This is a genomic window from candidate division KSB1 bacterium, assembly GCA_034506395.1.
Taxonomy (GTDB): Bacteria; Zhuqueibacterota; Zhuqueibacteria; order Thermofontimicrobiales; family Thermofontimicrobiaceae; genus Thermofontimicrobium.
On sequence record JAPDPQ010000031.1, the window covers coordinates 1 to 57,671 of the forward strand.

General features: G+C 45.7%; 43 protein-coding genes and 1 pseudogene (1 of these 44 running past the window's edge). 12 read left to right on the forward strand and 32 right to left on the reverse strand.

Going from position 1 to position 57,671, the window contains the following annotated elements; translation table 11 throughout:
• Positions 1 to 205, forward strand: a 205-nt coding sequence (locus ONB37_16230) for a hypothetical protein (GenBank protein ID MDZ7401704.1), incomplete at its 5' end; no start/stop codon positions are given.
• Between the two features lie 229 nt (positions 206 to 434).
• On the opposite strand, the gene ONB37_16235 is transcribed toward ONB37_16230, so the two are convergent.
• Together ONB37_16235 and ONB37_16240 are read right to left on the reverse strand one after the other, a co-directional pair.
• The gene (locus ONB37_16235) at positions 435 to 1,802 is read right to left on the reverse strand and encodes an ATP-binding protein (GenBank protein MDZ7401705.1); all 1,368 of its coding nucleotides are present in this window, start codon (positions 1,800 to 1,802) and stop codon (positions 435 to 437) included.
• Between the two features lie 612 nt (positions 1,803 to 2,414).
• Positions 2,415 to 3,572, reverse strand: a complete 1,158-nt coding sequence (locus ONB37_16240) for a hypothetical protein (GenBank protein MDZ7401706.1) — start codon at positions 3,570 to 3,572, stop codon at positions 2,415 to 2,417.
• A gap of 487 nt (positions 3,573 to 4,059) precedes the next feature.
• Here ONB37_16240 and ONB37_16245 point away from each other — a divergent pair, with 487 nt between their 5' ends.
• A complete protein-coding gene (locus ONB37_16245) occupies positions 4,060 to 5,436 on the forward strand; it encodes a GH1 family beta-glucosidase (GenBank protein ID MDZ7401707.1) in 1,377 nt (458 codons plus the stop codon).
• A 279-nt stretch (positions 5,437 to 5,715) separates the two neighbouring features.
• Positions 5,716 to 6,444 (forward strand): LytTR family DNA-binding domain-containing protein, encoded by a 729-nt coding sequence (locus tag ONB37_16250; GenBank protein MDZ7401708.1) that lies wholly within the window; start codon positions 5,716 to 5,718, stop codon positions 6,442 to 6,444.
• Positions 6,445 to 6,548: 104 nt separating this feature from the next.
• Here the strand turns inward: ONB37_16250 and ONB37_16255 are convergent, their stop codons facing one another.
• The gene (locus ONB37_16255; GenBank protein ID MDZ7401709.1) at positions 6,549 to 7,796 is read right to left on the reverse strand and encodes a hypothetical protein; all 1,248 of its coding nucleotides are present in this window, start codon (positions 7,794 to 7,796) and stop codon (positions 6,549 to 6,551) included.
• A 421-nt stretch (positions 7,797 to 8,217) separates the two neighbouring features.
• On the opposite strand from ONB37_16255, the gene ONB37_16260 reads away from it, so the two are divergent.
• Positions 8,218 to 9,009 (forward strand): phosphoribosylaminoimidazolesuccinocarboxamide synthase, encoded by a 792-nt coding sequence (locus ONB37_16260; GenBank protein MDZ7401710.1) that lies wholly within the window; start codon positions 8,218 to 8,220, stop codon positions 9,007 to 9,009.
• Positions 9,010 to 9,151: 142 nt separating this feature from the next.
• Here ONB37_16260 and ONB37_16265 read toward each other — a convergent pair whose 3' ends face one another.
• The 6 genes from ONB37_16265 to ONB37_16290 form a co-directional block, all read right to left on the reverse strand.
• Positions 9,152 to 10,204: a hypothetical protein gene (locus ONB37_16265; protein ID MDZ7401711.1), complete on the reverse strand. Its 1,053-nt coding sequence runs from the start codon at positions 10,202 to 10,204 to the stop codon at positions 9,152 to 9,154.
• A 170-nt stretch (positions 10,205 to 10,374) separates the two neighbouring features.
• Positions 10,375 to 12,012 carry a C69 family dipeptidase gene (locus ONB37_16270; protein ID MDZ7401712.1) on the reverse strand — a complete coding sequence of 546 codons (1,638 nt, stop codon included), beginning with the start codon at positions 12,010 to 12,012 and terminating at the stop codon, positions 10,375 to 10,377.
• A 435-nt stretch (positions 12,013 to 12,447) separates the two neighbouring features.
• Positions 12,448 to 13,521, reverse strand: a complete 1,074-nt coding sequence (gene aroC, locus ONB37_16275; protein MDZ7401713.1) for a chorismate synthase — start codon at positions 13,519 to 13,521, stop codon at positions 12,448 to 12,450.
• A gap of 231 nt (positions 13,522 to 13,752) precedes the next feature.
• Entirely contained in the window at positions 13,753 to 14,091 is a 339-nt protein-coding gene (locus ONB37_16280) for a TerB family tellurite resistance protein (protein ID MDZ7401714.1), read from the reverse strand.
• Positions 14,092 to 14,222: 131 nt separating this feature from the next.
• Complete coding sequence (locus ONB37_16285; protein ID MDZ7401715.1) at positions 14,223 to 15,308, reverse strand: hypothetical protein; 1,086 nt, start codon at positions 15,306 to 15,308, stop codon at positions 14,223 to 14,225.
• A 213-nt stretch (positions 15,309 to 15,521) separates the two neighbouring features.
• A complete protein-coding gene (locus ONB37_16290; protein MDZ7401716.1) occupies positions 15,522 to 17,612 on the reverse strand; it encodes a hypothetical protein in 2,091 nt (696 codons plus the stop codon).
• A gap of 544 nt (positions 17,613 to 18,156) precedes the next feature.
• On the opposite strand from ONB37_16290, the gene dcd reads away from it, so the two are divergent.
• The 3 genes from dcd to ONB37_16305 all read left to right on the forward strand — a co-directional run bounded on the left by dcd (position 18,157) and on the right by ONB37_16305 (position 19,830).
• Positions 18,157 to 18,675, forward strand: coding sequence for a dCTP deaminase (gene dcd / locus ONB37_16295; protein ID MDZ7401717.1), 519 nt, complete (start codon positions 18,157 to 18,159; stop codon positions 18,673 to 18,675).
• Positions 18,676 to 18,937: 262 nt separating this feature from the next.
• Entirely contained in the window at positions 18,938 to 19,561 is a 624-nt protein-coding gene (gene lexA / locus ONB37_16300; protein ID MDZ7401718.1) for a transcriptional repressor LexA, read from the forward strand.
• A gap of 38 nt (positions 19,562 to 19,599) precedes the next feature.
• Positions 19,600 to 19,830: a hypothetical protein gene (locus tag ONB37_16305; GenBank protein ID MDZ7401719.1), complete on the forward strand. Its 231-nt coding sequence runs from the start codon at positions 19,600 to 19,602 to the stop codon at positions 19,828 to 19,830.
• 424 nt (positions 19,831 to 20,254) lie between these two features.
• Here the strand turns inward: ONB37_16305 and ONB37_16310 are convergent, their stop codons facing one another.
• The 7 genes from ONB37_16310 to ONB37_16340 form a co-directional block, all read right to left on the reverse strand.
• Complete coding sequence (locus ONB37_16310) at positions 20,255 to 21,730, reverse strand: tetratricopeptide repeat protein (GenBank protein ID MDZ7401720.1); 1,476 nt, start codon at positions 21,728 to 21,730, stop codon at positions 20,255 to 20,257.
• A 255-nt stretch (positions 21,731 to 21,985) separates the two neighbouring features.
• Complete coding sequence (gene lptE / locus ONB37_16315; protein MDZ7401721.1) at positions 21,986 to 22,513, reverse strand: LPS assembly lipoprotein LptE; 528 nt, start codon at positions 22,511 to 22,513, stop codon at positions 21,986 to 21,988.
• Position 22,514: 1 nt separating this feature from the next.
• Entirely contained in the window at positions 22,515 to 23,717 is a 1,203-nt protein-coding gene (locus tag ONB37_16320; protein MDZ7401722.1) for a sigma-54 dependent transcriptional regulator, read from the reverse strand.
• Positions 23,680 to 24,639: a GDP-mannose 4,6-dehydratase gene (locus tag ONB37_16325; GenBank protein ID MDZ7401723.1), complete on the reverse strand. Its 960-nt coding sequence runs from the start codon at positions 24,637 to 24,639 to the stop codon at positions 23,680 to 23,682. Before ONB37_16325 ends, ONB37_16320 begins: the two co-directional genes overlap by 38 nt.
• Positions 24,640 to 24,675: 36 nt before the next feature.
• On the reverse strand, positions 24,676 to 25,938 hold the full coding sequence (gene purD, locus ONB37_16330) for a phosphoribosylamine--glycine ligase (protein ID MDZ7401724.1): 1,263 nt from the start codon (positions 25,936 to 25,938) through the stop codon (positions 24,676 to 24,678).
• 30 nt (positions 25,939 to 25,968) lie between these two features.
• Positions 25,969 to 27,960: an excinuclease ABC subunit UvrB gene (gene uvrB / locus ONB37_16335; GenBank protein MDZ7401725.1), complete on the reverse strand. Its 1,992-nt coding sequence runs from the start codon at positions 27,958 to 27,960 to the stop codon at positions 25,969 to 25,971.
• Positions 27,961 to 28,207: 247 nt separating this feature from the next.
• Positions 28,208 to 31,066 (reverse strand): CotH kinase family protein, encoded by a 2,859-nt coding sequence (locus ONB37_16340; protein MDZ7401726.1) that lies wholly within the window; start codon positions 31,064 to 31,066, stop codon positions 28,208 to 28,210.
• Positions 31,067 to 31,819: 753 nt separating this feature from the next.
• On the opposite strand from ONB37_16340, the gene ONB37_16345 reads away from it, so the two are divergent.
• From ONB37_16345 to ONB37_16360, 4 genes are all read left to right on the forward strand, one after another.
• Positions 31,820 to 33,253: a metallophosphoesterase gene (locus ONB37_16345; protein ID MDZ7401727.1), complete on the forward strand. Its 1,434-nt coding sequence runs from the start codon at positions 31,820 to 31,822 to the stop codon at positions 33,251 to 33,253.
• Between the two features lie 428 nt (positions 33,254 to 33,681).
• Positions 33,682 to 34,197 (forward strand): hypothetical protein, encoded by a 516-nt coding sequence (locus tag ONB37_16350; protein MDZ7401728.1) that lies wholly within the window; start codon positions 33,682 to 33,684, stop codon positions 34,195 to 34,197.
• 147 nt (positions 34,198 to 34,344) lie between these two features.
• Entirely contained in the window at positions 34,345 to 34,764 is a 420-nt protein-coding gene (locus ONB37_16355; protein ID MDZ7401729.1) for a hypothetical protein, read from the forward strand.
• A complete protein-coding gene (locus ONB37_16360; GenBank protein MDZ7401730.1) occupies positions 34,754 to 34,888 on the forward strand; it encodes a hypothetical protein in 135 nt (44 codons plus the stop codon). The genes ONB37_16355 and ONB37_16360 overlap by 11 nt, the downstream gene beginning before the upstream one ends.
• Positions 34,889 to 35,178: 290 nt before the next feature.
• Here ONB37_16360 and ONB37_16365 read toward each other — a convergent pair whose 3' ends face one another.
• From ONB37_16365 to ONB37_16410, 10 genes are all read right to left on the reverse strand, one after another.
• On the reverse strand, positions 35,179 to 39,000 hold the full coding sequence (locus ONB37_16365) for a S8 family serine peptidase (GenBank protein MDZ7401731.1): 3,822 nt from the start codon (positions 38,998 to 39,000) through the stop codon (positions 35,179 to 35,181).
• Positions 39,001 to 39,193: 193 nt separating this feature from the next.
• Positions 39,194 to 39,820, reverse strand: coding sequence for a M23 family metallopeptidase (locus ONB37_16370; protein ID MDZ7401732.1), 627 nt, complete (start codon positions 39,818 to 39,820; stop codon positions 39,194 to 39,196).
• A 24-nt stretch (positions 39,821 to 39,844) separates the two neighbouring features.
• Complete coding sequence (locus ONB37_16375; protein MDZ7401733.1) at positions 39,845 to 40,621, reverse strand: DUF4239 domain-containing protein; 777 nt, start codon at positions 40,619 to 40,621, stop codon at positions 39,845 to 39,847.
• A gap of 7 nt (positions 40,622 to 40,628) precedes the next feature.
• Positions 40,629 to 40,853 carry a hypothetical protein gene (locus ONB37_16380; GenBank protein ID MDZ7401734.1) on the reverse strand — a complete coding sequence of 75 codons (225 nt, stop codon included), beginning with the start codon at positions 40,851 to 40,853 and terminating at the stop codon, positions 40,629 to 40,631.
• Positions 40,854 to 41,000: 147 nt separating this feature from the next.
• Entirely contained in the window at positions 41,001 to 42,050 is a 1,050-nt protein-coding gene (locus tag ONB37_16385) for a hypothetical protein (GenBank protein MDZ7401735.1), read from the reverse strand.
• Between the two features lie 25 nt (positions 42,051 to 42,075).
• The gene (locus ONB37_16390) at positions 42,076 to 42,510 is read right to left on the reverse strand and encodes a thioesterase family protein (protein MDZ7401736.1); all 435 of its coding nucleotides are present in this window, start codon (positions 42,508 to 42,510) and stop codon (positions 42,076 to 42,078) included.
• Between the two features lie 349 nt (positions 42,511 to 42,859).
• Entirely contained in the window at positions 42,860 to 45,034 is a 2,175-nt protein-coding gene (locus ONB37_16395; GenBank protein ID MDZ7401737.1) for a TonB-dependent receptor, read from the reverse strand.
• Positions 45,035 to 45,059: 25 nt separating this feature from the next.
• Positions 45,060 to 45,899 carry a hypothetical protein gene (locus ONB37_16400; protein ID MDZ7401738.1) on the reverse strand — a complete coding sequence of 280 codons (840 nt, stop codon included), beginning with the start codon at positions 45,897 to 45,899 and terminating at the stop codon, positions 45,060 to 45,062.
• Positions 45,900 to 45,910: 11 nt separating this feature from the next.
• A complete protein-coding gene (locus ONB37_16405) occupies positions 45,911 to 47,527 on the reverse strand; it encodes a T9SS type A sorting domain-containing protein (protein MDZ7401739.1) in 1,617 nt (538 codons plus the stop codon).
• Positions 47,528 to 48,295: 768 nt separating this feature from the next.
• Positions 48,296 to 48,466 (reverse strand): hypothetical protein, encoded by a 171-nt coding sequence (locus tag ONB37_16410; protein ID MDZ7401740.1) that lies wholly within the window; start codon positions 48,464 to 48,466, stop codon positions 48,296 to 48,298.
• Between the two features lie 400 nt (positions 48,467 to 48,866).
• Here ONB37_16410 and ONB37_16415 point away from each other — a divergent pair, with 400 nt between their 5' ends.
• Positions 48,867 to 49,370: a hypothetical protein gene (locus tag ONB37_16415; GenBank protein MDZ7401741.1), complete on the forward strand. Its 504-nt coding sequence runs from the start codon at positions 48,867 to 48,869 to the stop codon at positions 49,368 to 49,370.
• A gap of 122 nt (positions 49,371 to 49,492) precedes the next feature.
• Here the strand turns inward: ONB37_16415 and ONB37_16420 are convergent, their stop codons facing one another.
• From ONB37_16420 to ONB37_16445, 6 genes and pseudogenes are all read right to left on the reverse strand, one after another.
• The gene (locus ONB37_16420) at positions 49,493 to 50,947 is read right to left on the reverse strand and encodes a hypothetical protein (protein ID MDZ7401742.1); all 1,455 of its coding nucleotides are present in this window, start codon (positions 50,945 to 50,947) and stop codon (positions 49,493 to 49,495) included.
• Positions 50,948 to 51,088: 141 nt separating this feature from the next.
• A complete protein-coding gene (locus ONB37_16425) occupies positions 51,089 to 52,759 on the reverse strand; it encodes a hypothetical protein (protein ID MDZ7401743.1) in 1,671 nt (556 codons plus the stop codon).
• A 449-nt stretch (positions 52,760 to 53,208) separates the two neighbouring features.
• The gene (locus tag ONB37_16430; protein MDZ7401744.1) at positions 53,209 to 54,786 is read right to left on the reverse strand and encodes an FMN-binding glutamate synthase family protein; all 1,578 of its coding nucleotides are present in this window, start codon (positions 54,784 to 54,786) and stop codon (positions 53,209 to 53,211) included.
• A 281-nt stretch (positions 54,787 to 55,067) separates the two neighbouring features.
• Positions 55,068 to 55,781: a 2Fe-2S iron-sulfur cluster-binding protein gene (locus ONB37_16435; GenBank protein ID MDZ7401745.1), complete on the reverse strand. Its 714-nt coding sequence runs from the start codon at positions 55,779 to 55,781 to the stop codon at positions 55,068 to 55,070.
• A 302-nt stretch (positions 55,782 to 56,083) separates the two neighbouring features.
• Positions 56,084 to 57,238, reverse strand: coding sequence for an FAD-dependent oxidoreductase (locus ONB37_16440; protein MDZ7401746.1), 1,155 nt, complete (start codon positions 57,236 to 57,238; stop codon positions 56,084 to 56,086).
• A gap of 72 nt (positions 57,239 to 57,310) precedes the next feature.
• Positions 57,311 to 57,671 (reverse strand): annotated as a pseudogene (locus ONB37_16445) (SLBB domain-containing protein); it runs 1,169 nt beyond the window's last position.

Sequence of the window (57,671 nt, forward strand, 5' to 3'; positions counted from 1 at the left end):
GATCGATTCAGCCCAGTCTTCACCAGAAAAAAAGGACGCCCATGGAACATCCTTAGAGAATATCAAGCAGCGGTTACAACTCATGTTCCCCGACCGATTCACTTTCCACCTGTTTGAACAGGATGGCTGGGTGCATGCGAAGATTTTGATTCGGTGTGATAACGGGAGATTTTTGGTTGAAAAGGAGGGGATAGGAAATTTATAAATTTGAGGAGGTTTCTATTGGTGATGCGGGATGTGGGATTGGGAATTGGGTGTGTTTGAAAAATTCCAAATCACAAGAAATAATTTCCAAATAAAATCCAATCACCAAAATTTGATTTCCAACCGAAGAGTTTTGAAGCACGAGGCTGTTTTGGTTATTGGATGATTTGGGTATTGAAATTTATTTGAAATTTGGATTTTGACTATTGGAATTTTTTCATGCTAGAATGCTAATCCAACAGATACAGCACTTGCTCGAACATTAGTAAAAACCAAAAATACGGCAAAAAATAGACCTGGCAATTTTCAATTTGTTTTGAATCAATATAATTTTCGCTCAAGATAAAGCCATATTTCGGTTTGTATTTGTTGATAAAGCTGACAAATGGTTTGCCCGTTAGCGGCTGAACAAGACTGCTTTTGATTTCGATCGGAATAATTTTATCTGAACGGCTCAGAACAAAATCCACCTCTGCCATATTTTGGGTGCGCCAGAATTTGATCGTGGTGTTAAAGGGGAGCTGCTTGTTCATCTCTTGAAACACAAAATTTTCCACCAGAGCGCCTTTGTCCGTGCGCAGATCAATATTATTAAAATTATCGACCAGCAAATTCCGAAAGCCGTTGTCTAGAAAATATATTTTGGGTGACTTGATTACCTCCTGTCGCTTGTTCGTGTAAAAAGGAAGGGTAATGTGTGCCACATAAGTTGCTGCAATATAGTTCAAGTAGTTTTGAACGACGTTCCGACCGATCTGAAGGGAAGTCGCTAATTCCTGAATGCTAATGATATTGCCTACCTGATGGGCTAACAACAGCAGTAATTTGTTGAACGCTTCTGGATCTGGAATTTTTAAGAAATTAATAATGTCTTTTTGAAGATAGGAATCGTAGATTTCCTGCAATTCAAAAATTTTATCATCAGTCGCTTTGCGGGAATAAACTTTAGGGTATCCTCCGAATGAAATCAAATGGCGCCCCAAGGCAGAAAGATGATCTGAATAAAATTGATGTTTCTGAGTCAGAATTTTTAAATCCAACAACGTCCAATTGGTATCGATCTGTTTTTCAAATTGATTCAGCTCGACGATGGACAGGGGCGATACCTCAAAAACTTTCTTTCTTCCCGTGAGACTTTCTTTAATTTTCGAGCGGATTTCCAGCGTCGAGGAGCCTGAAACAATGATCTTTAGCGGCAAATGAAGGTCATACAACTGTTTCAAGAATAAGCCACCATTTTCCAAGCGTTGAATTTCATCAATGAAAACATACTTCCTGGTTTCTGGTATACCAAATTCGTTGATGAAATCCAACAGACTGGGAATATCTTTTAGAAATTCATGGATGAATAAATTATCGAGATTGAAATAGAAAATATTGGCGGAATCGATCTGGCGGTTTAGTAATTCATCAATGGATTTATAAATCAACGTGGACTTGCCCGTCTGCCTGGCCCCCAAAAGTACCAGAATGTCTTCCTCATCGAGCCAGTGTTTGATTCGATCAAAAATGAGGCGAGGAATATAGCTGCTTTCATCAAAAAATGGCTTTCCGAATCTCCAGGGATTTTGCAGTTCAAAAATACGCATGTTTAGCATGACAATGTCCCGCTAATCAAACTACATTTTGAATTTAAGCAGGTTAAATTTTATTTCAATTGCAATATAACCAAGTTATTTTGCAAAATCAAGAAATTTTTTGAAATTTTCCAGAGATGGTTTTATGAGCAGGATCAATTTAGGTGTTCATTGTGCGAATCGGATAGGTGCGATCGACTTAACATCCTGAATCAATGTCGAATGTTCGGGACATTGAAAATTTGAATATTGAAATTTATTTGAAATTTGGATATTGTTTATTGGAATTTTTTCAAGGAGGGGCATTTCAGCAACCTCAGAAAATAAACCGGATTCATCTGATTTGTTCGGCCTAACACACTCAAGGGTATCGTCTTTCTTAATATCGTTGCATCTTCGCTTGCCGTTATGGAGGGCTTTCGGTATCGGATAGCCAAGCGAGATGAATATCAAACGCATTTTTTATGTGGCCAACCAACCCAAGATTAACATTCCTTGTATGGCGGAATTTCCCAAAATAGATCGATTAGCTTTTTTGCTTTGGGATTGCCTATGCTTCCTTTTTGATTCTGATCTTGTCGATAAATTTGGAGTTGATGAAATAAGTTGCACATGCCGACAATAAAAAATGGGTCAGTATAGGCATTTTCTGGCTTCATCGGCATACGCCTGAATCAGCTCGATATCTGCATCGAAGAAATGATCTGACGGGGAGAGAATATAGCCACCATTGGCCCCAGCCGCTTCGAAGCAGCGACGGACCTCGGCACGGGTCTGCTCTGGAGTACAACCGATGAAAAAATGAAATTGATCGAAGCCACCGATCATGCAGACCTTGTCTCCGATCCGGCGTTTTGCCTCAGCCAGATCAACATCCGCGCCCATCGCAGGGGGCGTAAAAGTCTCCATGGCATCCGGTTCCATTGCTGCAATATCTTCCAATATAGGCATCATTCCGCCGCAGGTGTGATAGACGATCCGTTGACCAACCTGATGAGCCAATCGGATCAGCTCATTATCGTAAGGGGCGACAAATTCATTGAACAAACGCGGAGAAATGACCGTTGTTGAGGCATCGCCGCCACCTAATTCTAAAATATCATATTTTGCACCTTTCAGAGATTCAATAAAAACGATCTTCCTTTGCTGAAGAATTTTTAAAAAGGTATGCACCCATTCTGGATCATCATAGGCTTCCATGATCATTTTTTCAGTCCCATATAGACAACAAGCATCCTGCCAGCAGCCCGGCTGACCATAAATGTCAAAACAGCAGATATGACCTCGAACCAATCCGCGTTCACCGAAATCGGCTGCAATCTGATTGACCGCATCGACATCGCAGAGCGGTGCAGTTGCGAATTCCGCGATAATATCGATATCCGATTTTTCCTTAACCAAATGCTCTGCTACCCACGTAGTATGAACATTTGATTGGGTCACCATGGTTAATGTCTTCTTAGGCGTTTTAATATAATAGCGAATGGTTTGATATTGATCATCAGGAACTGGTTCAGAGGTAATTTGCCATTGATCGGAAATTATTCGCCTGCTATCCCAGAAATCGACTTGCGGTTGATTGGTATCGTAATAATAGCCCTTGCTTTCATCAGGTTTGTGAGGCACCGCCCAACGAATGGCATCCAAACCGAAATAGTCAAAAAATTCATCATAAGAGATGCCGTTCATATAGCGATCCAAAAAATATTTCATGACGTGATGCGTAGTTACTGGAAGACGATCAGGGATGCTCCGAGTAATTGCTGCTAACATCCGTTGTTTGGAGGTCATGGCAAAATTCCTTCGAATTTGATCTTTCATATCATCGAATGTGGACTTTCCATCAATGATTTGCAGGCAGGCTGGGGCAAGTGATCGATCAACTCCCTGAACATCAGCAGAGGAATAACGATAAATCCATACACCCTTAACCTTGTCCATGAGCAATAAAGATAACAAAAATTGCTTCAAAAATCAAGCCCAAACAATATCCCAAGTTCATGAACCGAGAGAATGCGGTGGTTGGCAAATTGCTAGATTGATGCATGATTGAGTCCCTCCTTCCTTTTACAACGGATAGACAAAGAACAGGTGATAAAAGGTCCAATCGATTGCCATTTTTTGGGGAACTATTTGCTTTGATTAGCAGAATAAAAGAAAACTCTTTTCAATTTTTTTATGCCAAATTAATAGGCCTATATATGCGATTTGCTTGCAGAGCAATATGTTTGCTATTTTTCATTCATAGTGAAAAATTAACAATAAAGGATGACACGGCATGATCATTTTTCCATCTAATTTCACCTGGGGCTGCGCCACCGCCAGCTATCAAATCGAGGGTGCTTGGCTTGAAGGTGGGAAGGGGCTTTCCATCTGGGATGCGTTCAGCCACATTCCTGGAAAGATTTTGCATGGTCACACTGGCGATGTCGCCTGCGATCATTATCATCGATATAAAGAGGACGTAGCCCTCATGGCAGCTATGGGACTCCCAGCTTATCGTTTTTCGATCTCCTGGCCTCGCATTCAACCAGCAGGCTATGGGAAGCCCAATCCTGAAGGCATTCGATTCTATTCAGATTTAATCGATGAGCTTTTGAAGCATAATATCACGCCTTGGGTGACCCTATACCATTGGGACTTTCCATTGGCATTACAACTGGAGTTTGATGGCTGGCTCAACCCCAAAATCGCTGATTTTTTCGTTGACTATGCCGATATCTGTTTTTCTCATTTCGGCGATCGGGTAAAAAACTGGATCACCTTTAATGAGCCATGGGTGACTGCAATATTGGGATTCGGTCAAGGCATATTTGCCCCAGGGAGAATTTCTAACAGTGAGCCTTATCAGGCTGGTCATCAGATGCTGCGCAGCCACGCTAAAGTGGTCGAGTTGTATCGGACGAAATACCACTATCAAAACGGTCGGATTGGAATTACCAATAATTGCGATTGGCGAGAACCGAAAACTGATAGCGATGAAGATCGGGCGGCAGCGCAGCGATCATTGGAGTTTTTCTTAGGCTGGTTTGCTGACCCAATTTATTTTGGCGATTATCCCGAGGTGATGCGTCAGCGTCTCGGCGAGCGCTTGCCGAAGTTTTCACCAGATGAACAACGCCTGATCCAAGGCAGCAATGACTTTTTCGGATTAAATCACTATACAACTATGTACGCCAGCAATGCGAGAACGCCTCAGCAACCAGACCTTTATCAATTGAACGCCGGCCTTGCAAATGACTCTAAGGTAGAACTTTCCGCAGATTCGAATTGGTCAAAAACCGCAATGGGTTGGCCGATCGTTCCATGGGGGTGCCGCAAACTGCTGCAATGGATTGATGCGCGTTATGAGCATCCAGAGATTGTGCTCACTGAAAATGGTTGTGCCTTCGATGATCATCTCGTCGAAGGGAAGGTCGATGACCCGCAACGGATCGAGTTCCTTGCCGGATATCTTCGCGAGTGCCATCACGCGATCCAGCAAGGGGTGAATTTAACCGGCTATTTCCTCTGGTCATTTATGGACAATTTCGAATGGACATCGGGCTACACCAAACGATTCGGCATTCATTACATTGATTTTTCGACCGGACAGCGGATCCCAAAACGCTCGGCCCATTGGTACCAACAGGTCATCCAAAATAACGGCTTTTAGAATATCATCTGATTGATTGAATCTCTTAAGAGATTTTGAGATAAAACTGGATCAGGGATAATCAGAGAAACAAATCTTTTGATTCAAAATTTCATTAGAAATCGCTGACTTGATTCAATTCAAAATATCTGATGACTCGCTCGACATAATTGATCTAACCGAAATCACAGAAAAAAGAAAATTATCGATCAATTGGAACTTGCTGGAGATCGGTCGATTAAAACAATTTGGATCGTTTTCTGGACTTGTCTTCAATATTACCTATTTTTTGAGAAAATCATGAATAAGCCGGTGACAGCGATCATTGTCGATGACGAGTGGCTGGTGCGAGAGGAGTTAAAGGCACTTTTGACCCCTTATCCCGAGTTAACCGTTATTGGAGAAGCGGCTAACGTGCCGCAAGCTATTGAACTCATCCATCAAGAAGCGCCAGATGTGATCTTTCTGGACATCCAAATGCCCGGTGCCAGCGGATTTGACCTGTTAGAACAGACGGATATCAATGCCAAAATCATTTTTGTTACAGCCTATGATCAATATGCGCTGAAGGCGTTCGAAGTCAATGCGCTGGACTATTTGCTGAAACCGATCCAAAAAGATCGTTTGGCCAAAACCATTCAACGGGTGCTCGCGAGTGACAGCTACTCAACTACTCAAAGCAGCAAACTGAACTATGACGATGTGCTTTACGTGCTAGTTAGTGGATCGCTAAAATTCATCAAACTGCCGCTGCTGCGCTGCATCGTGGCTGAGGGAAATTATTCATACATCTATTACAAGGGACGAAGCAGAGAACTCGTGAGCAAAACGCTCCAGCAATGGGAGCAAATCCTTCCAGAGGAATATTTCGTCCGTATCCATCGTTCCACCATTGTCAATTTTGAATATGTGGAACAGGTGAAAAAATGCCGGAATTACACCCATCTCGTTTATGTACGCGACATTGAAAAGCCATTTGTCATGAGCCGAAGATATGCGGCGAGATTGAAAAAAACGATGACCTGGTGATCAATTAGTGACCAAAACGACCAGCTTAATGCATTACAAAAATGAGCCGTGCAGAATTCGATCTATCCCCGGCAAATTTTTTTGATTCCCCAGCCCGAACCATCCTATTGCCCAAGGAATTGATAGATCTTTTTTGCTGCCCCCTCAAGGTCCAACAAGGACATTACTAATGTAATCCCCAAAATATAAGCCACAATAGCGATTTTCTGCAATTTTGATAGCCGAGCTGTGAAATCGATGGATAAGCGTTTAACCGCCCACAATAACAAAACAATGCCAAGCAGGTTACTGCCAATATAATAAACCAGCATGGCAGTTGTCAGGGAAATATCGATAAAATAGACCGTAATTGAGGCCAAAATGAACGATGGAAGCACGTTGACAATCAAATCATTATAGGGAGAGAACGGAGAAAGCATATAACCGATAAACCCGACAGCAATGGCCATCTTATCTGCGGAACGGAACCACCTCCGCAGCCCATCGCGGCTGAATTTGCGAAACATTCTCGTCGACCGTGCACCTAAATGTCCCAAGATTGAACTCCGAACCGAACGGATATCAATAGTGCGCCATTCATTTTGGGACCAAATCGCCCACGTGACGGTTCTGGCCTGACAGAGTTCCTTTTGCAATTTTTGAAATAGGCCTTTCGCCTTTTTAGGGGACTCGTAAACTTTCCAAATTCTATTCGATTCACCAGAACTTCGGTTGTCTCGGTGGCTCCAATCTGATTCGGCGGCGAACAAGATATCCTTTTTTGCCTCGAACCACACTTCGGTTTTGAGCCAGGATTGATCTGGCATGGTCTCAAATAGAGACCGAAGCTGAGTTAAAATGATCACGTCCTTTTGCCAAGACCAGCCTGCTTCAATTATCCCAAAAACTGTACGAGCGACCGGTTGCGCTAAATAGAGCGTGTCGATCTGTTCAGCAAGACGCTGCAGATCTGACCATGGGTTAGCAATCGAATATAGCACAAAATCCCAACCATTCTGCGCCCTAATGACTGCTGATAAATCCTGATGAAGCTTCAGAGGAGAGCTAATAATCCGAAATAGCACCAACCGCTCTCCATCTGTCGCGCATTGCTTGATCATTTGAACAATATGCTTTTCTGAAACGACACGCCGGCCATATAGCCTCCGCGGTTCCCAAAGCGCGACCAGTAGCGATAGGATCAAGAGCACTCCACCAATCCAAAGTATCGTCGGGCTGCTCACAGACCGTGAAATTCCTGTCGATTCAATCAAAATGATCAGCACTATCATGACCACTAAAGTCACCACAAACCAATAAGCAGTCAACCATTTTCTCAATCCAGCGATCATTTCACTTCTCTTTAGTCTCATTGGTATTCATCTCCTCGAACACACTAACCGCATGGTATTAGATCCTGCTTTCAAACCATCCGATTCATTATTTCTCAACAATTCTCACCGTTCTACCGTCTTGCGCGATCTTCTGCCATTTTGGCCCATGATTCCGATTTCTCTCTGCAGCACATTGATGCCAAATCATTATACTCAGTTTACTGTCGATAGTCCCCAACTTAATTTGTTCTAACCCCACTTTTAATCTTTGAATTGGAGCTTGTTCCCATGAGAATTTTTTTGAATCAAATTTTTGACTTGCTTTTTCAACCAAGATTATTTAATATACCACGGTTTAATTTCAAAAAGTAACCTTAACAAACCGAGTTCTGCTCAGGGACCATCATGCAGTTCTAACAACCGCGAAATTTCCAATTGATTTTTCATGGGAGCATTAAGGATGAATTTCTCTCAATTCAAGAAAATTATCGAGGGCAAAACCAAAATTATCTATGAAAACCCAGATGATCCCCAAACCGTGTTCATGGTTTTCAAAGACGATATTACGGCTGGCGATGGGGCAAAGCATGATATACTGGAAGGGAAGGCGTTGCTCGATTGGCAGACCAATCGGGATATTTTTGAATACCTAAATCGGATGGGAGTAAAAACCCATTACATTTCCAGCCCAGAACAAAAGGTAAGCCTCGTGAGGAAGCTCGATCAAAAAATCAACCTCGAAGTCGTCACACGTCGAATTGCCACGGGCTCGATATTGAAATGGAGCTCGATCGCTGAAGGCACACGGTTCGACCCCCCGATCACCCAATTTTACTACAAGGACGATTTTTTGCACGACCCGATGCTGGACAATGGATTTATTGATCATTTGATTCGCGACAAAAACAGTCAAGAATATGCGATCATGCGAGCCACAAACGAACGCGTGTTTATTTTGTTGGAACAAGCTTTCGCGCAATTCAATATTCAATTGGTCGATTTTAAATTGGAGTACGGAATAATCAATGGCGAGGTGCTCTTGATCGATGAGATCACCGGCGGCTCGTTGCGGCTCTGGCCGTATGCCAAGGAACATCCCAACTTCAACCAGCCCAATGTGCTGAGCGAATTGGACCCATCGGGCAGATTGGATAAGGATATCTATCGCCGCGGGGAAGAGTTGAGCAAGGTGAGATCCAAATTTGAAACGATCGCCCAGATCACCTTGAATTTTAAAAATCTGACCCTTTAGCCCGCCAGTTGTAACCTCAACGGTCGTCTGGCGATTTTCCAAAAGTGGAATCGATTTCGCCCACAAAAGTGGGGCAAGTTTTCAGTCGCTTCCTGTTTTGTGGGCGAAATAAAAGCTGTCTCTACTGGCAGTGAAGCTGCTGCTATGGAAATTTCACTTCAATCCCCAGCCTCGGTTTTCCTCTGATTTTCAATTTGAACGGATCCACATCATTGGCAATGGTCTGACCGATGGTATAGCCAGCTTTTAAAGTCTGAGTGAACTCAACGCTGTAGCCGCCAAAGAAATGGATGTCGATGAACCCAGCGGGCAGGCCGAATCCGATCCCTAAGATCGGCTCGATGGTGGTCGAGATGCGCAAACCGCCCAGTAGGTGGAAAGATGTTGCCATGGATTTGGCCTTAGTATCCACCGCCTTGAAATGATAGTTAATGACACCGAACGTAGCCAGATCTCCTCTTGGCTTGGGCCGCACCACAATTCTTCCTCCATCAACGATGATGTCCACATCATTGATGGTGGTGATGGCCGTGGCAATGCCATAGCTCCATTTTTCCAATGATGAATTATCGAACACAGCTCGGGCGAGGAAGCGATCATCATAGAAATTCTTTTTGACAATGATCGAAATATCACAATATTTCTGAAATTTTTTGGGAATTTCGAATTTTCGAACATCGATCCAGGTGAGATTTTCGCCACGAACCTCAGCCCTTGCGCCGATGATCGGAAAGAGCAACAGAAAATTTAATAAATTTTCTTCGAAGTACGATCCCTTTCGAGTGATCACCGTGGAGAGATAATGTCGCGCTGTATCGTCCCGGCTGATGAAAATGTAAAAGAGCGAATCGGCTTTGAGGCCGTAAAGACGGGTGGAAAGAAACGAATCGCTGCCATGGAACATCCCGATGACGGTCTCCGCCACATTATAATTGGCAACGACGATATAATAATGATTTTTGCTCATCACGAAACCAGAGAGATCCAGTAGTTTCCGCAGACTATCGGCTGCCCAATCCGCGTAGCCATCCCGATAAAATCGCCAGGATTTGCCGAACAGGTCGTCTTTATCATTTACCACGAATGGGCTTCCTGGAACAGGTTTTGGAATTATGATCTGCTTCTCTTGAGCTACCAAGAGGCTGTTACTAACCAAGATCATAATTAGCGAGATAAAAATCAATTTTTTGGTCATCGAGTCCTCCTTCATTATTTCTTATTCAGTGGTCTTGCAGCATGTGGAATTGCGACAAGAAGCGCTAAAAGCCAGTGAGGCTTTTGTAATTGCATTATGTACTTTTTGGGTGTTCAATTCTGCCAGATGACAATAACATCTCTTCAACGTGCTAGGTCGATGGTTTTCAATTAAAATTTTTCATCGTATTTAGTCCAGAGGTCATCGCCCAATCGCCATGCGGTTTTCACAACCCGTTCGCCCCAGCTCATGGTATATTGGGTCAAGAATTGGCGGGCCTCATCTGGATTTTTATTGAAAAGGGCGAGCGCTTGAGCTTCGATATCCTTCTGCTGGTTAAGAAGTTGGCTCTGCAGGGGCTGCCAGACCTTAGCGACGTCTTTGCGCATATCGCCCCAGCGTTGGGCTGCCAACGTACCAGTATAGTTAAATGCCCACCAAGCGCAATCGCGCGAGAAACCTGTGGTTCGGCCATCTACTTTGTAGGAGGCAGGCACATCGGTGATACCACAATAGAAAGGAACATAGATAGACGTCGCCACATTATCCAACGCCAGCCACACGACTCCGCCGATCGGGTTCGGCAGGTTTTCACGCGATTGGGTGATCGTCGCATACATGGTGTACCAGCGTGCGATGGTTCGTTCGCCGCGCCAGCCCCAGCCACCATTAATTTTAAAAATCAAATTCATATCATACGGCATAAACGGATTGGCCAACGGGGAGATAACAGTCTTGCCCTGCGCATCGGTAGTAGTGATGTTCTTGATGAAATTATAATCTGTGCCTTCATAATAATCTTGAAAGATGGAGATCAATTTGGATAAGGTCACTAGCGTGTCTGGCTTGACGGAAAAGGGGTAATTTTCCGATTCGGGATGGAGTTTGAGCGATGGTGCCAGCAGGTCCAACACCCGCCATTCGCGCCGGCGAGCAGCCAAAGACGTTCGACCGTCAGGATCATAAGCATAGCAGAACTCAAACGGCCCTTGCTTGGGGTTCCACCAACCGCTGTCCTGTGCAACCTTGAATACATTATCTGAGGCCATGAAATAATCCCGGTTCTTCAAATCGATCTGTCGGATCCGACTGGCATTGGCGTTGACCGAAACGTGATCATCTGGCACGCGCTGCGCCACCCAAATTGAACCGATTTTATCCTTGCCAGGCCCAACAATCTCCAAATGCCACACCTCCCGGATATCCGCGATGGTGAGGCATTCCCCGGCATCATTATATCCATACCGTTTTGTCAATTCGCCAGCTAATTGAATTGCCTCGCGCGCTGTACGACACCGTTCGATCATCAATCGCACCAATTGCTGACAATCGATGAGCCCCTTATCGGATCGAAGCGAGGCTCGCCCACCAAACGTCGATTCTCCTATTGCCAACTGCTGATCGTTCATGCAGGGATATGCGGTATTAATGTAGCCATAAGTATGCTCGACTTGTGGAATTTCCCCAGTTGGGACATATTTATAGGCTGGCATAGCCAAAGAATCTTCATTGACACGTTTAAACATCATCACGGTTGTACCCCTCTCGTGTTTTTTCGCTGGGATGATATCCAACCACGAGCGGCTGCGATGGCTATCGCAAGTGTGGGAAGTGGTCACCCATCCCTCGGCTGACGCCTTTTTCCCAACGGTAATCGTCGTGCATCCATCTGGTCGACCATCAATCCAATCGTCGGAATCCTGGTTCGTTGCTGTTTGAAATTGGGCAAACCCCAAATTGATTAAAATGCTCAAACTAAAAAGGACGTTTCGTGCTAAGCGAGCAAAATTCCACCTAAATCGTCTCATCTTCCGTTGCCTCCATCAATAGATTTTAAGGTAGGGTTCGATCGAGCCAGCGCTTGCGATACCACCAACCCATTATCTGCGACCCATGCGCGCATAGAAGCTTTAAAAATGATGTATCAAAACTGATAGCAATGGAATTTTCCATCATCCCCCAAAGTCGCTGGGCTCAAACAATAGGCTAAAAAATTTAGCCTAAAGTAAACCAATTTTTGTTAAAAGTCAAGCGCTAATTTTTATAGTGATAAATCATGACCAAAGGAAAGATGAGCCAGATCATTTTTCTTATGGAGGAACTGCATTTGTTGAGCAAAGAGGCAATTTTGAATGAGAAAAGGGCCAATGCTTGCATGAAACCAAAAATAATCTTCAGCCCTCCCTCATGGCTGAGTGCTTTAATGGCGAACTATAACTCTTGAGGGTTCTTTGTATTGGTAATTATTTCATTCGCAACCTGATACTCTGCTGGCGCAACAAGAAATCCACAGTAACAATCGCTGCCATCGCTTCAACCACCGGTACAATGCGGGGGACGATAGTGGGATCATGTCGTCCCTGAATTTTGATTGTAGTCGGATTACCCTGATCATCCAAGGTCTTTTGTTCGATACCAATCGAAGCAGGCGGCTTGACAGCAGCGCGCAAGATAAACTCTTCACCAGTGGTAATCCCGCCCAATACGCCGCCGCAGTGATTGGTATGAGTGCCAATTCTATTCTGCTTCTTTTCAAAAATATCGTTGTTATAAGAACCAGTGTAACCAGCGACCGCGAAGCCATCGCCGATCTCCACCCCGCGCACGGCTCCGAGGCCCATGATCGCGAACGCCATCACAGCATGAAACTTATCGAACACAGGCTCGCCCAACCCTGCTGGCAAATTTAGGATGCGCAGTTCAACAATCCCCCCGATCGAATCATTTTGGTTTTTGACCTGTTGGATTAATTCAACCATTTTATCGATGACATCTGGATCGGGAGAACGGACGATATTCGTCTCAATAATGGAACGATCGACTTTTTGAGCGACCACATGGCCGATTGCCCGAGTAAAGGCATAGATATCAATGTCAAATCGTTTTAAAATCAGCTTGGCCACAGCTCCGGCAGCCACACGAGCCGCTGTCTCGCGCCCTGATGCCCGACCCGAGCCACGGTAATCGCGAATGCCATATTTCATTTCATAAGTAAAATCAGCATGTCCCGGACGCCACTTATGTTTGAATGGGTCGTAACTGGCACTGTCGACATCTTCATTAAATAGTTCCAAAGCGATCGGCATCCCAGTTGAAATCCCATCGATTACCCCAGAGCGCAAATGAACGCGATCCCGCTCATTTCTGGCGGTCGATACCGCACTTTGCCCAGGCCGACGACGATTGAGCTCTCGCTGAATGTAATCCAGAGAGATCTCGATCCCTGGAGGGCAGCCGTCTATAACCACACCAATACTATTACCATGCGACTCCCCCCAAGTCGTAATCCGAAATAAATTACCAAAACTATTACCCATGTTGGTTGATCTCAATCATAATTATCATTAAGCAAATTTAATCTCGATTATCTAATCGCACCAATCTTTTACAACAAAATCATTTATTCATTCATGAGGCATCTCCGAGAGAAGCGAAGCAATCTTTTCGGGTTCTGTAATTCAATCAGATTGCTTCGACCGAAAGTCGCCTGGCCTGAATCTAGAACAAGCAATCTGCTGTTTTCGCATTCACCAAACTCGTCGATTCCATCAAGAGGTAAGCTGAGTTAACAGTTCTACGATCAGAACCTCACGCGAATCAAGCTCTTTATCAGCCATGGTCATGTCTTTCACCAGCTTGATGATCTTTTTCATTTCATTGACCGTGCACTGATTTCGCAATACCATTACCGCCTCTTTGACCATTTTAGTGGTATTTTCCTTTAACAGCCTGGTATTTTCTTCCAGACCGCGCCTCACTTCCTCTTCGGTACACTCGAGCTCGTTCTGGAGGACATCAAATATCATCTGTTTTTCTTCTTCAGTGACTTTCCCGTCCGCCATAGCCGTAACGTTCAACAACGTTAAAATCGCTCCCTGTTTGTTCATGCAGATTCTCCTATTTTGCTTATGATGTGAATTGATTAAATCGCTGCTGAGCCTCAGCGCATGAGTGTCATCCGTTCATATAATTTGGCTTCTAATTCCAAGCCAGGTGCTCGATTTCTGACGATCGCTGGCTAAATTTCATACTTCTCTAGCCACAAATCGTCGGGAACTGAGACTTTTTCTTGATAGATCTCCCAATAATAACGCTTTGCCTCGCCCAATTTTTGGTAAATTGGATGGCTTTCATCAGCCCGTTGTTCTGCAATTATCTTGCCAGAGTAATCCACAAGCACCAGCTTTTTAGCGCGATTAAGGATTCCGGCCGTTCCGATACTGCAAATGGCAACCACTTCGTTATTGCGGGAACGATCGATCAGTTCGCCATAAGTGAAATCGCGCTCAATCACGCTCACGCCCATCTGACGCAAGATTGCACAGATGCCTTGAATTGTCACTGAGGGCAAGATCAAATTGCTCTCTGGAATTTTAATGACCGTGCCATCTCTCAATGCGAACAAACAACATGAGGAATCCCATTCTGTGATCTTGCGGGTCTCGATGGGATCATAAGGGCGATCGTCCAAAAACAGCGCAGAACCGGCTTCTGGCAAAATCTTTTTCGCCTCATCCACCGCTTTCACACTGATCAAATAATTAATTCCCAATTTTAAACATCCAGTCCCGTTTATTTGGCAGGCTCGGACAAAATTGGGAACCACTACGCCGCTGAACGGCTCGCCTAAATACCGATCGTAACGACACACCACAGCACGAATGGAGGGATCACCCGGAAAAGTGACTCCGATGGATTGTTCTTCGTCAACAGTAAAAGGTCTCAGATAGCCCTGGGCCCCTAAATTGGACATCTCTTCCCAAAATTCCGCCATGGCTGATGTCTGAAAATATCGGATGAAAACCCCTTTCAATTCTTCGATAGTTGGGACCATCCATTGCTGTTGCTGTCCCAAGTTAAACGCGATCCCTCGTTGAAATCGCTCCAGATTTTTATGCCAATTCAAAAAAATCACCTCATATTTGCCGCGGTCATTTTTTTTGCAGAAAAACCGAATCCCTTCAAAAGCTAAAAACAACCCGTAATGAATCGACCGAGACACCGCAAAGACCTTACCATCAGCTCCCATCGTATCGAAGCTTTTGTCTTTCAGTTTGTAACGCATCTGAGTGTTTGCCCATTTGATACCCTCAAAACCAGCCATTTCAGTTCCTCCGATATTTAGCCTCAGTTTTGCATTCCATCCGCTTATTGAATTTAGTTTTGATCAAGCATTGTCCACATCCGTTCATTGTTTCGGGGAAAATTTCAGATCAGGACGAAAAATGTTCCACAACAGAATCATAGGAAATGGCGTAGCTTCAACCAAAAAGGATTCAGCTCTTCGTATCCAACCCATCGATTACCCATTAATGGATCATTTCACCGCCTTCAGCGCCAACTCTGTAGCTCGGATCAACGGCTCTGTTGAAATTGGTTGTCCCACCGCGGCCATCATCCATGCCTCAGGTGTAATCGCCCCTTGACGGCACATCCGTTCCATTTCCGTAGCCAAATTTTTGTCCTGTAAATATTGCTCGATCTGGAATGAGATGATATGACCGAGCGGATAATCCGGCACATAGAGCCCAGCATCGATAATATGCGAATAAATGGCCAATAAAATTTGGTCTTGAACCCCAAAAATCGGAGCATAATATTTGTTCCAGACCTCCTTGGCAATCGCCTGTATAGCAGCATTCAACTCATCGGCGCGCGCCAATGGATGATCGTACATCCAATGCCAAATATACATATCCACCAAAGCCACACCAGCGATCTCGAAGGTGGACCAATAGGCATCTAAGGCTTTCAGATGATCAGCCATCGGATCTTCATGTTTGAGTCCCAACAACGATAAATCACGGGATTGGAAGCTAAAGGCAAATGCCTCGGTAAAGGCGGTATTGGGAACGCCTTGCAGCAGCGTGTAATCCACTTCGTTTAATGAGAAAACTTGTTCGACATTATGGCCCAATTCATGGATAGCGATGTTGAAGCCTTTGTAATTCATCCCTTTTGGGGTGACGCGAGTGCGGAGATGTGCATTATCCGATCGCATCATTGCACCAGCCGCGTGTCCAGAGCCTCGCGCTGGGTCAACATTGATCTTTTGGCTGAGAAACGCCGCTTTTTCGGCTGAAAATCCCAGTTGCTTCAGGATATTGGGCAGATCTCTCTGGAAAGCAGCAACGGTTGGATAGCGTTTCATCACCAATGAATCTAAAAATGCCTCATCATATTGACCCCGCGGCTTAAAACCGTTATACCAGATGTCAAATGGCTCCAATTTTCTACCCAACTTTTGCTCAATGAGGGTTGCCACTTGTTTAGCCACGGGATTTGACAGCACGGAAATCAAAAGCTGCTCAAATTGTCGTTCAGGAATCTCTCGCTGTTGATTAAATTTGCGCTCAATATAGGTGGGGAAATTGGGGCAATAAGGATCGGCCGACTTCTCCGCTCGAAAGATCCGAAGCAAATGATCATATCGGGTGTTTGGCTCTGGCTCATTGCTGATCTTTGAGGCATCCCCTTGAACTGGAGCCACGGTATTATTGATGGGATCCCAAATAACGTTCGGGTTATCAACTACCACCTGCGGGATTTCCTGCCGAATGATCCGTTCCATGACCTGTTGAATCAACTTTTGTCGCCTAAGTCCATCGAGGTTGGCGTATTGGGCTTTCAGTTCATCGCGGAGGCCCCAATGACTGATCAATTTCAGGCCATCGGGAAAGAGTCGTTCTCCTTCAGGCGTAACCAATCGGCCCATGTGGATATTATAATTGCTGATGTAGTGATCGGCGGCGACAAAAGCCTCGGAAATTTTCTGCTGAACATCGCCAGGCACCCGTTGGGCGAACCGCTGTACCAATCGCGCCGCGGCCCACTGCTCACGAGACCATCCCTTACCTAACTGCAACCGCTGCTCCAATGTGTACAGAGGAAAATTGAGCAAGGCAGTCATCGCAAGCTTCGTCTTAAAAAAATCATCATCCAAATGGGCAAATGGATCGAAATTGGCAAATAGCAAATCTACAGGAAGAATGGGTCCAATATCAACCTGAATCGCTTCTTGCAGAACCATCTGCATGCGATTATTCAATCCATAAATTTGCTCCAAATTCTTCTCATATCGAAGCAAAGTCTCGTGCAATTTCGTCGAATCGGCGATAAATTGATCCTCACAAAATTGCGCAAATTCTTCATTGCTTCCATCTGCTTCGGTCCATAAACTGGCAACCTGCTGTACCCCGCGCTGAATCCGGGCAAGCGAAGAAGCCCCATATTTCTCGGTCAGCCGCTTGATCACTTCATCCGTGTTTAGCTCTGTTGCTTTTCCCTGTGGTTTCATTCGTTCGATCCTCTGACAGCCAGTTCCACTACCAATTAATATCAACAACGCGACCAATAGAAGATTGAAATAACCGATAGAAAATCCTGGTGACTGATTTTTGGTTTTCATCTCATCTCCTTATCACTTGTCCTCGGCTAATTCCATTTAACCAAATGATGAATGAGTGAACCGCTTACGTCACGAAGTGGAATTCAGCCAAATTCACGATTTGAAATTTATTTTTTGCCATGCTTCAAATCCTAAAACGGTTCCATCGCGATAATCAGCCGGAAGCCAGAAATATAACAATCTTTGCTTTTTAACAAACGACCACGGATCGACCGTGCCCGTCAGTCGAGGCGATTCAAAGATGAATTCATGTCATACTAACTACTTCGTACAGCGATTGATTAATTGGAACGAGTATCCCTGTTTTACAGGAATCCAATTAGCCTTTGCTAAACCTGAATCTAGCTCAGATATTTCAATAAACCCACTCAATCATTTGCTCAATTCAATATAGCTAAAACTGGATAATAAATCAAGCACTTTTCCGTGGGGCCAAATAGTTCATCAGGTTGCTGTTCATTTCTCTTGATTGCTAGAAAAAAATTTCCTATTTTCCTTCCCAATTTTCAATTTTGGTGTGACATAAAAATGAAAAGGAAGCAATATGAGCATTTTGACACGAGATGAAATCTTCAAAGCCATTGAAGTTGGGGAAATTTCCATCACCCCCTTTGATCCAACAAAAGTAGGACCAGGCTCAGTTGATCTTCATCTGGGGGAAGATTTTCGCATATTTAAGAAGGTTCATGATATCGTAGATGTCGATGATGCCGTCAATTATGAATCAGTGACCGAATTGATTCACGCACCAGGTGGGATCGTTCTGATGCCAGGCGAAACCGTTTTGGGAATAACGGTTGAAACGATCAAATTGGCTCCGAACTTGTGCGGGTGGTTAGAAGGAAGAAGTCGTTTTGCACGATTAGGGCTGCTCGTCCATATTTCCGCAAGCTTCATGCATCCTGGGATAAATAATCAACAAGTACTGGAGATGACGAATTTCAGCCCCATGCCGCTTCGGATCCATCCCGGTACGGCAATCTGTCAGTTTATCTTTCAACGAACCATCGGATCGGCGAAATATGAGGGCCGGTTCCAAAATCAGCGTGGGGGTGTTTTTTGATCACGTTGGTCATCAGTTCATTTCACCAACATGGTCGTAATTCCGGTAAATTTGCCCGATAAGCGATTGATGATGATATAACACAACTCAGAGATTGGTAAAATTTCTGCCATTCAGGCGATTTAAGCTGTTGCTTAGCTTCACTGTCCTATGATCGGGTTTATTATTTTTCGCACTTATTTTTGAAGAGTTGGTAAAAAAGCTTGACAATTGCGATTTTTTTTCTTATATTCAGGGTACAAAAGTACCCGTTAGGTTTTCAATGCAGACGGAAATAACAGATACCCAGAGGAAAGTTTACCAAGCCATTGTCGATTTTATCGAAGAGCGGGGCTATCCGCCGACCATCAGAGAAATCATGAATCTGATGGGCTATTCTTCCGTGTATAATGTACAGCGCATTCTCAATGTTTTGGAAGCTAAGGGATATATCAATCGCAACCTCAGGGGGGGAGCGCGCTGTATAGAGGTGGTCAAAGGGGAGGAGATGGCAACAAGTAGCGGCACGCGAATCCCGATTTTAGGGAGAGTAGCGGCGGGGACTCCTCTTTTCGCACAAGAAAATATCGAGGGATATTTAAATTTTGATCCAGAAATTGCCGGTTTCAAGGCGGACTTTATCCTGCGTGTTTCTGGGGACAGCATGAAAGATGCGTTCATCAGCCACAATGATCTGATCTTTGTCAAAAAGCTGAATTTCCCCAACAATAATGACATCATCGTTGCGCTGCTTGATGAGGAGGCAACGGTCAAGCGGTATTTTTTGGAAAAGGACCATATCCGCTTGCAACCAGAGAATCCCGCTTATCCAGCCATCATCATCAGCAAAAACGACCTTTATTTCAAAATTCTAGGAAAAGTCATCGCCGTCTTTCATAGGTTTTAAATAGGGTACAAAATTACCCGATGTAAGGAGAAAGCATCATGAAAAAACAAATTAAAAATTTCGCTGAATGGAAAAAGCAGCTAAAACAATCAACCGATCTCATTGCATTGCAACGCTCACTCAATCATATTGATAAGCTCTATGAAGAAGTCCGCAATTCTCTTGGTCGTGTCCTTATGTCGATGGAGATGATCGAAATCCAAGAGATCCTCGAAAATCGCATTGAAGAATTGACCGAACAGCAAAAGATGACCAAAGTCGCTGCGTGATGTTTTAGCGGCAAAGCTACTGTTTTTTGAATATCCTTACTTTTTCCTTATGGTTCCCTTTCCACTCTCCTGGGAAAGGATTGATCCATACAATCTCCTCGGATGGCCCGCTGTCTATTGTGACAGGGGGCCTTTATTTTTCTCATGCTATCCCCTCATTTTTAACCTACGAGGATGTACTCTGTGAGATTTATGAGTGAAAAATGATAATATGCTCCCAGCAGAACGGGTAGATTTTAGGTGGGAATAAAGAAGCGGCCGATCAAGCAATTCAAGTGGCAAATGATGGCATGAATCAGGGCAGTGAGAAATAAGCTCAACCCAAATCGAACTTATGTGGATAGATGCCTCCCCCTATTACCAAGCATCTGCCCTCGTGGACCATCAGTCAAGAAATATTTCGCGACAAAATTTCAAAAACGTTTCATGATTCTGACTGAGATTCTTCCAGCTTCTTTTGCAGATATTCGATCTTTTGCTTATAAAATTCGTTATTCGGATCCTTCTTTCTTAAAATCTCGTACACGCCGATCGCCTTGGCATATTGATGCTGAGCAGCATAAATTTCTCCAAGCGTGGGAGTGACAATCTTTTCTTTTCTTCGAAGCGAATCATTTTTATCTTCTGGCTCCCCTGTTTCCGATCGCTGACGCGCTGAACTTGGAGCAGGTGGCTCAGCAAGTGGTTCAAATTTCGGCCGAGTCTGCTTTTGAATCTCCTCCAACGTCTTTTTGAGCGGGGAAACATCCTCAGTTTTTGTTTTTGGACCAGCCTCATGATCGAATTTCTTGCCAATGGTATCGTCTTCTGGCGAAACTCGATCGGAACGACGAGATGGTTCTTCACCTGGCGATTGAGGCTTTTGAGCCTGTTGAGTACGATCCTCATCCCCAGTCATCAAAGCAAATACGTCCTCATCAGCTAACCCCTCGAGTTCATTGGTATCGAACTCCCCATTATCTTCAAATTCGCTCACTTCTTCCATTCGATCGGTTTCGCCATCTGTCACGCCAAACGAGTCAATTTCCGATTGCTCGAATTGCCCAACCAATTCTTCATCTTCACCCAATAGATCGGTTAATTCATCGTCTCGAAATATGTCCTCCAGCAAATCGAGGTTGGCACTCTCCTCCTCAAATGTCGGTGCGGTTTCTTCAAAATAGCGTTTCTCACCCGCTTGTTTTGGTTGTTGTTGGGTTGGCTGCTGCATTGGAGGCTTGTAATGGGCAGATGGAGAACCCAATGAGGAAACTTGCGCTGCCTCCGAAGAATCGAATCCGAATTCAGGTTCTGTATCTGGTTCTACATCTAATTCTGGCTCAAATATTGGCTCGGTTGACCTCTCACTTCGATCGCCGCCAATTGGCTGTGATGGGGTTTGAACAGCGCGCGCAGGTTCATTTGCTTCTTCGAGTTCAGTGAGCAAATCTGTCTCCATGGCCTCGATTTCTTTTTCGGCAGAAGGGGGCGTCATGTTAGGAGATTTCGCTTCGCTTGACCTTAATTCTTCAAGCCGTTGTTTGGCCGCTTGGTTCAAGGGATCGATCCGAAGGATCTCCTCATAGCTCATCTCACTGGTATTCATCCATCCGATTTGGGCCATTAATTCTGCATAATCGCGATGCGCCGCAATATGTTTCGGATCAAATAGCAATACGCGCTTCAGTTCTTTCTCGGCCTGATCGAAAAGTTTTTTCCTCAGATAACACTTGCCCAATATATAATGTCCGGTCACATAATAGGGATGTTTTTTGATACCTTTTTCGCACAAGGCAAGCGCCTCATCCACGCGATCCATCTGAAGGTAAGCATCGGCAAGCCGGGCAAATAGCACCGAATTCTCATTTTTGCTCAATTTGCCCTCCAGATACTTCACTTCATCTCTCAATGATCTTTGCATTTTCTTCACTCCCTATCATCGATGCCTGAAATCGAACCTCCATCATTCCCGCTATACATCTTTATTCCATTTCAATCGAAGAGAGAATTGATTTCGGTTCGCAACCAATCTTATTTTCAATCTTCATCCTACCTTTGCACATTTTAAGTTACTGATTGGATAAAACCGATAATCTACAATATAGCTCTCAATTATAATATTTTTTTTGATAAAAAACAATGCTTATTTTTATAATTAAAAAAAATTAGCCATGGCTTACCAATTCGAGATCGTCTTATTAAAAATATCCGTCACGATTTTTTTGACCGCTTCATCGATCGCCTGCTGCCGAGTGGTATTGACTTCTCCAGAAGCATCGGGGCTGTAAGTTCCCCACTGGGTTATTTCTTCTTCCCAGATCACCTTGTTCTTTTTCAGATCTTCGAACTTGGCTTTCACACGGAGATAAACGCGGATCTCCCGCACCTGTTCTTGTTGATTGTACGCGCCTGCTTGATCTCGAATATTAAGGATCGTCCCTTCGATGATTGAATCAGCCGCGCGCCGGTCAACCACTTTTAAGGTATTATCGCGCGTGAACTCATAGATCAGCGCATCGGTGAGGTCCTCTGGCACTCCAAACTCAGTGGTGTTATTGGCAAAAATAGGGATCGCTACGGTGCGCAAATGGGGCGGTAGTGCTGAACCAGAAAATGAATAATAGCCGCATCCCAAAAGCAACCAAGCCAATACGACAACGATCCAAAACCGCGACTGGTCGAGTAATTGATCATCCCTGTTCATTTTAATATGGCAGATTATACTCTTTGATTTTTCGATAGAGGGTGCGCTCGCTAATCTTCAGGCTCTTAGCGGTCTTTCGCTTATTTCCATCGAATCGGTGGAGCGTCTCCTCAATCAATTTTTTCTCCATTTCCTCCAGCGTGGGGAAATTCCGCGACTCAACCACTGGCTCATTATAAACGATTTCACCGTTTTCTGGTGGGATGACAATGGTATCTTCAGGTTCCCACCCTTTAAGACGGCGCGGCGGAAAAAGCCGCGTCAGAATGATCTCCCGTAATTGGGAGATTTCTGATTTCAGATCCAATAGCGCGCGGTAAATGAACTCCCGCTCCACTTGCTCGGTTGGCCGATGCAACGCCATGGGCAGATTGCGGGAGACGTTACTTCCCAGGTTCAGATATTTTATCACCGCTGCCCGGTCAATTTTCCCTCCTTTTTCAAGAATGATCATGCTCTCGATCACATTTTTTAATTCGCGAACATTGCCTGGCCAATGGTACTCCATCAGCGCTTCGAGACCAGAATCATCGAATCCACGAAACTCGATTCGATTTTGTGCGCAAAAATGATCGGAAAATGTTTTTGCCAGCAAAGGAATATCCTCTTTTCTGGCCCGCAACGGGGGGACGAAAATGGTGACTGCATGAAGACGGAAATAGAGATCCTGGCGAAAGCTGCCGTTCTGCACCTCCTGATCCAACTCCCGATTGGTGGCGGCGATGATTCGCACATCCACCTTTTTGGGTTCAGCACTGCCGACTCTGGTGAACTCCTTGCCTTCCAACACGCGGAGAATTTTCACTTGGGCATTCAAAGGCATTTCACCGATCTCATCAAGAAAAATCGTTCCGCCATCCGCCATTTCGAAAAACCCCTTGCGCTGGCTCACTGCCCCAGTAAATGCCCCACGCTCATGGCCAAACAATTCCGACTCCATGATCCCTTCTGGAATTGCGCCGCAATTGACAATGATCAACGGTTTTGCTGCACGGCGACTCCGCTGATGAATGGCCCGAGCGATCAGCTCCTTACCCGTGCCACTTTCACCGATAATCAGCACCGAAATATCCACCGGGGCAACTTGTTGAAGGGTCTCAAAAATTTGCCGCATTCCTGGTGAATTACCGATCAGCCCCGATTCTAGTTGAAATTGTTCAAAAGCTTTATCTGATAGGTTTTCTGCTGCTTTTGCTTTCATCATTTTTGAAATTGGACTTAAAATATTCCACGGTTCTCGCCAGTCCCTCCTCCAAGGATACTTGCGGTCGCCACTGAAGCAGTCGCTGTGCTTTTTCGATGTTCAAAACGCTCCGCATTTGCTCCCCCGGTTTGGCTGGCCCATGAACTTCCTCGACGTTTGCATTGGTTAAATGACGCAGTTTATGAAAAAGTTCATTCACATTGGTCTCGATCCCAGTCCCAATATTAAAATAATCGCATTGATCAAAGCTCAATGCCTTGACATTGGCATCAACCACATCCCCTACGAATACATAATCCCGCGTCTGCAAACCGTTGCCATTGATGATTGGTTGGCTGCCATTTAACATGCGGCTTGTGAATATCGCCACCACCCCCGCTTCGCCTTTGGGATTCTGTCGCGGACCGTAAACATTACCATAGCGCAGCACCACAAATTGAATGCCATAGACATAATGATAAAAATAGAGATATTTCTCACCCGTCAACTTCGTAATTCCATAAGGCGAAACTGGACGGGTTGGATGGTTTTCATCTGCCGGAAAATAGTCTTGCTCTCCATAAATTGCCCCACCGCTGGATATGAAAATAAACTTCTTCACCCCGGTCTTCACTGCTGCTTGCAAAAGATTAATTGTGCCAATAATGTTGTTATTGGCATCGTAAATTGGATCGGCAACCGAAAGCCGAACGTCCATTTGTGCGGCATGATGATTGACCACATCGAATCGCTCGCTTTCAAATAGCTTCAATATCTGGTCATCTTGAATATTCATTTTAACAAAATGAGCTTGGGGATTGACATTTTCAACGCGCCCCATGGATAAATTGTCCACAATAACCACTTCATGCCCCATTTTAATATAAGCATCTGCCACGTGCGATCCAATAAAGCCTGCTCCACCAGTCACTAAGATTTTCATATCGTTGTTCTCCTCAGTTGTAAATTCCCAGTTGCATTACAACGCCTTATATCCAATATCCTTTCGATAGTAGGCACCATCGAATGTAATTTTGCCAACAGCTTTATACGCGCGCTTGATCGCCTCTGCTACATCATTCCCCAAGGCAGTGATCCCCAATACTCTGCCCCCATTGGTTAAAATCTTGCCATTGGCCAATTTGGTTCCGGCATGAAAAATAATCACATCAGTTCCGAAATTTCGCTCCAAACCGATGATCTCTTTGCCTTTCTCATATTTGCCAGGATAGCCCCCAGAAGCCATCACCACGCACACCGCAAATTTATTTTTAAAATTGATTGTCTGTTGTTCTAATTTGCCCTGGCTACACCCATACAGCAGCGGGACGATATCGCCCTCGACCAATGGCAAAATCACCTGCGTTTCTGGATCTCCAAAGCGACAATTGAATTCGATCACTTTAGGTCCCTGACGAGTAATCATCAAACCAGCGTAAAGCACGCCGCGATAGGGTCGATCTTCCAATGCCATACCTTTGATCGCTGGTTCCAAAATCCGCTGCCGAATTTGTTGCAGCATGTCCATATCGACTTGAACTGCTGGGGCGTAGGCGCCCATTCCACCTGTATTTGGTCCTTTGTCGTCATCAAAGATCGGCTTATGATCTTGCGCTGGGAGCAATTCGATCAAATTTTCGCCATCAGTCACCGCCAGCACTGAAGCCTCCTGGCCTCTCAGATATTCCTCGATGACGACCTTTTTGCCAGCCGAACCAAAGACGCCCTGGATCATCATTTTATGGAGCGCTTCCTGAGCTTCTTCCTGGTTGAAACACACGATAGCGCCCTTGCCAGCAGCCAGGCCATCGGCCTTGATGACGATCGGAGTTGGCATGGAATTTAAATAATTCTTCGCTGCCTCAAATTGATCAAAAGCGCGATATTGTGCAGTAGGGATCTGATATTTTTCCATCAGATATTTTGCAAAAATCTTGCTGCTTTCGATCTCGGCCGCTTTTTTGGTTGGCCCGAAGATCGCAAGCCCCTGTCTTTGAAATGCATCGACTATCCCCGCTGCCAAAGGTGCCTCGGGTCCAACCACGGTGAGGTCGATCCGCTTTCGGTCAGCGAAGTTCAATAGTTCATCAATTGCGCTCTCGTTTATCGAAACGCATTCAGCCAATTGGGCGATGCCAGCGTTTCCAGGAGCACAATAAATCTTATTGACTACGGGACTTTGGGCGATCTTCCACACCAGGGTATGTTCACGTCCCCCTCCACCAATTACCAAAATGTTCAACCGTTCCATGTTCGTTTTTCTATGTTTTGCTCAACTGTTTCTTAGCCATTCGATCTCATCGCGCAATTCTGCCGCGCGCTCGAATTCTAAATTTTTGGCCGCGGCCAGCATCTCTCGCTCATATTGCTCGATCAATTCCTCCCGCTCCATTCGGGAGAGTCGGAGCAAGCTTCGATCGCGGCGCTTCTTTTTCGTTCCCCACTTTTCCATTTTCTCATCGGCGACCCGGGTCGTTCGCAATACATCCTCGACCGATTTGTAAATGGTCGTTGGTGTGATACCATGCTCTTCATTATATTTTTGCTGAACCTTGCGCCGACGATTGGTCTCGTCGATCGTCTTTTGCATGGATTGCGTGATATGATCCGCATAGAAAATGACTTTGCCGCTCACATTTCGCGCTGCGCGACCAGCAATCTGCATGAGTGACGTCTCTGATCGTAAAAAGCCCTCCTTATCAGCATCGAGCACCGCGACCAGCGACACCTCTGGCAGATCCAACCCCTCCCGAAGCAGATTAATCCCCACCAGCACATCAAACTCTGCCAGTCGCAGATCGCGGAGGATCTCAACCCGATCCAGAGCAGCGATCTCTGAATGCAAATATCGGACCTTAATACCCATATCTGCCAGGTAATCGCTTAAATCTTCGGCCATGCGCTTGGTCAGGGTGGTCACCAAAGTTCGCTCCCCCCGTGCCACTCGCTGTCGGATCTCCGCGATCAGATCATCGATCTGGCCTTTGATCGGTCGCACCTCGATCTCAGGATCCATCAACCCAGTCGGTCGAATGATCTGCTCAACCACAACACCTCCGCATTTTTCTAGTTCATAAGGTCCAGGGGTTGCGGAGACAAAGATCACCTGATTGATCATGGACTCGAATTCTTGAAAATTAAGCGGCCGATTATCCAATGCAGACGGCAATCGGAAGCCATATTCCACCAACGTCTCTTTGCGGGCTCGATCACCATGATACATCCCTTGAACTTGGGGAATGGTCTGATGGGATTCATCGATGAACATCAAAAAATCCTTGGGGAAAAAATCCAACAAGGTGAAGGGACGCTCCCCTGGCTTGCGGCCAGTCAAATGCCGCGAATAATTTTCAATCCCTGAACAATATCCAATCTCCTGCATCATCTCTAAATCGTAATTGGTGCGCATCTCCAGCCGCTGCGCTTCTAACAGCTTGTTGTGCCGACGAAACCACTCCAATCGTTCTTCAAGTTCGATCTTGATATTTCGGATCGCCTCTTCTAATCGCGGTTGGGTGGTGACATAATGCTTGGCTGGATAGATTGCAATGGTATCGCGCTGGGAGTTAACCTTTCCAGTGAGCGTATCGATGATCGAAATGCTTTCAATTTCATTCCCAAAAAGTTCGATCCTTACCCCTTCCTCTTCGTAAGCGGGGATTACTTCAATCACGTCGCCGCGCACCCGGAATGTCCCTCGGCTGAACTCAAAATCATTGCGGCTATAATGGATATCCACAAGTTTCTGCAAGATCCGCTGCCGATCGATTCGATCTCCTTTGCGGAGGATCAACAGCAATTGCTTGTAATCCTCGGGTGATCCTAAACCATAAATGCATGATACCGATGCGACAATAATGACATCATCGCGCTCCAACAAAGAACTGGTGGCCTTCAGCCTCAGCCGATCGATCTCATCATTGATCGAAGTATCTTTGGCAATGTAGGTATCGGTCGTTGGGACATACGCCTCAGGTTGGTAATAATCGTAATAGCTGATAAAATACTCCACAGCATTATTTGGAAAAAATCCTTTGAACTCGCCGTACAATTGAGCCGCGAGCGTTTTGTTGTGCGACAACACGAGCGTTGGTTTTTGAACGTTAGCGATAACATTCGCCATGGTATAAGTCTTGCCGCTCCCAGTAACACCTAATAGCGTCTGAAACCGCTCTCCGCGTAACACGCCCTCGGTCAATTCTCGGATCGCCTGGGGCTGATCTCCTGTCGGTTTATAATCTGATACTAATTGAAACCGTGCCATTTTTTCAATCTCACTCAAGTTTATATCGGTCAAATATAGCATTATTATGACAGAATGTCAAGAGTAAATTTTGGAAAGGCGAAACCTTGGTTCGAGAAAGCAGAAAATTGAAAGGGAATTCCCATCATCTGGCGAATTGGATTGCTGATTCCTTTCTGATACCGCTGGAAAATTTCATGACAAAATTTGCATTCACCTGCCAATTCCGTTTCAAAAAACAGCGCAAATCTCTTTCGATCAATTTGATCTATTTGATCATCGCAACTTTGATGGTGCGGGGCCCCATTCTCGATTGCGATTGTATCACATAAATCCCTGAGGGGACTGTCCTGCCGTCAGCGTCTGTTCCGTCCCATCTTATTTGGTGCTGTGGCAGATTGATTTGTTCGATCGACATGCTTCTGATAAGCTTGCCAGCGGTATTGAAAATGTTCAAATAAATCGGACCAGGTCGGGAGGATCTGATCAAAATGGTTGCGTGCTGGTTAAAGGGATTAGGAAAGCAGATCAGCATGTCCTCCCGTGCAACTGGGTTCGGTTTTTCCTGTTGTGATTCCAATTGTTGCGGATCAAATAATTCCATCTTTATTGTTGCATGAGAAGAGGCGGTCAACTCACTCACCTGACCATCGTTGTCTAATACCCAAGCATAGATCGTTACCAGGCCTTCATCGCCCTGGATATAATATTGCGTCGGTCGAGCAGTCAAAATAAAATCGTCCGCGTGAGGCTGCATTGAATCTTCGGTGAGTAGCCATTTTACGACCTGACCATCAGGATCATGTTCGGTCATTTCGATTCGAACCTCACGACTATTAGTAACGTTTGTCGAATCATCTTTGCTTTTAACCACCAGGCTGGTCACCTGCGGCAGGTAACGATTGGGTCTTCCTGGAGAACCATACCCAGGACTGGCGCGCCAATGATCGGGTTGACAATTGTCCAATGCTGGATCGATCAGCTCCAACGTGGCCCCAGTTCCATTTGCTTCGGTTGGCCAGGGCGATTGGCTCTCAAATCGAACCGAATCAATTAAGCTCCCATCTAGATGGTAGATGCGCACCTCGTCCCCATCTCTGCCGAGGCCAAACGGAAAATCGCCAATGACATTGGTTGCTTCAGGAAAACAGCGACGAAACGCAGCCTGATCTCGGCACAAAATCAAAAAGCCTTTGGCCTCAATTCGGGTGCCCATTGGCAATTGAAAGTCGTGTGACTTTTGATCATCTTTGAAATGCCAACCTCCGAGATCCAAAGTGCGATTTGTCGGATTATACAATTCCACCCAATCCTCAGGATTTGAGCCGGGCCCGCTATTATAATTGATCTCATTGATCACCAACTCATCGAGTTCGGCCTCAGCAATAAAAATCGGGTACAGCGACTGATCGGCCTTAAGCCGCAGTATGATTCGTTGATCGGTTCCACAACCTGTCTCGCTCCAACGATCAAACCGAAATCCGCGATTGGGGATTGCCTCAAGGGTGATCGGAATATCATGAAAGTAGCGCCCTTCCCAGGGATATGAAGTGACCAACACGCTATTCACTTTCAGCCAGCCCATGCCCGATTTCGGAGTTCCAAGGGTGAGCCGATGGGTTTCCTTTACATCCAGCTCCCACAATACATATTGCCAGAGCCGTGCTAACCGTTCACGGGCGAAAAATTTCAGATATTCCACGCCCGATTCCCACTCTGCTCTACTGCCTCCCCAGCGCTGAATCTCAAAATCGATATCCGGCCGGATGATGGCTGCCAAGGAATCGATGATAGCGCAGACCCGCTCTGGTAGAAGGGCGCTATTGAACAGATCGGCGCATTCGTTCAAAAAATAGGTCCGGTACTGATCATTTTGCAGCAATTTTCGCAGGATCAACGTGCCGCGGATGGTATCATCGGTCGCAAGTTCAAAAGTATTAGCGCTGATGAAAGCAAAAGTATTATCCAAATCCCATAACAACCAGCGCCATTGATCCCCACTTCGATAGCCGCAATAAGCGAAGTTATTATAGTCAGGCCAGTCCATATTGCCACTGTAAATTTCAACCAGATGATACCGTGTGAAATTTCTGAAATCGATTAGCTCTCGCGCCTTCTGATATGGCTCTGGCTGGCTGAAATCGTTGGACTGAAATAGCGCCATTAATTGGTCCCAGCGTTTTATCGACCCCTCTCTGGCTTCAGAAAAATTCTCAATGATGTCGCAGGGTTTGATTTCAAAATTCGTCTCCAAAAAATGCTCATCGATCCGCTCAATCAGATTGTAAATCCCCCACGGTCTCCCTGCTAAAAATAAAATGATTGGCCGGTTGCTCAGTGCGATGGCTGGTTCAATGCGGCGGCCCAATTCCTGAACCACAGCATCCCGAAGCAAGGTGCCATTTCCATAAGCGCTGTTTCCTGGGGCATCCTGAAACATAGCAGCGGTCACGAAACACTTAAACTCCTCGATAGATTTTGATGGGAACAAGCGATATCGCAGTTTGCTTTGACCATACTCGCTGCTTAAATAATAGCGCAGCGATTTTTTATCAAAAGCCCGACTGGTTCCACCATGGATCCTGATGCCTACATCCGCAGCGAAGGCTAACAAGCCATTTTCCTCAAAAAATTCGATCGTGGCTGGTCGCTCCCATTCGGCACCCCGCTCGTCGTAATTTGTGTAGATCCCTTGATCCCCCCAGAGATTCGATGGCGCGGTGATGACGGAAAGCACGGGCAAAGTGAAGCTTCGATTCACGAAATAGCTATGCGAAACAATTCGGCCAGGTTGGCAGCCCATCCGAAATACCCGAGCGCGAACCACTGTCGTTGTGCGGATGGTGATTGGATGCGAATAAATCGGGCTTGAAATCGTTGGCTCGGAGCAATCCAGTGTATAGCGAATCTCACCCCCAGGCGAACCAAGACTGAGCGTTAACTTGATCGAATCGGAATAGAACCCGCTGGCATGGGAGAAAATCGGTTCCTCCGCCTGGCAGGCAACTTGAGCCAACACGTGATTGAAATTTAGCATGATGAAGATAACAGCGATTGCGATTCGGTAAGTTTTAGATGCAGCGATCTCAATAGATGGGCGACTGCTATCGCCCCTATGCGATAGCATACACTTCTGAAGTGAGTAACATCCACGACTTCCTAATCTGGTCCAACATAGAGACAGGCCAAATTTGATCACCAATCCAAAAATTTTCCCTTGCAAATCAATCTTCATTGTGCTATATTCACTCCTTGAATTGCAATGCATTTGAGTAAGGTTCGGTGAATTGTCGAATTTTTGCAATCTTGCTGAAGAATAAGAGCATTCTTTTTCTAATTTTGCCAGAAGTATTTTTTGGTCATGATATCGATCACCGACAGCTTGGCGATATCCTCTTCATCTGAAAAGCATAAGAATAGCTGGGTTCTTATCATTGGAATGATTGCACAAAAAATATTCTTGCCTGAAGTTCGGCATCGTTTCTTCAATCAAATGTCACTCCCCAAAAAACAAGCTTGTAAAAAAACAAGTGTCCATGACTCCCTGAGCTCTGAAATCGGCATGGGAATTGTAAGTTATTCCCGAGAGCTCAGAAACGCTCCATCCACTTGGTGGTTTGGGTGTTGACCGATGACAGATCAGCGGATTTTGCTTGAATTCTAATGGCATAATTTTTCGATAAAAGCATTTTGCAAAAATTGTTCTATCTCAAAGCGCAATACTCAAAAATTTATCAGATCAGATGCGTTTTTAGGGGTGTGGAATTGCAAATATGCTGTGATCTTCAAAAATGAAATTCAGTTTTGGAACTGCCACTGACTTTTGAATCAGTTTACCAGGAAATACTATTATGGGACATGAATTGCGGAGATCAGCGGGATGAGAAGTCGTTTGTTCTGGAGATTTGCATGGCTTGTATTCATAGCGCATCTAATAACGGGTCAATTGTACAGTCAACAATGGTCCTTCATCGGTGTCGCCGATACGCACAGCGGGGATGGATTTCCAACGATGCTCCAATGGGCCTCGACCAATTTATCCGATCCTGCCCCGGCATTTCTTATTCACGCTGGCGATCAGGAACCGATGGATCGAACCGAACAGATAGTTACAAAATATTTCAATAAGCCGTTTTACCCCTCTACGGGAAATCATGACAAAGATGCAGATCGAAAGCATTTTTACGAGTCTTATTTTAAAAACCATCGGCTCCCCAATTTGGTCGACTCAAGTTACATCGCAGGGTATGGCCCTGAAGCATTATTCTATTCGTTCATCTACGAAAATTGCTATTTCATTGTGCTCGATCAATATTATCACGTCCCTTATCGCAATTATGGCCGCGTGATTGATCAACAATTGCAATGGCTGGAGGATCAACTGAAATATAATTCCTATCCGTTCGTGTTTGTTATTGGTCATGAGCCCGCTTATCCACAAAGCTGGCAGCGCAATTACGGCGATTGCCTCGATCGCAGCCCAGAGGATCGTGATAGATTTTGGGAAATCCTTGCTCAGTATCAGGTCACAGCTTACTTGTGCGGCCATACGCACTCGTATCTCAAGCAATATATTCAAAAAGTCTGGCAAATCAACCTGGCACAATGCGGGGAATATGACCATCACATGTCCATCGCGTATTTCATCGCCGATAACGATAGCATTCGACTCCAAATTTTTGGGTCTGATGGTCAACCGCGCGATGATTTTTGCCTCGCGCCTCGGAACGTCGCTCATCCAGTAGAACTGACGTTATTCTCATTTGAACTGATTGCAAATCAAGTAAAGCTGATCTGGGAGACAGCTTCGGAGCGCAATAATTATGGTTTCGAGATCGAACAAAGCTTGGATAAACTCACCTTCCATCCCATTGGCTTTATCCCAGGCAAAGGGACAACCCAGGTCGCTCAGCGTTATGAATTTCATGTTCACGACCTAGTCCCAGGGCGATATTATTATCGCCTCAAACAACTCGATCTGAGCGGCGGGTTTAGCTATTCGAAAATTTTAGAGGTCGCCATCAATCCGCTCACTCACTTTCAATTGCCTCAGAACTATCCCAATCCGTTCCACCGATCCACTACGATCGGCTATCATCTCGATCAGGATGGAGAAGTGGCATTGGAGATCTATAATTGCAGGGGCCAATTGGTGAACCGATTAATCGCCGGCAATCAGTCTTCTGGATTTTACGAGGTAAACTGGAATGGAACCACTGACCAAGGTAACGACCTCCCCAGCGGCATCTATTTCGGTCGCCTCTCCTTCCATCGCAAACAACTGACCTTCAAAATGCTATTGCATCGAAGATGAAGAAAATAATCGCTTGATTTTTTCTTTGCTATCAATTATATTTTTTATTGAATCGCCCCACCTGCTTTTGCGCTTGCACGAGTGATCTTGTGGCGGGTTCATTTTCCTGGAAACCTTAGGTTTCAGAAATGAAAGCCAGGCCCGATCGATCCGCAGGCCTGGTATTGCAAGGGCAACTTTGCAATTTGTTTTTTACCCGACATAGCTGCGGTAGCAGCGGAAAAATTGTAACCAATTTTGATTTCAGATATTTTAAACCTGATCAGCTATATCGTCGCGACAAGGCGATTGAGTGGTCAGGTTTTTTTATTCATGGCAGAAGCCCGTCTTTATTAAATGACTGACTGGTCGCTAACAGCGATCGGTCAGTCAGCGTTAGCAACCAATCAAATAATTAGATCATCACCTTTTGACGCAAAGGAGCTGTTATGAAAACCAATCTTTTCATTGGCTATTGGTTCATCGCTGTTGAGATTTATGGTATTTTTATGATCGCCTGTGAGAAATCGCCAATCAAGCCGACCCCAGAGCCAGCGAAAGACCCACGCCAGTATAGCTGGACCGTGGATACGCTGTCTTATCCTAGTAGTTTTCAAACATTGATGGGGAGAATCTGGGCGAGCTCACCTCAAAACGTCTATGTAGTGGGGCATTGTAATGATATTTTCGGTCAAATGTACCATTTTGATGGAAAAGTCTGGCTGCCCATTCCTTTCAAGTATTGGGGGCCTATAGGCTTGACCGATATTTATGGCTTTTCGTCAGATGATATTTGGGTTGTCGGACAACAATATCATCAAACTGGTCGCGATAGCCTGGGATATCCCATTTACTATTGGAGCAGTCGCATCATCCATTATAATGGCAGCACTTGGCAAAAAGTATTGGATGAAGGTGGTCAGACGCTCGTCTCGGTTTGGGGGATTTCGGCCAGCGATATCTAGGCAGGGGGCTTAAACGGAACGCTGTTTCATTATAATGGACAACAGTGGCTGCCAGATTCGGTTCCAGTTCATATTCCCAAAGATGCCGATCCATTTTGGCTTGTTAAAGATCTTGCTGGCAATTCACCCGAAAATATTTATTCGCTATTGACCGCGAGAAATGAACTGGGCCATGAATGGTATTATTTGCTTCATCATAATGGCACTGCCTGGTCAATAGTTGATAGCATGAAGTACAGCTATTTTTCGCGATTATGGATGAGCCCGTCGGGGACATTGTATGCGACCGGCAGCGGAGTAAAACGCCGCGATGGAGCAAGTTGGACTCCCCTGCTGCAACATGTCACCACGGTCGGTATTCATGGGACTTCGGATGACAATATTTTTGTAACCGGTCCAACAGGCGAAGTATTTCATTACAATGGAATTGATTGGCATCGCTATGAAAATCTCCAATTTGCCAATGTCGGTTTTTGGGACATCTGGACTAATGGACGGGAAGTTTTTATTGTGGGTTACGGAACCTTATTTGATAAAGACGTAAGTTTTATTTTGCATGGAAAATAACTATGATCTTTTGTTTTATCCCAATCGGTTCAATATCACCACCAATCTGTCATTTCAATTGATCAAAGATGTTAGCATTACTTTGAAGGTATTGAATATTCAAGGCGAGCTGGCCAATGAATGAATTGATGAAACACTTCCCAGCGGTTATTATCAATATGTCTGGGACGGAAAAGATGATAGTGGGCAACCGTTAGCCAGAGGCATCTACCTGGTTGCTCTGATGGCGAATTCGCCCCACGACTAGGATTCTCATTTCCTATGCTCGCGGCTGGTACTAATAAAATGAAGGCCAATTTTTCAGGTTTCTAAATCGATTCCAATAGGAAAAGTTATCATTCTGAGGATCCGCCCGGCAGTGGGCGGGCGGATCGTTCAGAATTATGAATTCCACTATCTTGAAGCAGTCGAATGCTACTTTAGCAACAGGAGCTTCCTAGTCGCTGAAAAATGCTCGGCCGATAACTGGTAAAAATATAATCCGGATGCCACGCTGTTGCCATAGTCATCCTTGCTGTCCCATTGCACCGCATAGCTCCCTGGTTGCATCTGCGATTGAATCAAGGTGCGAACGGATTTTCCGTTCATATTAAAGATTTTCAAGGTGACTTTCCCTGCGTGCGGCAAATCGAACCGAATTGTGGTCGTTGGGTTGAACGGATTGGGGTAATTCTGATACAAAACATATTGACTCGGTACCGTATTGTCTTTTGCTTCCAATACCTCAGTTACATCCAGCCCCTCAATGACCTGGACATCGTCAATAAACCATCCAGGTACTGGTGGCCCTTGATGGTCATCGGAAACCATACGAAATCGCAACCGAACATCCTTATTTCCTGGGCCACAATACGCTTTTAGAGATACGGTCTGCGCTGCCCAGACACCATAAAATCCGGATATTGGTTTTCCAACTGAGTTCCAGGACTTTCCACCATCATTGCTCACCTCGATGTAACCGAAATCGCGATTCGTCTCCAAAAAGATCCTCGTGTAGAATTTTAGTGCAGCGGTATTAGCGGTGGAGAGGTCGAATCCGGCAGCGGTGCTGATGCTAACATCCCGATTATTGGGATATGGCGATTGATTGGGGCTATCATTGATGGAATAAAGCCCAGAATATGGCCTAGCCATGTCCAGTCCCCATCCATCAGGAGAGACAGTCCAATAATCCAGCCCGGATTCAAAATCATCAACTCCCAACACGTACCAGTAACTTTGAGATCTTCCAAGATTAGGAGTGCTGGCTAAGTCTCGAGCTGAAAAATAATAGCGCACGGTATCACCATAGGCAAATCGGGCAGGCAAATAGCCCACGAACCGCTCGCCGCTGCTTTCCAGTTCCAATTTGCTGCTATCCGTGAGGGTTTTGGTTTGATAATGGACAAATACACTATTGGGATCCACAGCTATATTATCGCTCACCGCGACCGAGACGGCACGAGGCTGTTTTTCGGTGAATGTCGATTTGAGCGGCAAATGACTGAAGGTAGGGGCAATCACATCTGGTCCGATCTTGAAGCGGTACAGATCGCTTGGTGCCATCGATGGACTGGTCCAATCATAATATGAGTTCACGGCCTTCAGAAAATATTCGATTATCGCCTGTTGGCCAGGATTAGGGATTTGAGCCGAAAACATAAGATTATTATCGAGCGTCATTGGAATGATGTTGAAGGCGGCTTCGCCTTGCTTGCGCCAGTGCAACTCCATTCCAATCAAATCGCTGCTCGCCGCGCTGTTCGAAATGCGAGCTGTGACCGTTATCGGGTCTGTCAAATACTCGATGTCTTTGATCGGGGCATGGTCCACAAAATTGAGCCATTGCAGTACGCGGCGTAACACCTCGGTTCGGATGGGCGATAGCTGATCCGGTGGAGTATTTTCTTGAGAATCGATTGCCTCCAGCCCCATACCAAAGTACACTACTTTGTGATCGCCCTGATATTTGATACCGAATTTATGATTCGCCCCACCAGCATACTCGAATACTGGCGTTGCCCCGTCGGCTGGCTCGATCTCATCCGGATACTGGTTGTCCTCCGGCAGACCAGGTTGCCACGCCTTGAACTGCAAGCCATCCCCGATTGGGTCCCCGGTGATTCCGATAACCTGTTGCACAGGGCTATCATCGCTGTAATAAGTGGCATGAAGATATTTTCTATAAAAATCGCGTTGTTGATAACCAAAGCCACCTGGATCGTTGAAATCCCAGCCGATATCCTGACCACTGATAAACAAGTTGCCACCATTATCCAAAAGCCGGGCAATTGCTTGCTGGTCGTCCACATCGAGCGATGGGAAACACCAAGCAGTGAGCCAAATGACGATCGGGAAATTGATGATTGAGTTGACATCCAATTTGCCCAATTGATACCGATCCCAGACTGCGTAATTCACGTTCATCCGATCAAGGATATTGGTATAGAACTTTTCTGACAGCGGGAAGGTGATATCGTCGTCATCTGAATCGTCATCGACAATGAGGATCGGCAGTTTCCCAACTATAATCTTGAAAGTGGTATCGATCCAGCTATATCCCCCATCAGCTTGCCAGCCCAGTGACAGATCGACCATTTTGCCGCGGGCATTTTCGTTTATCTTGTAGGTGAACGAAATTGGGATCTGAATGATCGTATCGGATGGAAAATAGCCGAAATCGTAAACGCCATTAAGAATGGTCAAATCGGAATCGTGGCTGGTGATAAAAAATTTGACGTTGAAACCGGGGCTTACCGAATAGTTGCGATAAGTGAATTTGCCTTCTGCTTTGCCGGTCTCTCCCCGCTCGAACAAGTGATCGCCATTAGCATCGAGGATGGCCCCAGCCTGAAGCAATCTGATTTTCGGAGCCGCTTCGGGGGGGTTGGCTTCAGTCAAAGCGCGATAGGCATTCACCCGCCCCGTACCGAGCTTCCCGGCATATTGAGGGTTAATATCGTCGATATAATCAGCAGTCAGGACGAGTTGCCGCACGATCTGCGCTGGGCCCCAATCTGGATGCTGGGATTTGATCAGCGCGGCTATTCCTGCCGCAATCGGTGCGGAAAAGGAAGTGCCTTGCAGGGATGCATAGGTGTTGTTGAAATAAGTGCTCAAGATACCAGGCCGACCCCTGTTTAAATCCCCTCCTGGCGCAGCGAGTTTAACCCAAATCCCATAAGTGGAATAGCTGGTTTTTAGGTCTCGATCATCCACAGCGGAGGCAGTGACGATCCAGGGCTCCAGTTCCAAGGGATCAGCCTCTTCGTTGTTGGCATTGCCTGCACTTTTAGTAATGACCATGCCAGCTGCCTTGGCATATCGTGCAGCTTCCACCACCGTTTGATTTGAACCTGTGCTGATATTTGCGACCGAGGCCCCTTTGTCCGCTGCATAGCGCAGCGCCCTCGCCAACCAATCCATTCGGATATAACCCAATCCGTCCTTCGCACGCCAACCCACCCGAAGCGGCATTATTTTGCACCGCCACGTAATCGATGCGACCCCAATGGCATTATTGGTCGCTGCTGCCACGACCCCTGCCAGATGCGTCCCATGTCCATCGAAATCCATCGGGTTATTGTCCTCCACGTCTCCATCCTCTCCAGCAGCTACGTCACTAATCCCAGTCACCCAATCCCAACCTCTGATGTCGTCGACCTTGCCGTTGCCATCATTATCCAGGCCATCAAGCCGCTCGTTCGGATTCCGCCAGATATTCTCCGCTAGATCTGGATGATCCCAATCCACACCAGAATCCATAATCGCAATGATCACCGTTGAATCGCCTATCATCACATCCCACGCTTGGCTGGCTTTGATCTGAGGTAGGTGGGATTGCTGCGAGTATTGTGGATCATTGGGCGTTACCAGTTGTTCAATGGGGAAAATATGAACCGGTTCCGCATAGACGATACCTGGCTGCTGCCTTAATTTTCGACAGAGCGCCTCAATATCGGCCGATTCATCTACATAAAACCGATAAATCCCCGATAAATCATAGCCTCCTCGCTGCCGATTCAGCTTCCCACTATCCTCAAAAAGTGGCTCGGCACGCTTGGCCTGAACTGTTCGCAGCGCTTCGGTAAATGCATTGGTCGACCGGATTGACTCAGCGGTGTTCTCGAATTTAATCAACAGCATTCCAGGAGCATACTTCACACCATGTTTGGGGGAGATGTTGTTGCTCGCTGGTGCGTGATTCACCAAAAAAAAGCAAAACATTACCATCATCAATGAAAGAGATCTTCTCATGAAATCCTCCAAAATGATTTTTTCTGAATTGGGGGTAAATGTGTTAATTTAACGATCCTGAGAGTCACCAGTTCAGCTGTTCCCAACTTTTTTCATCAAAACTAAGAATAAAGATCATCCTTGGTTCAGGCGATGGTTGATGCTGAAATTTCTTGAATGTAGGGAGATGAAATTCAAATAACCAGGATCTTTGTCATTTTGTCAAGCGACTTTTCAAAAAAGCTTCGGGATCGAAGAAATATTCGTCCACTTCGGTCGCAGAGTAGCAGGTGAAGGTTTTCCTTTGGTGATATTCAGTGGCTTCTTCTGGCATTTGTTTCATAATTTCTAAATGAACGTGGTCAAATTCTCTGCCATAGATCTGCAATTCGGCCTGGGACATCAAATACCCAATCACTGTTTCGGTGTCCACAATATCGCCAATAGCCACTTGCTCATTGCTGACATGCACATAGACGCTCCAAACCTTGTTTCCATCAGGCAGAGTGTGTTCAATCATGATCCTTCTCTGAGGAAGCGGATCGTCGATGGCGATCACGATGCCTGTGGCAATCGCGTAAACAGGCTCGGCGGGATGTTGCGGATGGCTATTTTGCAGATCGACTCCAGTATGATAATGCAATTTCACTGGCCCGAATGGTGCCCGAAGCGCTTTAAAATGTGCATCTGGTTCGAAAGATAGTGTCGACCAGTCTTTTCGATCCGAAGTATTCAGCGGCAACTTCCAATCTGTCGCCAGCGGTTGACTACTTGATTTTATATCGGCAAAAATTAAATAGGCAATCAAGCAACAAGTAAATATGATCAAAAACGCTTTCAAGACATCAATTCCCGAATGATCTTACTAAAAATTTCCACTGATAATTTCTTCGGCCGTTTTCTTCAGCACTTTGAATGAGTCGAATTCGGCTTTCCAAACTCCGCTCTTTGGATCATCCAGATCCACTATGATGAACAGGATGGTTGAGACAGTCAACGTGGCCGATCCACATAAAATTCCAGCTAAGATGTCGCTGGTGATATTCAAACCAAAAAAGCCCAGTACCCAAACCAAAGATGCAAAAAATACCAGGAACTGAAGGGCTGTGGGCATCCGAACTTTCGCTCGGGCAATCCAATCGCCTCGGGTATCGAAGGCGTCGTTAATATGATAGATCAATTGGTTGGCGAATGGCAATGGGCATGGATCAGCAGTTTTTATCAGTTTCCCGATGGCGCGATGAATTTCATCCAATCGATCTGCTGCCTGCTGGCTTTCAAAGGCATCCGTTGTCTTGTGAGCCAAGATCATCTCGGCGTATTGCTGGGTCTTGATTGCAAGATCCCTCACCCCTTCCCTATCATTAAGAAAACGGGCAGTTTTTAACATCAATACGAGAGCATCCGCCTCGCGATCAATCTCATTATTCAATACCGAATTTTTCTGCCATACCTCCACTACCACCAAAGCCAATAACACTCCATACAGCACACCAAACCATTCGATAAAATTGCCGATGATAGGGGCATCAGCTTTGAAAATATCTTCATGTCTAGCCAATAAGAACAACAGGACAAACAAACATATCGCCAGGATCATTGCGGCCGCTGATACAAGATATCGTTTTCTGAAATATTTCATCACGATATCACCTCAAAATTATTTCGCGCTTTTTTCGAGCCCTTTTTGACCCTAAGATCGAGGCCAAATATTGGATAGCCCAATAGCCCAATACCAGCGTCGCCATGGCAATCGATAGCAATATGAAAAATTGATAAGCCGTTCTTTGCGTCTCTATATCCATTGAGCGCAATACAAATAGCAAGACCAGCACAATCAGAGTCAGCGCTGAAGATTTGTATATCGGCAGCATTTCCACTCCTTTGCTGATTTTTCAAATCCTTGAACACAGATCAATTTGATTTTTCCCAGAACTCTTTCTATCCAGACACTGACAACAAAATCGGTGCCATGGAGAATTCGAATCTCATGAAAATTATCGAAAAGCTCCCTGTTGCCATTAGAACTTGATCGATAAAACATTCTCTCTCTGCCTAATGAGCCATAGGACAAGTCCCATGATCAAGATAAATTCCAAACCTGCAATGACAGGATGAATTGAGAGATGGGGCATCAGGAAAAACAGGCGTTCGACCAGCACACCTGACATGATAATCAGAGCAAGAATCGCAACGATGGTAGCATTCGCTTTGATCTTGCGAGACAATAACGAAATGAATGGCACAAAAAATAAGGCACCCAAAACATACCGAGCCATTTGTTTGAGCACTGGAGAAGCCAATCGCCGAGTGGTGAAAGAGACTTCTTCGGGAATGTTACCGTACCAAATCGTAAGGAATTGGGCGAAGAACATCCCCACCCAAAACAGGCTGAACCCGAACAGAAATGTGGCCACATCGCGTTGCGTTTTTTTCAGCGAATGGGCTTCATTAGGGTCAACTTCTCGGGATAAAATGAAACAGATGATGGCCGCAGTAGCTAATCCTAAATAAGTGGCCTCGATGAAAAAGTAACCGCCAAATAAGGTACTGATCCAGGGATATTCCAGCGACATCACCCAATCAAAGCCTACTAAGGATTGCGAAATGACGAAACTCAGCACATAGAGCGCTGCCCAGAGGTTCTTCTTCGGATGTTCAGCCAGCGAGGCACCGGCAAATTTGCCCGCTAGGACAAAGGATGTGATCAGCAAAAAGAAGTTACGCAGGATGAACGACCATTCATTGAACCATAAGCCGCCCTTTTCTTCGGTCCAGTGGTAAATATGCATCTGGCGCCCCAAAAGAAGAAACAATATCGCGATCAACAAGATCATGGGATAGACCGAGAGCAAATGTTTCTTTAACGGGGCAATCCATTGCCCTTTAGCTAGGTCAGCGGCGGCCACTAAAGTCACGCAGCCTTGAACCAATGCCAGCCAAAACAGCAGCGGTACCAGAAGCGTTCCGTGGTTTTTAGCATCAAGACTCGTTTCCAATAAAAAGAAGATGACAAAGACAATGAGAAAAAGGATCACCGATGTCAGTGGTTTGAATTGCAGTTTGCTCATAATGCTCCCTCTTCTGGTATTTCAGTCAATTCATCGGTACTATTCGTTCAAACTGCTGGATGTGATGAATAAATTTGCTGGGCAGCTTTTTCAACTTTCGATTCCGATAATCATAGCCGGCCAGATCGGTGTAACCAGAGGCAATTTGTCTCTCATGATTTTCAGAAGCGACCATCAGGTATTCCATTCGAAATCTAATCGGAGTAATTTGAACAATTCGAACAAAGATGGTCAAGCGATCGCCCCAGAAAGCCTGAGCTTTTAAATCAATGTGGGCCTGGCTCATGATTAGACTGGTGTCATCGCCAACATCCATCTCGGAGCAGCCGAACTGCTTCAAATAGCGAAGCCGCGCCTCGTGAAACAGTGTCAAATAGCGGTCATTGCCCATGTGCCCGCCATAATTGATGTCGCTGATCCGAACTTCAAGATCAATTGAAAAATTGAAATCATTCGCCATTAAAAGTCAAATGGTTTAATTGTTCAAAATGTATAATGTGGAATGCTAATTTCGTTCTCTATGTGATATTTCTTGACTATCGGTTCAATTGCCAGAATTAATCAACATAATCAATAAAAGGTTGACAACTTAACTCCCTATGAATAGAATTAATTCGCTGACATTCAATTCATTCAAAGTCAAAATTGACATGAATGAGCACCCTCCACCAAAACTTTCCCGCTAATCAGAACCGTTCATCAAGCTTGTTCAATTCATTATTCAGAACAAAATTCAGCCTTGTATTTCATTGCTGTTTTGCTTGGTTTAGATATAATATTCTGTCCTCCCTTTAGCGATGTTGAGCAGACTAAAACTCTCCCATCACTGTGAAGCTGTAATTCCGAATTTCACCCAGCGTGCGTTCGATCTGGGTGTAATAATAATCAAGGGCGTTGTTGATCGCGAATTGAAGGTCCAATTTGTTATAGTGATAGATCAATCGGAAATTCCAGACTTTCTGGGGCACGCGCTCGTCGTACTGGAACAATTTCACTGCCTCGATCCGACTGGCGTAGCGATAATCGGCATGAAATTCCCAGTGGCCCAGCGAGACGGAAGGGTTCAGATATGCGATGACTCGAGGGCGATAGGTCAAGGTTGCCCCTGTGGTCAAATCTTTTGGATCAATAACAGTGGCTGAAGCTTGAAGTCGCAGTCGATCATGCCACCAATGCCCGGAGGTCGCCATTTCAACGCCTTGGATTCGCGCTTGCAACAGGTTTTTGAACTTCACAGCGACCCGAATATCCTTGGCAAATTGAATTTCACTTTGGCGGAGGTCGATTTCGATCAGATTGTCGAAATCGTTGCGAAAGGCGCCAAGCTCGATATACCAGTTTGGGGTGACATATTGGCGATAGCCGAGATCGTATGACCAAGAGGTTTCGGCCTTGAGCTCGGGGTTTGCCTCGATCATGACACTGCGATTTTCGAAATCAAGATAGCGTTCGGCGATGGTGGCAGCGCGAAATCCGCTCCCTGCGGAAGCCCGCAATATCGTGCTCTCAAACGGCTTATAATTGACACCAAACCGGGGGCTGAGCAAGTCTTGGGACAATCCACCGATCAGCTTGTAACGATCATAGCGCAACCCAGGCGTGACTCGGAAATTGGGTCGAAATCGGTATTCGATCTGGCTGTACAGGCCAATGGTATAACCTTGATGGTCCCCAAAATACTTGGTGCTACCGGTATCCCACTTGAACTCGCAGCCATAGGTCACTTCCGTTTTCGATGACGGCATCAAAAGTCCCTGAACCTCACCCCCGAAGCCGCGCGCTGGGTTGAAATCTGCCGACCGAACGAATTGATTGCCCATCAGCGTCATTAAATAGGACAACCGAAATTTAAGCGCAGCTCTGGTGGACAAAATCCAATTATAGTTGGTATAAAAATTGGCCATTTTAATTTCGCCGCGGCTATTTCGGTTGGCAGGCCGCACCTGAAATGGCTTTTGGGGATCATCCCAGCCGACAAAGATACCACCAGCATTGTAATTATAAGCGGTGTAAAGCGTCCAGCTCGATCCATCTTTGAAATGATAGACCAGCTTCCCAGTAGCGTTGAACCGCTTGAAATCATCCATCTCTGTATAGCCAGTAGAGACATGACGCCCCAAAGAAAATCGGAACCCCAGCGGGCCAATTTTTCGGCTGTGGCTGATATCGACGCGGCCGTAGCCCTGAGGCGCTTTGGTCCAGCGCCATTCCTCGTAGCGCGGTTCATCGTATTCCCCAGCCAAAATCCGAACCAACGTCTTGCCTTGTTCGGTCGGCGCTTTGGAAATTATATTGATCACTCCCCCCAGGGCGGCCGTCCCCCACAGGGCTGACCCAGCTCCTTTCACGACTTCAATCTGCTCAATATCTAACACTGGCAACAGATCCCAATTAAATTCCCCCGTATCGCTGGCCATGACTGGAACGCCGTCCAATAGCAGCAGGGTTCGATTGGCCGCACCGATCGTAAAGCCAGTAGACCCGCGGATATTGACCTGTTCGCGAATGAAGTTGACCCCGGGCACAGCCTCCAACACCTGATCAACGCGCAACGCATTCCGTGTTCGTATTTCTGGGGCCGAGACCACGGAAATACTGTTCGCCGTCAGATCTAACTCCTTCTGCGCCTTATTGGCTGTCACAACCAGGGGATCGAAATTAATCGGGATTTCCTCTAACTGAAATTCGATTCTTGTCTCTTGATGCGGCAGCACGGCTACATCCGTGATCCGAGCAGCTCGATGCCCAATCATGGTCGCTCTCACCACATAACGGCCTATTGGCACATTCCGGATAATGAAATTTCCGTGAATATCGGTGCTCGCCCCCAACACGGTCCCTTCGATCTGAACATTGACTCCGGGCAATTTATTCCCAGAATTCGCTTCCGTCACTACACCGACAATCTTGCCTCTTTCGACCGCTAATGATCGCGAACCCAAACAAATTAGCACAACGAAAAACAAAGCAATCTTTTGCGTCAATCTGATCCACATAGATTTTCGATTTTTAAGGTTTCGGAAATTGAATTTTATTGAAATCGACATAGATGTCAATTTGCTCTGCTATACTACCAGATCTGACTTCGACCCGTCCCGGCTGTCCTGGATTTTGCGGCGATTCGTAAAATCCGAGTTCCACCAGATCGGTCAATTTTTGAATGCTTTTGCCAACCCAGTAGATCACCACGTAATTGTATATCCCCCCATTCACCTTGAGGCGATAAGAGGAAGATTCCACCCCGATGGGCTGGCCGTAATCTACATTCTCAAACATGAGATATTGAAATTCACTCGCTGGCTTTTTCGGATAAATGGCCAATAACACCAATTGCGTATCCTCTGGCCAAGTGCCTGCATAATAGATGTTACCGGAGATGGTGGCATCTTTCGAAACCGCTTCCCAATTGGCATAAATATTCACGTTCTCGGCCACTGGATGTTCTTTGGTGATGACCACTGAATCCGGAAAAATCGATTGAAAACCACCTGTGTAAAATCCGAGTAAACCTGTTAGACTCCAATCCTGGCCCTTCTCTTTCCAGAGCACACCGATGAGCTGATAGGTGGTGCGCGATACCTGAATATCATACTCGATTTCGTTGCCGCGCTGATAATCCAGCGGGCCAGATTGCCCCAGGTAAAGGAAATTTTGAGGGTCTTTGGGCGGAAATTCTTTCAGAGCAAACACCTCGACTCGATCCGTATTGGCAGGGGGCTCTCCTTTTAAGAAAATCACCTTCCCCTTTATCGCATATCGAATCGGATATAGACCATGATCAATTTCGCATCCAAGCCAGAGCAACAGCACTATTGTGAACAGCCCAATTACAATATTTGTTCTTTTCATAATTTGAAATCTTATTTAATCAATAGCATTTTTATCCGCGAAAACGAACCCTGGGTGGCTGCCTGGCAGAAATAGATTCCAGAGGGGAGCGGCGTTCCATTGCGATCCTTACCGTGCCAAAGAAATTCATGTCGTCCCGAAGGAAGCAGCTCATCGACCAGCGTATCTACCAGCCTCCCCATCGCGTCGAAAATTTGTAACTTGATTTTGGTTGGGCGAGACAGATTGACGAGGATGGCGGTGGAGGCATTGAACGGATTTGGATAATTTTGCGGCAAGAAGAACTGATCTGGACTGAAAAGATTCAATTGGGAAATTTTTGTTGAGACGCCAAATGTATCAAGTTTCGCAGTGATCTCCACCGGAAAATTTAACTGAGCGCACAACAAAGATGCTTCATCTGGGCCAAAGTTCGGCGGGAGAAAGAAATTGTAATAGACCACATCCAACGTCGATTCCGCCGCTGCGTATTGCTCGATATGTTTCTGCAAAGAAAAACCATTATCCCCAAACGATAAACTGTCACCAGTATCCACTTTTAACCCAGGATCCGCTGTTTTTCCATCGCTATTATCATAGTAATAAAGCTCAATCTGATCTCCAAGAGGAGGGACGTAAAAGATGTTTAACATGGTGCCAGGATCGCCTGTGCCCATTGCCCAGTTCAGCATATCAGGGGTGCAAGCATGGTCGATCGCATCAGGCATTGCATCGATGATTGCTCCTGATCGGTTTGTCTCGCTATAAAATTTCATTCCTGTGCTATTGCGGTTAAAATCCCACGAAATCCGGAGCAAATCGACCTTTGCCCCAACATCGACAGCATCATCAATAGGGATTTCGACCAGTTTGAACGAACCATTCCAGGGATAGAAGAACGATGTCTGCGTGAATTTTTCATCAAAGTGCATTTGTTTCCAGTAAAACCGTCCATAAAGGTTGCGAATCACCCGCACCGGACCCACTTTGGCGTATGCGTATTGCATTTCTACATAATCTTCATGCAAAAACACGGGGACCACCAGAAGCCATCCCAATACCCGTATTTTAAGACGGTCGAAAATATCAGTATTGCTGCCCGATTTGATCAACACATCAGCCAACTGGCCGGTACGATTGAAGCCGACCTCGTAATTCAGTGAGTGGACACGATCTGAAGCCGCATCGTAGCGCATTTGATAAGGCTCGGGGATTGGCCCAGGGATCGTTGGCAGAAAATACAAATAAGCAAATCCATGCTTGCCATCCAATGGATCACAAAAGCGGAGTTCATAGCGCAACGTATCAGCTCCGACAAGCCACGACAGCGCTGACGCTTGATCGCCCAAATCTTTTAAAAGAAAAACCAATTCATCATCTTCATCAAGCCGACCAAATGAATCATCGGGCTTAAAATACATGGAATCCTGGTCTTTCGGATTTACTTCATCAAATTGAAACGGCATCATCTCCCATTTGTCGCTGCTGGATTGATAACGAAACAAGTAGAGATGGCTAATTTCAAAATTCAAGAAATGCGGTAGCGCCTCGCCCTTGATGACGACAGGCTCGTATGGCCGATCGAGTTGCGCAAAACTGGCTGTGACGCTCAGCACCCAGAGTATGATTAAAAAAATTATTGTTCTCATAACCCACCTCTCGATTGAAAAATTGCATCCCCGAAGAGAGTAGCAGGAACCAAAATTTGGCCTTCATTGAAGAACCCCCCTGCCGCTTCAACTGGTGGGAGAGCAATCGAATTTTCGCCGATTTCGAAAATAAATGATAGGTATTTCTGACAAGCCGTGTTATGGTGATCCAAACGGAACGACCGATAAGCGTGACGGCTCGAAAATTTAAAATCAAGAAATAATCTAATCAAATCCATTTAAAAAAGCAATGATTATTTTTATTAGGGAAAAATTGCAAGGATGGAAACTAGAATCGCAAGCGAACTGGATCGGTTTCGTTCCATTGTCAACATTATTTAATTGGCCAGTTGAACCCAAACTACCAGCACATTCATTCTACTGCTCATGCCCTTAAATATTCTAAATGAAACGAATTGGATCGCATGAATTCAAAGCAAGATGGAATTTGGATGGCATCATCAAAAATTGAAGATTCAATTGAGGTTCAAATTTCAAAAATGGGTTCAAAAAAAGCAAAATTCTCCTCTGGAGAAAGGTTTATTTAGAGCCTAAGTCAGGACTCAAATGATCGTACCCCCGCTTTTTTATTTGTTCCTTAAGCACGCGATAATCGCACACTTTCTGAAATCCATACGAAATTCTGGTCAGTCATCAGCGATCTTCGGCTGCGAATTTGCATTTATTTTGGCACAATTTTCCCGATCCTCCTGATTCCGAATGAATGACCAGCAATTATTGAACACTGACAACGCATTCTTATTTAGTTTAATCGTCATATTTTTTCGGTGGATTATATTCCTGATCATCTGTTTTCGGCTTTTGATCGTCTTTGTTTTGATCGATCAAGATATCTTTTACCTCATTGATCGAGAAACCGATATTCGCCTTTCGCAAAACATCGATGATGGTTTCGAAGATGGCCTTGTTGTCGTCCATGATGTGTCACCCCAGTTGTTATTGCATGATGCAGATTCGAATAAAGCCATTTATTAATCCAAATTGCCCAATTTTTTCAAATGAAAATTCATTGCAATTGTGAAATGCATTTCTCACCAATGCGTTTTTCGCTTGAATCAGCCTATTCAGATTTTATGATAAGTCGCATTGGCTTACAAATTTGCACTAATACATATCTGCAAGGCAGTCAGCTTGCTTAAAAATTTTATCTCACGATTGATTTTTTTTTAATGGCTCGAACAAAGGCTTTGACTTTTGCTTGGGTTTTTATTATATTGCTCCGTTAAAATTGAAACTAATCCGATCACGTTTTTGACGAAAATAATTTCATCTTGGTAAGTAGGTCCTCATAATAGCTAATGAATTTCATGGAGCCACCATGCGAATTATCAATCACATCCCTCTAATTATTATGGTTCTGTTTCTTATTGGAGTCTCTTGTCAGCAATCGGCTGACAAAAAATTAGCACAGTTCAATGATCAATTTTTTGCAAAGCACGTTCCAGAATTTCCTCAGGCACGATTGATGACGAAAGCGGACATTCCTGAACATTCGCGGAAATTTTTTGATGAGGCAGATGCAAAATTGCAAATGTTGCTGGATTTGAATAATAACAATGTACCAGAGTATATCATTTGTGGAGTGTCGCGGACCATGTTGGAGCGTGGAGAAAAAGCGCCGTACTTCGTCGCGATCTTCGAGAACACCGAACAAGGGATCGAGCGACGTTATTTGCAGAAACTTTTTGTTCCCCCAGTCGCGCTGCGCCCCTCAAAAAATCCAAATCGGAATGGTGTGTTGATCCTATTTTCGTTTTATAGCGACTACTCGGCTGAGATCTACTTCGAGAATGGGGAATATCAACTCGAGAAACTTTTTTGATGCGATGAATAAATTGTTGCGGAGTAATTATCGGCAAGGAAAGACAACGCTGGTGGTAAAAATTGTTAGCTGAGCCGAAGGCAAATTGAGCATCGTCCTCGCCCTTTTCGTTGATGCTTGGCTCAATCATATTGCTTGAGATTGTTGCCGTGTTCGTCGATCCACTTTTCCACTACGGCGGCTAACTTTTGCACCAATTTATATCCACTGCCATGAATTGGCCGGAATTGCTCTGCCAATTCGTTGTACCCTTTGCGATCCAGCCAAATCGAAAAAAAATCGTTATCGGAAAAATACTGGATCTTCTCTGGACTAACAGTTCGAAGCGTATGAAGCAAATCATTCAATGTGAAAATCTTGATATCATCGATGAGCAAGGGGGTAAAGTGCATGCGAATGATCTCTCGCCGGATGTAGCGCTGAAGGATCGAGACCAATCGCTGGCCTCGATCGCGTTTGGGACGCAGTTTATCGCCTAACTCACGGAAACCATGCATATAGAGCCAGGTAGAAAAGAAATCTTTCTCCCCATATACCTCCAAAAGGTCCCTTAATTGATTATCGGTTTCCGCCATAACAAGTACCTGGTACAATTGATGGATATTTTTCACCCGAAAATAAATCGAGCGTTGCTCATTTTGGATGACAAAATCTCCCATGCCGGTGTAATCGTGGATATATTGCTTTAAAATGTCCAAACTTCCAATATCTCCCTTGGGCATGATCAGGGCGTAATTCCTCAACTCTTCTCCCTCCTGAGCTTTAGAAGCGATAATGATTGGGATGCGAGGATAATAACGCTTAAGCAACTGGCAGAGATTGCGACCCGCTTCCGCATTGAGATCATCTCCTTTAGGAAAGAAAAAATCCGAGATGACACACACCACATCATCCCCATGCCCATGAAGATGATAATTGGTGCCGACAATCTCAGCTTCATGCTCCACACCGAATAAAAATTTCAGTGTTTCCTCGTAGGTCCGGGTCAACATCACATCGGCGCGCTGGCCAATGATTTCGTAAAGAACTGGCAGAAACTGGGAAAACCAACGCGGCTCGTCGTCGACAATCAGGAAAATAAACCGCCGCTCTTTAGAATATCTTTCGATGTTCAATTTGTCTTCAGCGCATCGCACAATCGCTGGCAATATGGTTGCTGGCCTTAAATCGGTTTGATTGTAAGCGAACACGAGATCGGCTCGTGCACAATAGGGAAATTTGTCTTGGGCAACTGAGGGTGGGGAACAATGGAGCGTCGTGTTGGCCGTTGCCAGCACCAGGACTCGGTCGTCTCTGGTGCGCCTGATCCGATCCGTATTCACAAGATTCATCCCCACATCATCGAAGATCAAAACGGAGGGGGAATCGGACTGGAAATTTGATGCGGAGATCGGATCGCGCAGCCAGACCACTTTGACCCAAGGCATGGTCTCCTGAAGTTGAAGCCCAGCGTTGCGAAGCTGTTCATCCGCTGAAAAAATTGCTGCTTGGTGGATCTTGACTGGATTAATGATCCGAGGGACGAATTCGAACTCCCGCATCCGATTGGGGTTGATTTTAAATTGCAATGCCGTCATCAGCCTCGCTCACCGTGATGATGAATGCTCATGAGACATTAAATCTACTATTTTTGGCTTCAAATAGATTCTCGAAAGTTAGGAGTCATGAATCATGCCATCGAGATGTAAAGATTCTCTGAATCGATCATCAATTACCGGTCATCCTCCTGAACCAGAACCCGCAAGAATGACGCAGCGCTGGTTCATCGAATCCGCATAGAGTGTCACCGGCGTCGGGAATTCCAGTTGATAAATTGGCGTACCGTCTTCGGGACCTGCAAAAAACCAGGGATCAATATAATCCTGGGTTGGAGCGATGAAGCCGTAGATGATATTATTGGCGACCAAATTGGTGAGAAAATGTGTCCCCTGCGTGCCATACATCCGCGTCTGCAGCCGACGCTGTTGTTCATCATGGCCGCCATGAAGCATATAGAGAAAATGGCTCCCATAGATCCCCCCGGTCAAATCATCAGCTTCAGGAAGCGGCTCAGACCGACCCGCAACGTCCACGCCATACTCGAACAACCCCACAGCGCCATCGACATCGCTGTACTCCACTTGAATCCCCCATTGTCGATTTTTAGTGCCCAAGCGCCCGGGAGCAATGATGATGTATCGAGCTTGTTCGGCTTTCAGCTTCCGGTTCAGTTCGTGCATCTCGCGACGGACACGGTCATGTTGTTCGATGGAATAGAGAAATGGAGAGACGACCACCGCATACTGAATTTCAGGGATAATGCCATGGCCTTGCAAATTGCTAATTGATAGATAGCAATTTTCCGTACCGTTCGGGATTTCAATGGTCTCAAATTTCATCGCTGGGAGCTGAGTCAATTGAACGACATGAAACTGCCCAGCCAACTGACCCCCATCGGCTTTCATGATGTTGAACACAAACTCGATCTGAAAATGGGAAGCAATTCGCCTGGCGATGGTCTCCATAATTTCAATCAGGCCCTGGCGAAAATCAAAGCGATCCTGTTGGATCAGCGCCTCCAGGGTGACGTAGTTTTTCTCCATCCCTAAAAACTGACAGTAATCACTTCGGGCGAAACGGACATGCAGTTTCTTCATGGTCTCCAACTCTTCGCCGCGCAGACCTTTGTTTTTGGTCAAATCAATCGCATAGAAAAAACTCTGCCCCGGCCCCAACAACTGGAGTGGGATGGGATTTCTAATGGTAACCATAGAGATCACTGGGAAATCGTCCAGCACTGTGGCATAACCATGACCCAATGCAATCCGAGCGAATCCCTCTTGAGGGTCTTGGGATTTTAATGCATAAGGGAAAAAGGAATTGGCCACGCCCGAAACAAGCGGATAATAAATCTCCCCTGCATCAGACTGATCATAGATCCCTGGGATTGGGTTGATTACAACGGCCATTTTTTCGCCGCTGTCTTCCGGCTGCTTATCGATAAAATCTTTATAGATGAAACCTATCGCTTGAACCAGTTGCTCGAATCGAACCGAAAAATCAGGGTGATTATTGGGCAGCATGAACGAGGCGTTTTCCCCGGCATGGACCGAACCAGGGCTTCCCGGCGTCACCCATGCTTCATTGGTCGCTGATGAACGCACGCTGATCGGCATGGTGCCCATGGCTTCCAAGATGCTTCGGATCGGTGCAAGCTCCTCCGCATCGAATTTACCACCCCGATCCATGTAGCGATCATAAAAGGTGGTAGTTAGAATCCGCGTGCTCAATTTATGGGCTCGGGCGATGTTGCACTCGTTGATCTTCACCAGCCCTTGGCCCTTGCCACCCAAAAGGCCATTGCCATAGATTTTCACATCCCCAACTTTTTCGACAATCGAAACGCTCATATGTATTTAGGAAATAGATGAACTTAATCCAATACACAACCCAATTGTTTGGCAACTTCCCTGGCAAATTTAGTTTTAAAGAACCTCAATGTAACTGGGTTCATTACACAGAGAACAAATTGTAATTGTGACCATCTCTCTTAAGATGCAGGGTTCAATTCATCCAAAAGCTAACAATGATTCGGAAATCTGCCCGTTAATCCATGGGTCATAGTGTCATTTTCTATTTTGCTGAATGCCATATATCAAATTTAAAAGGATATCCCAAAATATCAAGCAAATTTTTAAGCATAGAAGATGAATTGCCGATTCTGGCACCCGATCGATTGGTATGAATTCTTGCTGACCATCGATCGTCAGTAGGCAACTGATCCTAAAATTGAATGAAAAAGCCCCATCCCAGGAGATAGGGCTTTTCATCTTCTGCTCATTGTGTGAAGTCAACTGGTCTAGCTTTCTAAAATTCTCTCAGCCTCTTCTTTGTCGACATCCATCACATAGGTAATGCCACTGATTTCCGCAACTTCTTTGGTCAAAGATGCGATGTCACTTCGCTCGATATGATCCAGGGTGAATTTGCGGTTGCCGGTCATCAATTGGCGCAAGCCCTGAGCTAATCGTTCGAAATAAGTATAAAGCCCCAACGCGCCGGTCGGTACCTCTTTAAATGTATCGGCACCAAGTTCATGTTTGAGATCAACCGCAGTGACGAAGATCTCTTCCACGGTTGATCCGAAACGCTCGACGTACACTGGGATCATGCCCTCGTTAATGGCGCGACCAATGGTTTTGCCGACCATAGCTGCCGCTAAAGGCCCGCGCGCCATGCCCACCAATTTGAAATAGGGAGCTCCAAGCGCCAACGCTTTATAAATTTGATCCTCAAAAGTAATGCCACTGGCGACCGCGATGGCAGGAACATATTCACCCTTTTTCGCCAATCGATCCACATATTGATACAGCAACGAATGCAGCTCCACTGCTGGGATACCCCACTCGTTCATCATCCGCCACGGGCTCATGCCAGTTCCGCCACCTGCAGCATCCACCGTTAGCAGATCGATTCTGGCCTTTGAAGCAAATTTGACTGCACGAGCTAAGTCAGCCGGCCGATAGGCGCCAGTTTTCAGGAATACATATTTAGCCCCCACATCGCGAAGCTCTTGGACGCGCTGTAAAAAGCCCTCTTCGGTGACCATTCCCACGCGGGAGTGTCGCTCAAATTCCTTGAAAGCCCCTGCCTCAAACGCCCTGATCACTTTTTCATCCAATGGATCTGGCAATACGATATAGCCGCGTTTTCTCAACAGTTGGGCTTTGGCTAAATTTTTGATTTTCACCTCACCGCCAATATCCTTGGCGCCCTGTCCCCATTTCAATTCCACTGCCTCGACGCCCAATTCTCGAATGCCGTATTCCTGAGCCCCTAATCGAGTGTCCTCCACATTGGCTTGCAAAACAATGACTCCATAGCCATCCCGCTGCCATTTTTGATACAATTTCACCCGGCGCTCCAACTCTGGCGATCGCTTCACCTTGCCATTTACGATTTCTGCATCCACATCCATGCCGACGACATTTTCCCCAATGGTCAATCCTGTGCCTGCCAGCGCTGCACCAATCGCTAATCCATCCCAATTATTATGGGCAACGTTGGTAGAGCCCAGCCCAGGAATGATGATCGGGAGCTTAAATTTTAAGCCATTGATGTGCCGTTCTAAGTTCACATTGGGGAATATGGCTTTATCGCTATCCGCCTCGATACCATGAGCACCAACGATTGTTCCTAATATGGTGAAATGGGAATAATCGACTGGGTAATCCTTCTCCGAAGCCGTGGTGATGATGCCGAATGGCTGGGGGTAGATCACTTCATGTCCCCGATAGGCCGATTTGCCAATTTCGCACATGCCAATACAGCCATCCACGCAGGTAACGCACATGCCGCTTGGCGGCACAATGGAATCTTCCGTTCTATTTTTGGTCAATGTTGCCGCAGATCGATTAATTTTGGTTAACGATGGCATCGCAACTCTCCTTAATTGTTTATTCTATTCTCGAAACCCATTTCTCATCGAAATTTTTATCCAAAACCACCTGCTTTTATGTCGATAACACTCCGGGATCTTCATTTTGAGGCATGCTTATTTCTACCGATTGATTCCTGATTACTGGTACCTGATTACTGATCACTGATTACTGATCACTGATCACTGATTACTGATTACTGATTACTGATCACTGATTACTGATCACTGATCCCCGATCACTAACCGCCGTTTATCAGCCACTGATCCGCAACCCGAGCTCATCGGACCAAGACTTCCTTCACTTTTTTCGGCACTCGTCTCGACTCCTTTTCACATGCCACGCAGGGATCCAAATAGCACATCTGATCATCAAAATAGTTGACGCAGGGCGGTTCCAAATTCGCACAAGCGTTACAGATCGCCCCAGTTTCTCTGGCGTTCGGTCCGATGCACCGGGTCTGGCAAGCTGGACAAACATAGATACAGCCACCACATAAACGACATTCTTCGGATCTTATATCAAAAGGTGTGGTGATATGCCGTTCGGTGCCTCTGCCTACAAAACCGATCGCCTTCCCTTTCATTTGCTCGGCACACATTCGAACACAGAGGCCGCAGTTGATGCAATCGTTGTATTCCTGTTTAAAGCGAACTTGATGAACGCCATGTTTCGAGGCTAAATCTTGAATCACTTTGGATGTCGGGCAGGCGGCCAAGTGCAACTCGATGATCATCTTTCTGGCTTTCAAGACCCGCTCAGAATGAGTATAGACTTTTAATCCTTCTGTGGCTGGATAGGTGCATGAAGCGACCAATTTGGTGTTCGGTCGCTCTCCAATCTCGACCACGCATAACCGACAAGCACCGTAAGGGCTCAGACCATCATGATAGCAGAGTGTGGGGATGTGGATACCCAAAAACCGCGCGCTCTCCAATAATGTCGTCCCTGGGTCAACCTCCACATCGATACTGTTAATCTTGAGATGGACCATAAGATTGCTTCCTTTTCACATTTATATATATTGCCTCAATATTTCGATTAGTGAGCTGTTTAATTTGACTCAAACGAAAACTGCGAGGGAAGCATCCGCCAAATGACGAGGAAGCTGATTTAGGTAACATTGTCCAATGCCTGCTTTGACCAAAAAATTCTGACTTTCATGAATCTATCAAACCATATCATTGCTCAATTAGAAAATCTTAGCTCTTCCTCGATCCAATTTAAATTTAGAATGGATGAATTCCTGTTTCAATCGCAATGGAAAAGGCTCGAAGCTGAATGCGATCAACTCCGTTATCTTTGTTGCGTCAAATAAACTTCCATATCGCAGCGGAGACAGCGACTGGCCTCTTTCATAGCCATTTCTGGGGTATAAACTTGTTCGACCTCGTCAAAGCCCTTGATCCGCATTTCCAATGGAATTCTCTGTGGCTTGATGAGATGAAGATCCACGGGCTCGGCATCGGGATCAAAGGGGACATCGGCTGGTTTATGGACCCGCCAGGGATAAATCTTTCCCTCATCTCCAGAAAGGAAACGATCGATCGATTCAGCGATCCGCTGACCAGCTCCCACCGCTTTGATCACGGTGGCGGGTCCTGTCGTCACATCCCCACCAGCGAACACGTTGGGAATACTGGTCTGGCCATCTTTATTCACTTTGATCGTTCCATCCTCCCAGGTTTCGACATCGAGCCCAGCGAATAACTCTTTCACATCAGCAAACTCACCGATGGCCGGGATGACGACGTCGACCTCGAAAGTGAACTCCGAGCCCTTCCTTGGCACGGGCTTCCGGCGACCATCCTTTCCAAAGATATCTAGGTCCATTCGAATACATTGGAGCGCTTTTACCTTACCGTTTTCACCGATGATCCGCACAGGTGCCGTTAGCGTCTCTAATTTAATTCCCTCCTCAAGGCTATCTTCGATCTCATCGCGAAACGCTGGCATCTCATCACGGGTTCTTCGGTAAATGATGGTGACTTCTTTTGCACCGAGCCGCACACATGTGCGAGCCGAATCAACAGCAGTATTTCCACCGCCAATGATGGCGACTCGTTTGTCTTTCACAAAAGTAGGTTTTCCAAGCTTCACATCGCGCAGAAAATCTACCCCTTGAAAAACACCTAACAGATCTTCTCCCTCGATCCCCAACGAACGATCACCATACATGCCCACCGCCACAAAAAATGCAGCGTAACCATCTTCCATCAATTTTTTAAACGGAATATCGACCCCGATCTTTGTATTCAATTTGATCTCTACTCCCAGGTCCTGGATGGCCTGGATCTCACGCTGAAGCACGTCTTTGGGCAGACGGCTGGCAGGAATGGTTTCAGCCAACATTCCACCGGCCACCTCATGCGCTTCGAACACTGTCACAGGATAACCAAGCCGAGCTAAGAAATATGCGGCACTTAATCCAGCGGGACCACCTCCGATCACGGCAATCCGGTGTGGCTGCTTGGTCGCTGCTACTGGGATCTTCGGGATCGTCTTGGCATATTGATAAATATAATCCCCAGCGAACCGTTTCAGCGCGCGGATCGCCACCGTTTCATCGATCTGGTTGCGACGACATTTGAATTGGCAAGGATGATCACAAACTCTCCCGCAAACCGAGACGAATGGATTCGTATTTAATATTTCGAGATAAGCGTCTTCATACCGGCCAGCAGCGATGTAGGCGATATAAGCAGGAGCATTGGTCCCAGCAGGGCAGACATTTTGACAGGGTGAAATGTAGAGCGAGCGACAGACGCTGGCAGAACAATGTTTATCAACGATATGTTCGATATATTCATTTCGAAAGTAGCGCAACGTGCTGAGCACTGGATTGGCGGCGGTCTGACCCAAACCGCATTGAGTTGTATCTTTC

Bases quoted from the DNA above. Each gene is read 5' to 3' on its own strand.
- uvrB (MDZ7401725.1), bottom strand. From the start codon at position 27,960: ATGGCACGGTTTCAATTAGTATCAGATTATAAACCGACAGGAGATCAG.
- ONB37_16290 (MDZ7401716.1), bottom strand. From the start codon at position 17,612: ATGAAAACCAAAAATCAGTCACCAGGATTTTCTATCGGTTATTTCAAT.
- ONB37_16425 (MDZ7401743.1), bottom strand. From the start codon at position 52,759: ATGAGCGTTTCGATTGTCGAAAAAGTTGGGGATGTGAAAATCTATGGC.
- ONB37_16280 (MDZ7401714.1), bottom strand. From the start codon at position 14,091: ATGAACAAACAGGGAGCGATTTTAACGTTGTTGAACGTTACGGCTATG.
- ONB37_16345 (MDZ7401727.1), top strand. From the start codon at position 31,820: ATGAGAAGTCGTTTGTTCTGGAGATTTGCATGGCTTGTATTCATAGCG.
- ONB37_16420 (MDZ7401742.1), bottom strand. From the start codon at position 50,947: ATGACGGCATTGCAATTTAAAATCAACCCCAATCGGATGCGGGAGTTC.
- ONB37_16270 (MDZ7401712.1), bottom strand. From the start codon at position 12,012: ATGAGACGATTTAGGTGGAATTTTGCTCGCTTAGCACGAAACGTCCTT.
- ONB37_16245 (MDZ7401707.1), top strand. From the start codon at position 4,060: ATGATCATTTTTCCATCTAATTTCACCTGGGGCTGCGCCACCGCCAGC.
- lexA (MDZ7401718.1), top strand. From the start codon at position 18,938: ATGCAGACGGAAATAACAGATACCCAGAGGAAAGTTTACCAAGCCATT.
- ONB37_16380 (MDZ7401734.1), bottom strand. From the start codon at position 40,853: ATGCTGCCGATATACAAATCTTCAGCGCTGACTCTGATTGTGCTGGTC.
- ONB37_16255 (MDZ7401709.1), bottom strand. From the start codon at position 7,796: ATGAGACTAAAGAGAAGTGAAATGATCGCTGGATTGAGAAAATGGTTG.
- lptE (MDZ7401721.1), bottom strand. From the start codon at position 22,513: ATGAACAGGGATGATCAATTACTCGACCAGTCGCGGTTTTGGATCGTT.
- ONB37_16385 (MDZ7401735.1), bottom strand. From the start codon at position 42,050: ATGAGCAAACTGCAATTCAAACCACTGACATCGGTGATCCTTTTTCTC.
- ONB37_16325 (MDZ7401723.1), bottom strand. From the start codon at position 24,639: ATGAAAATCTTAGTGACTGGTGGAGCAGGCTTTATTGGATCGCACGTG.
- ONB37_16400 (MDZ7401738.1), bottom strand. From the start codon at position 45,899: ATGAAAAGAACAAATATTGTAATTGGGCTGTTCACAATAGTGCTGTTG.
- ONB37_16265 (MDZ7401711.1), bottom strand. From the start codon at position 10,204: ATGACCAAAAAATTGATTTTTATCTCGCTAATTATGATCTTGGTTAGT.
- ONB37_16305 (MDZ7401719.1), top strand. From the start codon at position 19,600: ATGAAAAAACAAATTAAAAATTTCGCTGAATGGAAAAAGCAGCTAAAA.
- ONB37_16405 (MDZ7401739.1), bottom strand. From the start codon at position 47,527: ATGAGAACAATAATTTTTTTAATCATACTCTGGGTGCTGAGCGTCACA.
- ONB37_16390 (MDZ7401736.1), bottom strand. From the start codon at position 42,510: ATGGCGAATGATTTCAATTTTTCAATTGATCTTGAAGTTCGGATCAGC.
- ONB37_16240 (MDZ7401706.1), bottom strand. From the start codon at position 3,572: ATGACCTCCAAACAACGGATGTTAGCAGCAATTACTCGGAGCATCCCT.
- ONB37_16415 (MDZ7401741.1), top strand. From the start codon at position 48,867: ATGCGAATTATCAATCACATCCCTCTAATTATTATGGTTCTGTTTCTT.
- aroC (MDZ7401713.1), bottom strand. From the start codon at position 13,521: ATGGGTAATAGTTTTGGTAATTTATTTCGGATTACGACTTGGGGGGAG.
- ONB37_16285 (MDZ7401715.1), bottom strand. From the start codon at position 15,308: ATGGCTGGTTTTGAGGGTATCAAATGGGCAAACACTCAGATGCGTTAC.
- ONB37_16360 (MDZ7401730.1), top strand. From the start codon at position 34,754: ATGGAAAATAACTATGATCTTTTGTTTTATCCCAATCGGTTCAATATC.
- ONB37_16260 (MDZ7401710.1), top strand. From the start codon at position 8,218: ATGAATTTCTCTCAATTCAAGAAAATTATCGAGGGCAAAACCAAAATT.
- ONB37_16235 (MDZ7401705.1), bottom strand. From the start codon at position 1,802: ATGCTAAACATGCGTATTTTTGAACTGCAAAATCCCTGGAGATTCGGA.
- ONB37_16340 (MDZ7401726.1), bottom strand. From the start codon at position 31,066: ATGCTATCGCATAGGGGCGATAGCAGTCGCCCATCTATTGAGATCGCT.
- ONB37_16320 (MDZ7401722.1), bottom strand. From the start codon at position 23,717: ATGATGAAAGCAAAAGCAGCAGAAAACCTATCAGATAAAGCTTTTGAA.
- ONB37_16435 (MDZ7401745.1), bottom strand. From the start codon at position 55,781: ATGGTCCATCTCAAGATTAACAGTATCGATGTGGAGGTTGACCCAGGG.
- ONB37_16350 (MDZ7401728.1), top strand. From the start codon at position 33,682: ATGAAAACCAATCTTTTCATTGGCTATTGGTTCATCGCTGTTGAGATT.
- ONB37_16430 (MDZ7401744.1), bottom strand. From the start codon at position 54,786: ATGCCATCGTTAACCAAAATTAATCGATCTGCGGCAACATTGACCAAA.
- ONB37_16365 (MDZ7401731.1), bottom strand. From the start codon at position 39,000: ATGAGAAGATCTCTTTCATTGATGATGGTAATGTTTTGCTTTTTTTTG.
- ONB37_16310 (MDZ7401720.1), bottom strand. From the start codon at position 21,730: ATGCAAAGATCATTGAGAGATGAAGTGAAGTATCTGGAGGGCAAATTG.
- dcd (MDZ7401717.1), top strand. From the start codon at position 18,157: ATGAGCATTTTGACACGAGATGAAATCTTCAAAGCCATTGAAGTTGGG.
- ONB37_16250 (MDZ7401708.1), top strand. From the start codon at position 5,716: ATGAATAAGCCGGTGACAGCGATCATTGTCGATGACGAGTGGCTGGTG.
- ONB37_16410 (MDZ7401740.1), bottom strand. From the start codon at position 48,466: ATGGACGACAACAAGGCCATCTTCGAAACCATCATCGATGTTTTGCGA.
- ONB37_16375 (MDZ7401733.1), bottom strand. From the start codon at position 40,621: ATGAAATATTTCAGAAAACGATATCTTGTATCAGCGGCCGCAATGATC.